At 75.2% G+C, this 56,722-nt stretch carries 52 protein-coding genes (2 of these 52 cut by a window edge); 28 read left to right on the top strand and 24 right to left on the bottom strand.

From position 1 onward, the window contains the following. The 5 genes in view from hutU to AFB00_RS27350 are tightly spaced (each overlapping or abutting the next) and all read left to right on the top strand, a layout consistent with a single transcriptional unit that may run on beyond the window. Positions 1 to 14, top strand: partial view of a urocanate hydratase gene (hutU, locus tag AFB00_RS27370; RefSeq protein WP_068799573.1) — the final stretch only. It extends 1,654 nt beyond the left edge of the window; only the last 14 of its 1,668 coding nucleotides appear in the window; the start codon falls outside the window, past its left edge; its stop codon occupies positions 12 to 14. Next, entirely contained in the window at positions 11 to 1,228 is a 1,218-nt protein-coding gene (locus AFB00_RS27365) for an allantoate amidohydrolase (protein WP_068799572.1), read from the top strand. The genes hutU and AFB00_RS27365 overlap by 4 nt, the downstream gene beginning before the upstream one ends. After that, positions 1,225 to 2,595: a formimidoylglutamate deiminase gene (locus AFB00_RS27360; RefSeq protein WP_068799571.1), complete on the top strand. Its 1,371-nt coding sequence runs from the start codon at positions 1,225 to 1,227 to the stop codon at positions 2,593 to 2,595. Before AFB00_RS27365 ends, AFB00_RS27360 begins: the two co-directional genes overlap by 4 nt. Then, entirely contained in the window at positions 2,592 to 3,809 is a 1,218-nt protein-coding gene (gene hutI / locus AFB00_RS27355) for an imidazolonepropionase (RefSeq protein WP_068799570.1), read from the top strand. The genes AFB00_RS27360 and hutI overlap by 4 nt, the downstream gene beginning before the upstream one ends. Beyond that, positions 3,806 to 5,263 (top strand): aromatic amino acid ammonia-lyase, encoded by a 1,458-nt coding sequence (locus AFB00_RS27350; protein WP_068799569.1) that lies wholly within the window; start codon positions 3,806 to 3,808, stop codon positions 5,261 to 5,263. Before hutI ends, AFB00_RS27350 begins: the two co-directional genes overlap by 4 nt. Positions 5,264 to 5,270: 7 nt before the next feature. Here the strand turns inward: AFB00_RS27350 and AFB00_RS27345 are convergent, their stop codons facing one another. Then, entirely contained in the window at positions 5,271 to 6,728 is a 1,458-nt protein-coding gene (locus AFB00_RS27345; protein WP_068799568.1) for an aldehyde dehydrogenase family protein, read from the bottom strand. Beyond that, positions 6,725 to 8,269 carry a GMC family oxidoreductase gene (locus tag AFB00_RS27340; RefSeq protein ID WP_197519677.1) on the bottom strand — a complete coding sequence of 515 codons (1,545 nt, stop codon included), beginning with the start codon at positions 8,267 to 8,269 and terminating at the stop codon, positions 6,725 to 6,727. The genes AFB00_RS27345 and AFB00_RS27340 overlap by 4 nt, the downstream gene beginning before the upstream one ends. A 350-nt stretch (positions 8,270 to 8,619) precedes the next feature. Between AFB00_RS27340 and AFB00_RS27335 the strand changes: the two genes are divergently transcribed. Continuing rightward, positions 8,620 to 10,128, top strand: a complete 1,509-nt coding sequence (locus AFB00_RS27335) for an argininosuccinate lyase (RefSeq protein ID WP_197519676.1) — start codon at positions 8,620 to 8,622, stop codon at positions 10,126 to 10,128. A gap of 129 nt (positions 10,129 to 10,257) precedes the next feature. Here AFB00_RS27335 and AFB00_RS27330 read toward each other — a convergent pair whose 3' ends face one another. The 9 genes from AFB00_RS27330 to AFB00_RS27295 all read right to left on the bottom strand — a co-directional run bounded on the left by AFB00_RS27330 (position 10,258) and on the right by AFB00_RS27295 (position 20,259). Continuing rightward, positions 10,258 to 10,977 carry a CPBP family intramembrane glutamic endopeptidase gene (locus AFB00_RS27330; protein ID WP_068799566.1) on the bottom strand — a complete coding sequence of 240 codons (720 nt, stop codon included), beginning with the start codon at positions 10,975 to 10,977 and terminating at the stop codon, positions 10,258 to 10,260. Between the two features lie 304 nt (positions 10,978 to 11,281). Next, a complete protein-coding gene (locus AFB00_RS27325; protein ID WP_068796054.1) occupies positions 11,282 to 12,112 on the bottom strand; it encodes an HARBI1 family protein in 831 nt (276 codons plus the stop codon). Positions 12,113 to 12,293: 181 nt separating this feature from the next. Further along, positions 12,294 to 13,283 carry a LacI family DNA-binding transcriptional regulator gene (locus AFB00_RS27320; RefSeq protein ID WP_068799565.1) on the bottom strand — a complete coding sequence of 330 codons (990 nt, stop codon included), beginning with the start codon at positions 13,281 to 13,283 and terminating at the stop codon, positions 12,294 to 12,296. Positions 13,284 to 13,322: 39 nt separating this feature from the next. Further along, complete coding sequence (locus tag AFB00_RS27315) at positions 13,323 to 14,459, bottom strand: MFS transporter (RefSeq protein ID WP_197519675.1); 1,137 nt, start codon at positions 14,457 to 14,459, stop codon at positions 13,323 to 13,325. After that, positions 14,399 to 16,423 (bottom strand): gamma-glutamyltransferase, encoded by a 2,025-nt coding sequence (locus AFB00_RS32435; RefSeq protein WP_197519674.1) that lies wholly within the window; start codon positions 16,421 to 16,423, stop codon positions 14,399 to 14,401. The genes AFB00_RS27315 and AFB00_RS32435 overlap by 61 nt, the downstream gene beginning before the upstream one ends. Positions 16,424 to 16,525: 102 nt before the next feature. Then, positions 16,526 to 17,629, bottom strand: a complete 1,104-nt coding sequence (locus AFB00_RS27310; RefSeq protein WP_068799564.1) for an LLM class flavin-dependent oxidoreductase — start codon at positions 17,627 to 17,629, stop codon at positions 16,526 to 16,528. After that, the gene (locus AFB00_RS27305; RefSeq protein ID WP_068799563.1) at positions 17,626 to 18,711 is read right to left on the bottom strand and encodes an ABC transporter substrate-binding protein; all 1,086 of its coding nucleotides are present in this window, start codon (positions 18,709 to 18,711) and stop codon (positions 17,626 to 17,628) included. The genes AFB00_RS27310 and AFB00_RS27305 overlap by 4 nt, the downstream gene beginning before the upstream one ends. Continuing rightward, on the bottom strand, positions 18,701 to 19,417 hold the full coding sequence (locus AFB00_RS27300) for an ABC transporter ATP-binding protein (protein WP_068800728.1): 717 nt from the start codon (positions 19,415 to 19,417) through the stop codon (positions 18,701 to 18,703). Before AFB00_RS27300 ends, AFB00_RS27305 begins: the two co-directional genes overlap by 11 nt. Continuing rightward, a complete protein-coding gene (locus tag AFB00_RS27295) occupies positions 19,414 to 20,259 on the bottom strand; it encodes an ABC transporter permease (RefSeq protein ID WP_068799562.1) in 846 nt (281 codons plus the stop codon). Before AFB00_RS27295 ends, AFB00_RS27300 begins: the two co-directional genes overlap by 4 nt. 639 nt (positions 20,260 to 20,898) lie before the next feature. Here AFB00_RS27295 and AFB00_RS27290 point away from each other — a divergent pair. From AFB00_RS27290 to AFB00_RS27210, 18 genes are all read left to right on the top strand, one after another. Continuing rightward, on the top strand, positions 20,899 to 21,693 hold the full coding sequence (locus AFB00_RS27290; protein ID WP_068799561.1) for an IclR family transcriptional regulator: 795 nt from the start codon (positions 20,899 to 20,901) through the stop codon (positions 21,691 to 21,693). 143 nt (positions 21,694 to 21,836) lie between these two features. After that, entirely contained in the window at positions 21,837 to 22,703 is an 867-nt protein-coding gene (locus tag AFB00_RS27285; RefSeq protein WP_068800727.1) for an ABC transporter substrate-binding protein, read from the top strand. A gap of 191 nt (positions 22,704 to 22,894) precedes the next feature. Further along, positions 22,895 to 23,914, top strand: coding sequence for an ABC transporter substrate-binding protein (locus tag AFB00_RS27280; RefSeq protein ID WP_068799560.1), 1,020 nt, complete (start codon positions 22,895 to 22,897; stop codon positions 23,912 to 23,914). Then, a complete protein-coding gene (locus tag AFB00_RS27275) occupies positions 23,911 to 24,777 on the top strand; it encodes an ABC transporter permease (RefSeq protein WP_197519673.1) in 867 nt (288 codons plus the stop codon). The genes AFB00_RS27280 and AFB00_RS27275 overlap by 4 nt, the downstream gene beginning before the upstream one ends. Continuing rightward, on the top strand, positions 24,774 to 25,532 hold the full coding sequence (locus AFB00_RS27270; protein WP_083275865.1) for an ABC transporter ATP-binding protein: 759 nt from the start codon (positions 24,774 to 24,776) through the stop codon (positions 25,530 to 25,532). Before AFB00_RS27275 ends, AFB00_RS27270 begins: the two co-directional genes overlap by 4 nt. Before the next feature lie 82 nt (positions 25,533 to 25,614). Beyond that, positions 25,615 to 26,517, top strand: a complete 903-nt coding sequence (locus AFB00_RS27265; RefSeq protein WP_068799558.1) for an ABC transporter substrate-binding protein — start codon at positions 25,615 to 25,617, stop codon at positions 26,515 to 26,517. Beyond that, the gene (locus AFB00_RS27260) at positions 26,510 to 27,721 is read left to right on the top strand and encodes an MFS transporter (RefSeq protein ID WP_231974102.1); all 1,212 of its coding nucleotides are present in this window, start codon (positions 26,510 to 26,512) and stop codon (positions 27,719 to 27,721) included. Before AFB00_RS27265 ends, AFB00_RS27260 begins: the two co-directional genes overlap by 8 nt. Before the next feature lie 40 nt (positions 27,722 to 27,761). Further along, complete coding sequence (locus AFB00_RS27255) at positions 27,762 to 28,478, top strand: SDR family oxidoreductase (RefSeq protein ID WP_068799557.1); 717 nt, start codon at positions 27,762 to 27,764, stop codon at positions 28,476 to 28,478. A 12-nt stretch (positions 28,479 to 28,490) separates the two neighbouring features. After that, entirely contained in the window at positions 28,491 to 29,003 is a 513-nt protein-coding gene (locus tag AFB00_RS27250; protein ID WP_068799556.1) for a hypothetical protein, read from the top strand. 65 nt (positions 29,004 to 29,068) lie between these two features. Continuing rightward, positions 29,069 to 29,890, top strand: a complete 822-nt coding sequence (locus tag AFB00_RS27245) for a helix-turn-helix transcriptional regulator (protein ID WP_231974101.1) — start codon at positions 29,069 to 29,071, stop codon at positions 29,888 to 29,890. A 322-nt stretch (positions 29,891 to 30,212) separates the two neighbouring features. Continuing rightward, a complete protein-coding gene (locus AFB00_RS35880) occupies positions 30,213 to 30,311 on the top strand; it encodes a putative leader peptide (RefSeq protein ID WP_335726545.1) in 99 nt (32 codons plus the stop codon). Between the two features lie 108 nt (positions 30,312 to 30,419). Further along, positions 30,420 to 31,673 (top strand): LLM class flavin-dependent oxidoreductase, encoded by a 1,254-nt coding sequence (locus AFB00_RS27240; RefSeq protein ID WP_068799554.1) that lies wholly within the window; start codon positions 30,420 to 30,422, stop codon positions 31,671 to 31,673. Then, positions 31,670 to 33,046 carry an NtaA/DmoA family FMN-dependent monooxygenase gene (locus tag AFB00_RS27235; RefSeq protein ID WP_068799553.1) on the top strand — a complete coding sequence of 459 codons (1,377 nt, stop codon included), beginning with the start codon at positions 31,670 to 31,672 and terminating at the stop codon, positions 33,044 to 33,046. Before AFB00_RS27240 ends, AFB00_RS27235 begins: the two co-directional genes overlap by 4 nt. Further along, positions 33,043 to 34,698, top strand: a complete 1,656-nt coding sequence (locus tag AFB00_RS27230) for an ABC transporter substrate-binding protein (protein WP_231974100.1) — start codon at positions 33,043 to 33,045, stop codon at positions 34,696 to 34,698. Before AFB00_RS27235 ends, AFB00_RS27230 begins: the two co-directional genes overlap by 4 nt. After that, on the top strand, positions 34,695 to 35,645 hold the full coding sequence (locus AFB00_RS27225; protein ID WP_068799551.1) for an ABC transporter permease: 951 nt from the start codon (positions 34,695 to 34,697) through the stop codon (positions 35,643 to 35,645). Before AFB00_RS27230 ends, AFB00_RS27225 begins: the two co-directional genes overlap by 4 nt. Beyond that, positions 35,642 to 36,553, top strand: a complete 912-nt coding sequence (locus AFB00_RS27220; protein WP_068799550.1) for an ABC transporter permease — start codon at positions 35,642 to 35,644, stop codon at positions 36,551 to 36,553. The genes AFB00_RS27225 and AFB00_RS27220 overlap by 4 nt, the downstream gene beginning before the upstream one ends. Positions 36,554 to 36,658: 105 nt before the next feature. After that, complete coding sequence (gene nikE, locus AFB00_RS27215; RefSeq protein ID WP_442965829.1) at positions 36,659 to 38,179, top strand: nickel ABC transporter ATP-binding protein NikE; 1,521 nt, start codon at positions 36,659 to 36,661, stop codon at positions 38,177 to 38,179. Positions 38,180 to 38,300: 121 nt separating this feature from the next. Then, the gene (locus AFB00_RS27210; RefSeq protein ID WP_068799549.1) at positions 38,301 to 38,597 is read left to right on the top strand and encodes a YciI family protein; all 297 of its coding nucleotides are present in this window, start codon (positions 38,301 to 38,303) and stop codon (positions 38,595 to 38,597) included. 4 nt (positions 38,598 to 38,601) lie between these two features. On the opposite strand, the gene AFB00_RS27205 is transcribed toward AFB00_RS27210, so the two are convergent. Genes AFB00_RS27205 through otnK form a run of 3 tightly spaced genes read right to left on the bottom strand, consistent with a single transcriptional unit; the run spans position 38,602 to position 41,302 of the window. Further along, the gene (locus tag AFB00_RS27205) at positions 38,602 to 39,393 is read right to left on the bottom strand and encodes a DeoR/GlpR family DNA-binding transcription regulator (RefSeq protein WP_068799548.1); all 792 of its coding nucleotides are present in this window, start codon (positions 39,391 to 39,393) and stop codon (positions 38,602 to 38,604) included. Between the two features lie 2 nt (positions 39,394 to 39,395). Continuing rightward, positions 39,396 to 40,070 (bottom strand): class II aldolase/adducin family protein, encoded by a 675-nt coding sequence (locus AFB00_RS27200; RefSeq protein ID WP_068799547.1) that lies wholly within the window; start codon positions 40,068 to 40,070, stop codon positions 39,396 to 39,398. Next, positions 40,067 to 41,302, bottom strand: a complete 1,236-nt coding sequence (gene otnK, locus AFB00_RS27195) for a 3-oxo-tetronate kinase (RefSeq protein WP_068799546.1) — start codon at positions 41,300 to 41,302, stop codon at positions 40,067 to 40,069. Before otnK ends, AFB00_RS27200 begins: the two co-directional genes overlap by 4 nt. 93 nt (positions 41,303 to 41,395) lie before the next feature. On the opposite strand from otnK, the gene AFB00_RS27190 reads away from it, so the two are divergent. Both AFB00_RS27190 and AFB00_RS27185 read left to right on the top strand, forming a co-directional pair. After that, a complete protein-coding gene (locus AFB00_RS27190; protein WP_068799545.1) occupies positions 41,396 to 42,718 on the top strand; it encodes a homoserine dehydrogenase in 1,323 nt (440 codons plus the stop codon). Then, entirely contained in the window at positions 42,715 to 44,037 is a 1,323-nt protein-coding gene (locus AFB00_RS27185; protein ID WP_068799544.1) for an SLC13 family permease, read from the top strand. The genes AFB00_RS27190 and AFB00_RS27185 overlap by 4 nt, the downstream gene beginning before the upstream one ends. 24 nt (positions 44,038 to 44,061) lie before the next feature. Here AFB00_RS27185 and AFB00_RS27180 read toward each other — a convergent pair whose 3' ends face one another. Genes AFB00_RS27180 through AFB00_RS27170 form a run of 3 tightly spaced genes read right to left on the bottom strand, consistent with a single transcriptional unit; the run spans position 44,062 to position 46,959 of the window. Then, complete coding sequence (locus AFB00_RS27180; RefSeq protein WP_068799543.1) at positions 44,062 to 44,925, bottom strand: LLM class flavin-dependent oxidoreductase; 864 nt, start codon at positions 44,923 to 44,925, stop codon at positions 44,062 to 44,064. 31 nt (positions 44,926 to 44,956) lie between these two features. Continuing rightward, positions 44,957 to 45,733 (bottom strand): glycosyltransferase, encoded by a 777-nt coding sequence (locus AFB00_RS27175; RefSeq protein ID WP_068799542.1) that lies wholly within the window; start codon positions 45,731 to 45,733, stop codon positions 44,957 to 44,959. Then, the gene (locus AFB00_RS27170) at positions 45,730 to 46,959 is read right to left on the bottom strand and encodes a bifunctional PIG-L family deacetylase/class I SAM-dependent methyltransferase (RefSeq protein WP_231974099.1); all 1,230 of its coding nucleotides are present in this window, start codon (positions 46,957 to 46,959) and stop codon (positions 45,730 to 45,732) included. Before AFB00_RS27170 ends, AFB00_RS27175 begins: the two co-directional genes overlap by 4 nt. Positions 46,960 to 47,051: 92 nt before the next feature. Between AFB00_RS27170 and AFB00_RS32430 the strand changes: the two genes are divergently transcribed. Continuing rightward, a protein-coding gene (locus tag AFB00_RS32430) for an IS5 family transposase (protein ID WP_442965881.1) occupies positions 47,052 to 47,931 on the top strand; the annotation gives its coding sequence in 2 pieces (ribosomal slippage) (positions 47,052 to 47,419 and positions 47,418 to 47,931; 882 coding nt in all). A gap of 25 nt (positions 47,932 to 47,956) precedes the next feature. Here AFB00_RS32430 and AFB00_RS27155 read toward each other — a convergent pair. Next, positions 47,957 to 49,006 carry an acyl-CoA dehydrogenase family protein gene (locus AFB00_RS27155; RefSeq protein ID WP_231974098.1) on the bottom strand — a complete coding sequence of 350 codons (1,050 nt, stop codon included), beginning with the start codon at positions 49,004 to 49,006 and terminating at the stop codon, positions 47,957 to 47,959. 62 nt (positions 49,007 to 49,068) lie between these two features. Here AFB00_RS27155 and AFB00_RS27150 point away from each other — a divergent pair, with 62 nt between their 5' ends. Beyond that, on the top strand, positions 49,069 to 49,836 hold the full coding sequence (locus AFB00_RS27150) for a YqjF family protein (protein ID WP_068799541.1): 768 nt from the start codon (positions 49,069 to 49,071) through the stop codon (positions 49,834 to 49,836). Positions 49,837 to 49,857: 21 nt separating this feature from the next. Here AFB00_RS27150 and AFB00_RS27145 read toward each other — a convergent pair whose 3' ends face one another. The 6 genes in view from AFB00_RS27145 to AFB00_RS27120 are tightly spaced (at most 37 nt apart) and all read right to left on the bottom strand, a layout consistent with a single transcriptional unit that may run on beyond the window. Continuing rightward, complete coding sequence (locus AFB00_RS27145) at positions 49,858 to 51,111, bottom strand: MFS transporter (protein WP_068799540.1); 1,254 nt, start codon at positions 51,109 to 51,111, stop codon at positions 49,858 to 49,860. Beyond that, entirely contained in the window at positions 51,060 to 52,814 is a 1,755-nt protein-coding gene (locus AFB00_RS27140; RefSeq protein ID WP_231974097.1) for an ABC transporter ATP-binding protein, read from the bottom strand. Before AFB00_RS27140 ends, AFB00_RS27145 begins: the two co-directional genes overlap by 52 nt. Positions 52,815 to 52,834: 20 nt before the next feature. Further along, positions 52,835 to 53,713 carry an ABC transporter permease gene (locus tag AFB00_RS27135; RefSeq protein WP_083275864.1) on the bottom strand — a complete coding sequence of 293 codons (879 nt, stop codon included), beginning with the start codon at positions 53,711 to 53,713 and terminating at the stop codon, positions 52,835 to 52,837. Beyond that, positions 53,710 to 54,663, bottom strand: coding sequence for an ABC transporter permease (locus tag AFB00_RS27130; RefSeq protein ID WP_068799539.1), 954 nt, complete (start codon positions 54,661 to 54,663; stop codon positions 53,710 to 53,712). Before AFB00_RS27130 ends, AFB00_RS27135 begins: the two co-directional genes overlap by 4 nt. Positions 54,664 to 54,700: 37 nt before the next feature. Beyond that, the gene (locus tag AFB00_RS27125) at positions 54,701 to 56,260 is read right to left on the bottom strand and encodes an ABC transporter substrate-binding protein (RefSeq protein WP_068799538.1); all 1,560 of its coding nucleotides are present in this window, start codon (positions 56,258 to 56,260) and stop codon (positions 54,701 to 54,703) included. A 24-nt stretch (positions 56,261 to 56,284) separates the two neighbouring features. Beyond that, positions 56,285 to 56,722: the final stretch of a hydantoinase B/oxoprolinase family protein gene (locus AFB00_RS27120; RefSeq protein WP_068799537.1), read on the bottom strand. It continues 1,311 nt past the right edge of the window; only the last 438 of its 1,749 coding nucleotides appear in the window; its start codon lies beyond the right edge, outside the window; its stop codon occupies positions 56,285 to 56,287.

The raw sequence follows: 56,722 nt of genomic DNA, 5'->3' as shown, positions 1-56,722 counted from the left end.
ACGGTGGCCGGTGAGCACGTTCGACGGGCTGTGGGCGGAGATCGCGGGCGTCGGCCGGGACCCGGGCAGCGGCGGCTACCGGCGTCCGGTCTGGGGCGCGGCCGAGCGGACGCTGCGCGAGTGGTTCCTGGGCTGCGCCGCCGGGCGCGGGATGGACACCGAGACCGACCGCAACGGCAACCTGTGGGCCTGGTGGCTGCCGCCCGGCCGGACCGGCGACCCGTCCGACGCGCTGGTCACCGGCTCGCACCTGGACTCGGTACCCGACGGCGGCGCGTTCGACGGCCCGCTCGGCGTCGTCTCCGCGTTCGCCGCGGTGGACGCGCTGCGCGCCGAGGGGCACGTCCCGCGGCGGCCGATCGGGATCGTCGCGTTCGCCGACGAGGAGGGCGCCCGGTTCGGGGTGGCCTGCGCCGGGTCGCAGCTGTCCACCGGGGCGCTCGCCCCGGAACGGGCGCTGGGCCTGCGCGACGCCGAGGGCCACAGCCTGGCCGAGGTGCTCACCGCGGCCGGGCGGGACCCGTCGGCGGTGGGCCGCGACCCCCGGCTCACCGAGCGGGTCGGCCTGTTCGTGGAGCTGCACGTCGAGCAGGGGCGCGCCCTGGACCGGCTCGGCGAGCCGGTCGCCGTCGCGTCCTCGATCTGGCCGCACGGCCGCTGGCGGCTCGACTTCACCGGGGAGGCCAACCACGCCGGCGCGACGCTGCTGGCCGACCGGCACGATCCGATGCTGCCCTACGCCGCCACGGTCGTCGCCGCCCGCGAACGCGCCGGGCAGCACGGCGGGGTCGCGACCTTCGGGAAGCTGGGCGTCACCCCGAACGGCGCGAACGCGATCGCCTCGGCGATCAGCGCGGTGCTCGACGCGCGGGCCCCGTCCACGGAGGTCCTCGAGGCGATGACCGCGGAGGTGTTCGCCGACGCCGCCCGGCACGCCGCGACCGAGGGGACGACGGTGGCCGTCCGCACCGAGTCGGTGTCCCCGGTCGTCACCTTCCCCGACGGGCCCCGGGACCGGATCCGCCGGGTGCTGGGCGCGGTCCCGGTGCTGCCCACCGCGGCCGGGCACGACGCCGGGGTGCTCTCGGCGGTGCTGCCCACCGCGATGCTGTTCGTGCGCAACCCGACCGGGGTCTCGCACTCGCCGGCGGAGTGGGCCGAGCACGACGACTGCCTCGCCGGGGTCGCCGCGCTCACCGCCGTCCTGCGGGACGGGACGTCGGCGTGACCGCGCGCTGGTGGTGCGAGCACGCCCGGCTGGCCGACGGGGTGCACCGCGACGTGCTGGTGACGGTCGTGGACGGCCGGTTCGCCGCGGTCGAGCCCGGCACGCCGCGCCCGGCCGGGGTGGCGGTGCTGCCCGGCCTGGTGCTGCCCGGACTGGCGAACGTCCACTCGCACGCCTTCCACCGGCTGCTGCGCGCCCGCACCCAGCGCGGCCGCGGGTCGTTCTGGACCTGGCGCGACCTCATGTACCGGGTGGCGGACCGGCTCGACCCGGACGGCTACCGGGAGGTCGCGACCGCCGTCTTCGCCGAGATGGCGCTGGCCGGGGTGACCGGCGTCGGCGAGTTCCACTACCTGCACCACGGGCCCGGTGGCAGCCGCTACGCCGACCCGAACGAGATGGGATCGGCACTGGTCGACGCGGCGCGGGCGGCGGGCGTCCGGCTGACCCTGCTCGACACCTGCTACCTCGCGGCCGATCTCGGCGGGCGGCCGCTCGCCGGGGCGCAGCTGCGGTTCGGCGACGGTTCCGGCGCGGCGTGGGCCGAGCGGGCGACGGAGCTGCACGCCCGGTGGGAGGGCGCCGGGGACGTCGTCGTCGGGGCGGCCGTGCACTCGGTGCGGGCGGTGCCGCCGGAGCACGTGCCGGAGATCGTCGGGTGGGCGGCCGCGCACCGGGCGCCGCTGCACGTGCACGTGGCCGAGCAGGTCGCGGAGGTGCAGCGCTGCCGGGAGGTGCACGGCCGCACCCCGGTCGGTCTGCTGCACCGGCTCGGGGCGCTCGGCCCCCGCACGACGGCCGTGCACGCCACCCACCTCACCGACCGCGACGTCGCGGACCTGCGCTCCACCGGGACCGGCGTCTGCTTCTGCCCGACCACCGAACGCGACCTCGGCGACGGCATCGGCCCGGCCCCCGCCCTGCTGGCCGCGCCGCGCGGGCCGTTCGGTCTCGGCTCGGACAGCCACGCCGTGATCGACCTGTTCGACGAGGCGCGGGCGGTGGAGCTGGACGAACGGCTCCGGAGCCGGGAGCGGGGCGTGCTCGACGCGGCGACCCTGCTCGACTGCGCCACCGTCGAGGGGCACCGGGCGCTCGGGCGCCCGGACGCGGGCACGATCGCGGTGGGTGCGCGGGCCGATCTCGTCGCGGTCGACCTGGGATCGGTCCGTACCGCGGGCTGCGGCGCGAGCGCGGAGACCGCCGTGTTCGCGGCGTCCGCGGCGGACGTCACCGACGTGGTCGTCGACGGCCGGGTGGTCGTGGCCGACCGGCGGCACCGGACGGTGCCCGACGCGGGGCGGCGGCTGGCCGCCGTCACCGCGACGGTGCTCGACCGGGCCACGACGAGGGGAGTGCCGGTATGAGCGTGCTGTACACCGGGATCGGCGAGCTGGTCACCAACGATCCCGGGACCGGTGACGGGTCGGTGCTGGGCGTCGTGGGCGACGCCGCGGTCGTCGTCGAGGGCGACCGCATCGCCTGGACCGGGCCGGCCGGGCGGGCCCCGGCGGCCGACGAACGCGTCGACTGCGACGGGGACGCGGTCCTGCCCGGCTTCGTCGACAGCCACGCGCACCTGGTGTTCGCCGGGGAGCGGGCCGGGGAGTTCGCGGCCAGGGCGAGCGGGCGGCCCTACACCGCGGGCGGGATCCGCACCACGGTCGGCGCGACCCGGGCCGCCACCGACGCCGGGCTCGACGCCGGGGTGGGCGCGCTGGCCGCGGAGATGCTGGCCGCGGGGATCACCACGTTCGAGACCAAGGGCGGCTACGGCCTGACCGTCGACGACGAGCGGCGCGCGCTGCGGATCGCCGCCCGGCACACCCCCGAGACGACGTTCCTCGGCGCGCACGTGGTGCCCGAGGAGTACCGGGACCGGCGCGACGACTACGTCGACCTGGTCCGCGGCCCGATGCTGGACGCCTGCGCCCCGCACGCCCGGTGGGTGGACGTGTTCTGCGAGCGCGGCGCGTTCGACCCCGACGAGTCCCGCGCCGTCCTGGAGGCCGGCCGGGCCCGCGGGCTCGGGATCCGTATGCACGCCGGGCAGCTCGGCCCCGGCGACGGCGTCCGCCTCGCCGTCGAGCTGGGGGCCGCGGCGGTCGACCACTGCACGTTCCTGTCCGACGCCGACGTCGACGCCCTCGCCGGCTCCGGCACGGTGGCGACCCTGCTGCCGGGCGTCGAGTTCAGCACCCGCACCCCCTGGGCGGACGGCCGGCGGCTGCTCGACGCCGGGGCCCGGATCGCGCTCGCCACCGACTGCAACCCGGGCAGCTCGTTCACCAGCAACCCCGGCTTCTGCGTCGCGCTCGCGGTGCGGCACATGGGATTGAGCCCGGCCGAGGCGGTGCACGCCGTCACCGCCGGAGGCGCCGCGGCGTTGCGCCGCGACGACGTCGGGGCACTCGTCCCGGGGCGGCGGGCCGACCTGGTCCGGCTGGCCGCGCCGACGCACGTGCACCTGGCCTACCGTCCGGGGGTCCCGCTGGTGCGGGAGGTCGTCGCGGCCGGGGTCCGGTACCGGGTCGGGCGGCACGCCGAGCGCCTGACGACGGGGGAGGGAGCACGGGCATGAGTGGGGTCGTCGTCGACGGGGAGTCGCTGAGCTGCCGCGACGTGGTCGAGGTCGCCCCGGGCGGGGTGCCGGTGACCCTGTCCGGGCCGGCCCTGGCGGCCGCGACCGAGGTGCACCGCACCGCCCTCGCGGCGAGTGCGGTCCGCCCGGTGTACGGCCGGACCACCGGCGTGGGTGCCAACCGCGACGCCGTCGTCGGGACGGGGGACGCCGAGACCCACGACCTGCGGCTGCTGCTCAGCCACGCCGCCGGGGTGGGCGATCCGCTGGACGCCACGGTCGCCCGCGCGTCGATGCTGGTCCGGCTGAACCAGCTCGCCGCCGCCGGCAGCGGCATCCACCCCCGGTTCCTGCGGGCCCTGGAGACGGCGCTGCGCAACGGCGCCGTCCCGCGGGTGCACGACGCCGGGTCCATCGGCACCGGCGACCTGTCGGTGCTGGCCGAGATCGGGCTGACGCTGACCGGGCACCTGCCGTGGGCCCGGGGGACGGCCGCCCCGATCCCGCTGGAACCGGGGGACGCGCTGGCGTTCATGTCGTCGAACGCGGTCACGCTGGCCCGCGCGGTGCTGGTCCACGACGAGCTGACCCGGCTGCTCGACGCCGCGCACGTGGTCGCGGCACTGTCCTACTGCGCGCTCGGCGGCGCGTCGGAGGCGTTCGCCGAGCAGGTGCACGCCCGCCGTCCGCACCCCGGCACCGTCGACTCGGCGGCCCGGATGCGGCGCCTGCTGTGGCACGAGGGCGATCTCAGCCCCGGCCGCCGGATCCAGGACCCGTTCGGCCTGCGCGCGTTCTGCCAGGTCCACGGCCCGGCCCTGGACGGGGCCGAGCACCTGCGTTCGGTGCTGGAGATCGAGATCAACGCGGCGGCGGAGAACCCGCTGATCGACGCCGGGTCCGGTGCGGTCTTCCACCACGGACAGTTCTCCACCGCCTACCCGGCGCTGGCGCTGGACAACCTGCGGGCGGCGGTGCACCACGTCGCCGAGCTGTCCGCGGCCCGGCTGGGCGACCTGGTCGAGCCGGAGTTCACCGGGCTGGCGGCGTTCCTGGCGAGCGGCCCGCCGGGCAGCTCCGGGGTGATGATCCTGGAGTACGTCGCGCACGACTCGCTCGGCAGGCTCCGGCACTCGGCCGGACCGGTGACCCTCGGGACGTCGGTCATCTCCCGCGGGGTCGAGGACCACGCCAGCTTCACCCCGCACGCCGCCCGCAGCGCCGTCGCCGCGGCGGCCGGCTACCGGACGGTGCTGGCCTGCGAGCTGGTCGCCGCGGTCCGGGCGCTGCGGCTCGACGACACCCGTCCGCGCGGGTACCGGCTGGGCCGGGTGTTCGACGAGCTCACCGCGGCGCTGCCGGACACCCGGACCGACCACCAGCTGGGCGCGGAGATCGCGGGCGCCGCGGAACTGCTCGACGGCCTGGGCCGCTGGGGCCGCGACGCCCGCTGACGCCGGTTCAGCCCACCGAGCGGTACCCGGTGAGGAACTCCGCGCCCTGCCCCGCCCCCATCCGGCCACTGCCGCTGACGCCCCACAGGCTCCCCACCCGGGTCACGTCGGCCGGACCGGCCAGCACCGAGTTGACCGTCACGGTCCCGGCGCGCAGCCGCCGCCCGATCACCCGGGCCGCGTCGCGGTCGGCGGAGAAGACATAGCCGGACAGCCCGTACGGGTGGTCGTTGGCCACGGCGACGGCCTCGTCGGTGTCGCGGTAGGTCCGCAGGAGCAGGACGGGGCCGAAGACCTCGTCGGTCAGGTCCGGCGCGGCGTCGGCCAGCACGACGGCGGGTGCGGCGAAGTGGCCGCCGGAGTCCGGGACCGTGCCGTGCCGGTGGACCTCGCACCCCCGCGCGGCGAACTCCGCCAGCTGCTCCTCGATCCGGCGGCGGTGCGGCTCGTGGGCGAGCGGCCCCAGGCCGGTCGCCGGGTCGGTGCTGGGCCCGATCGCGACGGCGTCGAGCGCCTCCGCGAGCGCGGTGCGGTAGTCCGCCGCGCGGTCCGCGGGGACGACCAGGCGCCGCGGACCGGCGCACCACTGCCCGTTGAGCATCAGCATGCCCGGCACCAGCTGCTCGACGACGGTGCGCGGGTCGGCGTCGGGCAGAGCGAGCACCGGGTTGTTGCCGGACAGCTCCAGGTCGGCCGGCTTGAGGTCGCGGGCGCACGCCTGCGCGACGGCCCGCCCGCCCTCGACGCCGCCGACGTAGACCACCGCGGCGACCCGCGGGTCCGCGACCAGCGCGGCGCCCACCTCCCGGTCGCCGTGCACGATCTGCACGACGCCGTCGGGCAGCGCCGCGGCGACCGCCTCGGCGAACGGGCCGGAGAAGTGCGGTGCCCACTCCGACGGCTTGATCAGCACCGGGGCTCCGGCGACCAGCGCCTCGGCGGTCTTCGTGATCGCGGTGACGGACGGTGCGTTCCACGGCAGGAACACCGCGGCCGGGCCCCACGGGAGCTGCCACTGGTCCACCGTGCCGACCGCGGACGCCTGCTCGACGTGCCCGAAGCCGTTCTCGATCCGGGCCGCGGCCCCCTCCATGCCCCCGGCGACGGCGGAGACGAGCAGCGTCGTCAGCCCCTGCGGCGCGCCGCTGTCGAGGCTGTCGGCGCGGCCGAGCGCGTCGGCCCGGGCGGTCAGCTCGGCGGCGAGCACGCGCACCGCGGCGGCCCGCTCCGCGGCGGGCAGCGCCGACCAGGTGCCGTCCTCGTGCACCGCCCGTGCGGTCGCGAGTGCCCGCTCGACGCTGTCCGGGGTGCTGGCCCGCTGCGGACCCAGCGCCGCCCCGGTGTCCGGGTCGGTGAGCACGGTCGCCAGCTCGCGGCCGGGTACCCCGGCGGTCCCGGCGACCAGCTCCCGGACGGTGCCGGTGTGGGCGGTGGGCTGGTCGGTGGTCTGCACGGTGCCGGTCACGAGGTGCTCCCGAGTCGGATGTCGCGGGCGATCTTCTCGCCGACGAGGATGGCGGTCAGGTTGGTGTTGGCCCGGGGCACCCAGGGCAGGACGGCGGCATCGGCCACCCGCAGCCCCTCGACGCCGAGCACCCGGCCCTGCGGGTCGACGACGACCTCCGGGTCGTCCGGGGAGCCCATCCGGCAGGAGCCGGACGCGTGCACGGTGTCGATGACGTTGGCCAGGGCGAAGCGGGCGAACTCGTCGTCGGTCATCGGGGTCTCGGGGGAGACCAGCTCGGTGCCGAGCGCGGTGAAGGCGGCGATCTCCTTCAGCTCCGGCTGCGCGGCGATCCGGCGCAGCTCGTCCACCACGGCCCGGAACCGCAGCATGTCCTCCGGTGCGGAGAGCATGTCGAAGTCGACCGCCGGGTCGAGTGCCGGATCGGTGCCGGCGATGCGGACCCGGCCGGTCGAGGTGACCCGGTTGACCCAGCCGATGACGCCGCCCGCCGGGACGCCGATGCCCAGCGCACCCGGGGTGGCCAGCATCCCGTCGTTGCGCTCGTCGCCGACGCCGGTGTCGAACCGGACGCAGAGCTGGCCGCGCTCGGGCCGACCGCGGTAGTCGGCCGGTTCGTTCAGGCCCAGCACCAGCGTGATGCCGGGATGGTCCTGCAGCCCGTGGCCGACCGGGAGGTCGGCGACCGGGTCGATGCCGAGGGCGCGCAGCTCGTCGGCCGGTCCGATCCCGGAGCGTTGCAGGATCGCGGGGGAGTGGATCGCCCCGCCGGAGAGCACGATCTCGGCGGCCCGGAACTCGACGGCCGTGCCGTCGACCAGTGCCCGCACGCCGACGGCCCGGCCACCGGAGAACAGGACGCGGTCGACGAGGACGCCGCCGCGCACCTCCAGGTTGGGGCGCTCGCGGGCGGGCTCGAGGTAGGCGTCGTTGGTGGAGACGCGTTCGGTGCCGAAGCTGTTGTAGGCGTACGGCGACACCCCGGTGGACCCCGGCGCGTTGTGGTCGGGCGCCCACGGGTGGCCCAGGCGCTCGGTGATCCGGTCGACCGCCGACTCGATCGTCGCGAAGTCCTCGCGGCGGGGCCGCACGATCGGGGTCGGCCCGCTCGCCCCGTGGTACGGCTCGCCGGGGAAGTCCTGGTCGTTCTCCAGCGCGTTGAGCAGCGGCGCGACGTCGTCGAGGCCCCAGCCGGTGGCGCCCTGCGCGGCCCAGCCGTCGAAGTCCTCCCGGGTGGCGCGGATGGCGAACAGTCCGTTGATCGCCGAGCTGCCGCCCGCCCCGCGGCCACGGACGTAGGGCAACGGCTGCTGCGCCGACGACCGCGTCGCCACCAGGTCCGGGAAGGTGTGCGTCGCGGCCAGCTCCAGGGCGAGCTTGATCTTGCCGGGCTCGACGCTGCGCAGGTCGGCGGTGGTGTCCGCGGAGCGGTAGTCCGGTCCGGCCTCCAGCAGCAGCACGCGCCGGTCGGCGTCCTCGCTGAGCCGGGCCGCGACGGCGGCCCCGGCCGACCCCGCACCGACGACGATCGTGTCGTACATGTTCTCTCCTTCACCCACCTGGCGCATCGGATCGGGCGTTCCCCGCGTTCCGGACCATTCGCCCGCCGCACCTCCAGCACACGGCATGCCCCCACGGCATGGTCAAACGATGCCGCGGTGACCGTGGTCACAGCCATCACCCGGTGGTGGCGCACCCCAAGTGCAGCCCAAGAATCCGGACGTCCGCTGGAACCGGTACCGGGCGGCCGGGAGTCTCGCACCAGCATCGCGACGCGAGGGGGCGAACCATGAGCGGTCCGACGACGACGTCCGGCCCACACACCGGATCCCGGGCCCGGCCCGGACGGCGACGGACGCGGGCTCTCGCCCTCCCCGTCACCCTGGCCCTGGTGCTGGTCTCGACCGGTACCGCCGCCACACCGGGCCCCGATTCCCGCGAGACCGTGCCCACCGGGGGTGCCGTCACCGCTCCGGGACCCGAACGTGACGAGTTCTTCTGGCTGTCGGAGATCAACAAGGCGACGACGGTCATCAACAGCCAGGAGGGACTGCTGGACCCGGCGAAGGCCCCGGGGATCGCCGCCGCGCTGCAGACGGTGATCGACGACGGCGCGGCGCCCGATGCCGAGCGGCCGTCGACCGTCGTCTCCTTCGAGCCCCTGCTCATCGAGGCCGGGGGACCGGACGTGACCCTGCTGCACGCGGGCCGCTCCAGCCAGGACATGCACGCGACCTACCGAGCGGCGATCCTGCGCGACGGGCTGCTGGAGCTCGCCGACCAGCTGAACACCACGTCCCGGACGATGGTGGACCTCGCGGCCGCGCACACGGGCACGATCGTGCCCAACTACACCAACGGCGTCGCCGCCCAGCCCAACAGCTACGCGCACTACCTGCTCGGGCACGCCGCCGGGTTCGAGCGCGACGCGCAGCGCATCCGTGAGGCCTACGCCAGGATCGACCGGTCCGCGATGGGGACGACGGTCCTCAACGGCACCGGCTGGCCGCTGAACCGGCAGCGGATGGCCGACTACCTCGGTTTCTCCGCCCTGGTCGACAACGCCTACGACGCCTCCCAGATCTCGTCGATGGACCAGCCCGTCGAGGTCGGGGCACTCGTCACGTCGATCGCCCTGCACAGCGGGAACCTCGTCGAGGACGTCATGACCCAGTACGCCCAGACCCGGCCGTGGATCCTGCTGGAGGAGGGGGAGGGCACCACGTTCGCCTCGTCGGCCATGCCGCAGAAGCGCAATCCGGGACTGCTCAACGACACCCGCAGCGCGGCGTCGCAGGCCGTGGCCCTGGCCCAGGGGCCGGTCCTGCAGACGCACAACGTCACCCCCGGCATGCCGGACGCCAAGGAGGTCGACAACAATGCCGAGGTCGTCGACGCGGGGGTCGCGACCCTGCGCGGACTCGACGACGTGCTGAAGGCACTCGTCGTCGACCCCGCGCGCGCCCTCGAGGAGATCAACAGCGACTGGACGACCTCCCAGGAGGTCGCCGACATCCTCATGCGGGACCACGGCCTCCCGTTCCGCGAGGGCCACCACGTCGCCTCGGAGATCGTCACCGTCGCGCGGGACCGGGGGATCGGTCCGCTGGAGTTCCCGTACGCCGAGGCCCAGCGCATCTACCGGGAGACCGTGGCCGGGTCGGAGTACCCGCCGGAGCTGCCGTTGACCGAGGAGCGGTTCCGCGCGGCACTCGACCCGGTCGCCATCGTCAACGGCCGGGCGACCCCCGGCGGGTCGCAGCCCGCCGAGCTGGAGCGCATGCTCGCCGAGGCGGGTACCCGGCTGACCGCGCAGGGCGAGTGGATCACGACGAGCCGGGACCGGATCGCCGCCGCCCTCGCGGGCCTGGACCAGGACTTCGCCGTCGTTCGCGGCTGAGCCCGCCGCCGGCCCGTCGGGCAGCACCCTTCCGGGCGGTCGCGACCGTACCGACGGCCACCGCCGCGAGCTCGCGCACCACCTGCCCCGAGCCGCCCCGGGCGGGTCCCGGGGCGCGGCGCTGCCGGATCAGATGACCCCGGCGAGCAGCAGTGCCGCGCCCTGGGCCAGCGCGTTGTTGACCACGTGGGTGAGGAAGCCCGGCCAGATCGAACCGCTGCGGCGGCGGAGCTCACCGGCGATCAGCCCGACGATCAGCGCGGTGAAGAAGACGATGTTGAACCCGTGCATCGCGGCGAAGACCACGGCACTGCCGACGACGCCGACCACGGCGCCGTAGCGCAGCAGCGCGCTCGTGACCACGCCGCGGAAGACCAGCTCCTCGCCGAGCGGGGTGAGGATCGCGAGGAACGCCAGGGACAGCGCCAGCGACCACGCCCCGCCGCTGCCGGCCTCGGTGTAGGTCTCCTGGATGTTCTCCGGCTGCAGCCCCAGCGCGAAGACGACGATCGACTGGATCCGGGTCAGGACGAAGGCGAGCAGGCCGCCGCCGATTCCGAGGAGCACCCACTTCAGCGTGGTCCCGCGGACGCCGAAAGCGGCCGGCATCCGTATCCGGAGTCCGAGTGCGGCCAGGAACCCCGCGATTCCGGCGATTCCGGACAGGGCGGCGAACGCCAGGCCATCGAGTACCGGGTCCAGCCCGAGCGGCCTCAGCAGCACCGGTCCGGTCCCGTAGGCGACGAGTGCGAGCACGGCCAGGCCGACCAGCAGCTCCGGCCACCCCGGTCGCAGGTCGTCGGTGATCGTGGCGGTGCTGCGGAGCCGGTCGTGGCGGGGGTGTGACATGGCGTCCTCGTGAGGTGCGGGGCCCGGTCGGTATCGGGCCCGGAGGGAGACCTGCAGATCCGGCGAGCTGATCGCCGTGCTGCCATCAGACACTGAGCCCTTTTCAACCTGCCGTTCCGGCAGCTCAGGGGCCTGGTTGTGTGGGTGCAGACGCCGAGCTGGCGAGCCGGTGACCTGTGCAGCTGTGGTCAGAGCAGTTGCGCTGCAACCTTCGCGATCTCCTGACGCAGAAGCTCGCTGGTCAGGTTGAAAAAGGCTCACTGTGCCGACGCGGCACAGTGAGGTGTTCTCAGTAGCGTGGTGATCATGTTGTGCGGTCGTATTCGGTGTGGAGTAACACGAGCGCGGCGGCGGTGATCGCGCCGGTGCGCCAGGGACAGAGGGTGACTCGCTGTAGCGTTGCGAAGGTGGTCTTGAGCAGGGCGTTTGCTCGTTCGGCGAGTGCTCGGGTGGCTGAGTGCAGGCTGTTGACGGTGCGCTGATCGACTGTTCGGCCGCCGGCGGGGATGGGTTTGATCGGCACGGTGAGTCGGTGGGCCTCACCTTCGTAGCCGAGATCGCCCAGCGCGGCGTGGTCATCATCGATCCAGTGATCGAGGTCTTCGAGCAGACCGGGGTGGGCTCGGGCACAGGTCACGTCGTGTTCGCGCCCGGGTCTTCCCGGGGATGTCCATAGCGGCCATCCATCCGGGGCGGACACGACCTGGACGTTCCCGCCGTGGCGGTGGTGTTTACCCGACCACCACAGGTCGACCCCCGCGGTGGGGCCGAGCGCGCGGCAGCGGTCGGTGGCGATCAGGGTGCCGTCCAGGTGAACGTGGGTGTGTCCGGCGAGGCGGGCGGCGAGCAGGGCACCGTGCAGCCCGGGTGCGGCGCTGGCGAGGACGTCGATGCCTTCGTGCAGGTAGCGATAGGTGGTCGCGGTACTGATCGCGTTGTCGCGGGCCAGGTGCCGGACCCGGGTGGCGTCGCAGAACCAGCGGATCACCAGCACTGCCTGGGCGAACGGGGTCAACGCCCGCCGCCGGGGGCGGGTACCGCGGCGACAGCGTTGAGCGGCCAGAAGCCGAGCCAGGTAGGCCACGGTGTGCTCCCCGATCGGGAGGACAGCGGTGTAGGTGACAGGATCGGACATGCGGGGCCTCGGAGAGTTCGTTGATCTTGGTCGACCAACTGCTCTACCGGGGCCCTGCCCCATGTCCTAGACATCTCCACTCCCTCGGCGTGTCGCAGCGGAACGACCACCACTACTGAGAACACCTCAGTCAATTCGGACAACCCATTCAGGTGTCGCCGGGAATCCGTTCCGGAATCGGTCACCGCCGACGCCGGGTGGACTCCCGCACGACGAGATCGAGCGGGAGCAGCGCCCGCTGCGGCGGGCCGCCGTCGCTGGACATCCGGGCCGAGAGCAGCTCGACGAGCCGGTTCGCCGCCGCGGTGATGTCGATCCGCAGGCCGGTCACCGGTGGCCGGGACCGCTCGGCGGGGGGCCCGTCGGTGGCGGTGGCGATCATCAGCCCACCGGGCACGTCGATCCCGAGCCGGTCCGCCGCGGCGACCGCCCCGGCGGCGAACACGCTGGAGGAGGTGACGATCGCGTCCGGGCGTTCCGGGCGGGCCAGCAACGCCTGTACCACCTCGACGGCCGACAGCTGGCCCTCGGCGTTGTCGGCGACCCGCAGCACCGGTGCCTGCCCACGGCGGGTCACCGCGGTCGAGTAGGTCCAGAGCAGCGCCCGCCGGTAGGCGTTGTCGGTCTGGCCGACCAGCACGGCGATCCGCTCGGCCCCGCCGTCGGCGAGGTGGTCGAGCAGCCCGGTGAGGGCGCCCCGGTAGTCGACGCCGGACCACCACCGGAACTCCTCGGCGCCGGGATCGGGGTCGAGCGAGACCGTGGGGACCCCGCGGCGGGTCAGCAGCTCCAGCGTCTCGTCCCGGACGCCGGGGTAGAGCACGACGCAGCCGTCGAGGCGGGGCACCTGCTCCAGCACCTCGGCCGCGGTCCGCGCGGTGAACACCGACCAGCCCCGGTCCAGGCACCCGATCGCGAGCGCACCGGCGAGGTTGGAGAACGTCGCGGTGCCGAACGCGAACCCGCTCACCGCCTCCGACGGCCGGATCACGATCCCGACGGCCGGTGCGCCGTGCCCGGGGCGGAACCCCAGCTCCGCCGCGGCCTGCAGGACGCGGCGCCGGGTCTGCTTCGCGACCGGCCGCCGTCCGGTGTAGACCTGCGACGCCGTCGACACCGACACCCCGGCCAGCCCGGCGACCTCGGACAGGGTGGGGCCGTCGGTGGCCATGTCCGTCTCCTCGTCGCCGGTGGGCGGTGCCCCTGGTCGTTATCCCTGGTCGATCCGCCGTGTGGAGCGGAACGCGGTCTCCTGCAGCCCGAGCGAACAGGCGACGAGGACGACCATCGCGAACGCACCGTAGACCGCCACCGCCGTCGGGTCGTGGTCGCCGAGGATGAGCAGCCCGGTGGCGACGAACGACGCCGTCCCGCCGCCCAGCGCCGCCCCGAACTGGTAGGACACCGACATCCCGCTGTAGCGCACCCGGGCCGGGAACTGCTCGCCGAGGAACGCCGGGATCGGCCCCTGGGTGATGCCGGTCAGCAGCCCGGTGACGGCGAACGCCAGCACGGCGAGGGTGACGTCGAGCGTCCCGACCATCGGGAAGTACACGAACAGGAACGCGATCGTGGCGAGGCCGCCGATCGTCATCGTCGGGCGGCGCCCGATCCGGTCCGACAGCAGCGCGAACGCCGGGGCCGAGCCGAACAGGACCGCGCTGTAGGCGAGCTGCCCGAGCAGCGACTCGGTCGCGCCGTAGCCGATCCCGGTGAGGTAGGACAGGAAGAACGTGAAGCCGATGTAGGCGATCGTGTTGTACCCGTAGCTGACGCCGAGCCCGAGCAGGACCGCCCGCGGCCGCCGGCGCACGGCCTCCACCAGCGGGACCTTCGGAGCGGTCGTCCCGTCGGCGGCGGCCGGGGCGGGCTCCTCCTCCGGCATGCTGAGCCGGGCCAGCAGGCCGATCACGACGAGCAGCCCGCCGAGCAGGAACGGGATCCGCCAGGCGAAGCCGCCCAGGTCGCCGTCGAACCCGATGCTGACCAGCGCGAAGACGCCGGTTCCCAGCAGCGTGCCGAGGCCGATCCCGGCGCTGGTGAAGCTGCCCCACAGGCCGCGCCGGTTCGCCGGGGCGTTCTCCATGCCGAACAGCGCCGCACCGCCCCACTCGCCGCCCGCTGCGAAGCCCTGGACCAGGCGCAGCAGCACCAGCAACGCCGGCGCGAGCAGGCCGATCTGGTCGTAGGTCGGGAGCAGGCCGACGCCGAGGGTCGCGACCCCCATCGTGATCAGGGTGAGGATCAGCATCTTCCGGCGGCCGATCCGGTCCCCGAAGTGCCCGATCACCACACCCCCGAGCGGGCGGGCGAAGAAGCCGGTGCCGAACGCCGCGAACGCGTACATGGTGCCGACGAGCGGATCCGAGGAGGGAAGAAGACCTCGTTGAACACGAGTCCGGCGGCGAGCCCGTAGATGAGGAAGTCGTAGTACTCGAGCGCGGTCCCCAGGCCCGAGACGAGGAACGCCTTGGTGCCCGAGACGCGTGCGACGGCCTGCTGCGGCCCGCCGGTGCTGGTGTGCATGGATCGTATCCGTCCGTCGTCAGTCGTTGTGGTGGAGGGTGGAGATCGCCGACACCGGCCGGCCGGACGCGTCGTGGCCCGCGACGTTCGGCCGTGCGAAATCCATCGCGAACGGCTCGTTCGAGGCCGCGACGAGGACCGGGTCGAACGCGGCGAGATCGGCCCCGAGCCGCCCGAGCGCCTCGTCGACCACGAGTTCCCGCCCGCTGCCCTCGATCCGCGGCGCGGCCAGCGCGTCCTCGACCGGCAGCCGCCCGTCGACGAGCCCGAGCACCAGCTGGGCCACCGCCGAGACGATCCGGCGCCACCCGACGCGCCGAGCGCGGCCGTAGCCCGGCCGTCGCGGCTGAGCAGGACCGGGCCCATGTTGGTCAGCGCCCGAGCGCCGGGGGCGATGCTGTTCGCCGCACCCGGCGCGGCGTTGAACCAGGCCATCGCCGAGTCGAACAGCAGCCCGGTGCGGGGGCAGAGGATGCCGCTGCCGAAGTGGTTCGCCGCGGTGTGGGTGACGGCGACGGAGTTGCCCGCGCCGTCCACGACCGAGACGTGTGTGGTCCCGCTGCCCGGCGTGCTCCCGCCCTCCGGCCGCCAGACCGGGGTGTCGCCCCGCCCGGGGTCGTGCGGCCACGGGTCGTGCGCGGCGCGGGCGGCGAACGTGACCCAGGGGAGACCGTCCCGCCAGCCGGGGACGTCGAGGTCGTCCCGGACGAGGCCGGCGATCCCCCGCGCGTGCGGTGCCGAGAGCAGCCCGTCGAGCGGGACGGGGACGACCTGCGGGTCGCCGTGCCAGTGGTAGCGGTCGGCGAAGGCGTGCCGCAGCACCAGCGCCAGCTCGCGCAGCCGTGCCGGGTCGCTCGTCGGCACCGTGCGGTCCGGGTGCAGCGCCTGCCAGGTCGCGAGGATCTGCAGCTCGGTCCAGCCGCCGCCCGGGGCGGCCGGGACCGCCACGTCGGTGTCGCGGTAGCGCAGGGTCAGCGCCGGCCGGACGGCCGGCCCGGCCGCCCGCAGGTCGGCGGGGGAGAGCAGCCCGCCGCGCTCACCGGCGGTCTCCAGCAGCCGGCGCGCGATCTCGCCGTCGGTCAGCGCGGACGGCCCCAGTGCGGCGGCCCGCTCCAGCGTGTCGCCGAGCGCCGGCTGGACGACCCGCGGCCGGGAGCCGAACGTCGCGCCGTACACACCGGCCGATCCGGCGCCGACCGGGGGCCCGGAGTCGTCGAGGAAGGTGCGCCGGGCCTGCTCGTCGGCCCGGAGCCGGCCGATGTCGGCCAGCGCGTTGGTGACGAACCAGGTGTCGGCGGGGAACCCGTCGTGGGCGGCGCGCACGGCCGGGGCACACACGGTCTCCCGGTCCAGGACGCCGAACCGCTCCTGGGCGGTGAGCAACCCGAGCAGCGTCCGGGGCACCCCGGAGGCCAGCGGGCCGTCGAGGTTGGCGTCGTCCACCACCGGGGCCAGCCCCAGGATCGGCGAGCTCGCCGCGCCGGCGTCGAGGTCGAACATCGTGCCGGTCGCGTGCAGCGGGGCGGTCGGCCCGAACTCCACCGACCACGTGTCCCCGGCCGCGGTGTGGTGCAGCAGGAACCCGGAACCGGCCAGCGTCGTCTCGGTCGGTTCGACGACCCCGGCGACGAGCGCGGCGGCGACGGCGGCGTCGACCGCGTTGCCGCCCCGTTCCAGCATGGCGGTCCCGGCGGCGCAGCTCGACTCGTGCGGCGCGACGACGGTGCCGTCCGGGTCCCCGCTGCGGACCGACACCGAGTGCCGGACGGGATGGTGCGAACGCATCGGCCGTGCTCCTTCCGTGCCGCCCCCGGTGCGGGGCGGACGGCGTGAAGCTAGGTACGCCGCCGGTGCGGCGGCCACGGTCTTTGCGGGTTTTGTGCGCGGCTACGGCGCCGGCGCGAGCAGGCCGCGGCGCCGCAGCTCCGGCAGCACCCCCTCGCCGAACCGGTACGTCTCCTCCAGGTGCGGGTAGCCGGACAGCACGAACTCGTCGATCCCGAGCTCGTGGTACTCGGCGATCCGGTCGGCGACCTCGGTGTGCGAGCCGACCAGCGCCGTGCCCGCGCCGCCCCGGACCAGCCCGATCCCGGCCCACAGGTTCGGTGCGATCGTGAGGTCGTCGGAGGAGCCGCCGTGCAGCGCGACCATCCGCTGCTGACCGACCGACTGGCTGGAGCGCAGGGTCGCCTGGGCCCTGGCGATCTCGTCCGGGTCGAGCGCGTCGAGCAGTCCCTGGGCCTGCGCCCAGGCCTCCTCGGCGGTGTCCCGGGTGATCACGTGCAGCCGGATCCCGAACCGGGGGCTGCGGCCGAGGTCGTCGGCGAGCTTGCGGACCCGGCCGATCTTCTCGGCGACGGCGGCGGGCGGCTCGCCCCAGGTCAGGTAGACGTCGCAGTGCCGGGCGGCGACCGGGAGCGCGGCGTCGGACGAGCCGCCGAAGTAGACCGGTGGCACCGGGTCCGGCGGGGCGAGGGTGCTGGCTCCGACGACGTCGTAGTGCCGGCCGGTGAAGTCGAACGGTTCGGCGCCCCACGCGCCGCGCAGCACCGAGAGGAACTCGTCGGTGCGGGCGTAGCGCTCGTCGTGGTCGGCGTGGTCGCCGAACCGCTGCTGCTCGACGGCGTCGCCACCGGTGACGATGTTCAGCATCAGCCGCCCGCCGGAGAGCCGCTGGAACGTCGACGCCTGCTGGGCGGCCAGGGTCGGGGACAGCACGCCCGGCCGGAACGCCACCAGGAAACGCAGCGTGCGGGTCTCGCGCAGCAGGGCCGCCGTCGTCAGCCAGGCGTCCTCGCAGAACGTCCCGGTGGGGGTGAGGACGCCGTGGAAACCCTGTGCCTCGGCGGCCCTGGCCACCAGGGCGAGATAGTCGATGTCCGCCTCGCGGGTCGCGGACCCGGCCTCGCCGCGGTCGGCGTGCCGGCGGGCGACGATGGTGCGCCCGTCGCCGGAGGTGGGCAGGAACCAGTGCGGGACGATGCCGGTCATCGGTGTTCTCCTCGGCTCTCGGTGGGGGTGCCGGGTATCCCGGCGCGGGCGGCCCGCAGCGTGGACTCCTCGAACCTGCGGTCCACGAACGCGCCGAAGTCGGCCCGGCCGGGGATGACCCCGGCGTCGGTGAACGCGTCGGCGAGCGCCTGCTGGGACGCGACGACGGTGTCGTCGAGCGGGACCGGCAGGTCCGGACCGCGGTCCACGGCCCGCCGGGTCACCGCCTGCGGCAACGACGTCTCCTCGCTCCACACCCTGGCCCGCTGCTCGCGGTGGGTGTCGGAGTAGGTCTGGGCCGCGGCGACCCGGGCCAGGTAGTCGGCGACGGCGGCGCTGCGGGCCGGGTCGGCGAGCGCGGCGTTCGAGGCGACCTGGAAGCCGTAGCCGTTCGCGGTGCCGGTGCCGTCGGCGAGGACGCGGGCGTCGTCGTCCAGCTCGGCCTGCGCGGTGTAGGGGTCCCAGACCGCCCAGGCGTCGACGTCGCCCTGGCGGAACGCGCCGTAGGCGTCGGCGGGGGCGAGGAAGGTGAGGTCGAGGTCGTCGAGGGTCAGTCCGGCGGCGCCCAGCGTGGCGAGCAGCTGGCCGTGCGCCGAGGTCCCCTTGCCGACGGCGACCCGGGCGCCGCGCAGGTCCCCGACCGAACGCAGCGGTGAGTCACCGCGCACCAGGATGGCGTCGCTGGTGACGTTGCCGCGGTTCGCCGAGACGATCTGCACCCGGGCCCGGGCGGCGGTGGCGAAGACGGCCGGGGTGTTGCCGGTGCCGCCGACGTCGATCGCACCCGCGCTGGCCGCCTCGATCAGCGGCGGCCCGGCGGTGAAGGTGCGGAACTCGATCCGGTAGGGCAGGTCCTCCAGCAGCCCCGCGGCACGCAGCAGCGACTGCGAGCCGCCCTTCTGGTCGCCGACCACGAGCGTCACCCCGGCGAGCGCGCCGCCGTCGACCGGCGGTTGCACCGGCGGCCGGGACACCGGGACGCCCGAGCACCCGGCGAGTACGAGCACGCCCGCCAGCGCGGCGACGGTGGTCCGCAGCCGCGCGCCGGCCGTGGCGGCCGCGGACCTCGGGTCACGCCGCATCGTCGACCGCCACCCCGAGCTCGTCGAGCACCGTGCGGCGCAGCGCCGAGAGCCGGTCCGGGTCACGGGGCCGGTCGCCGGGCCGGTGCTCGGTGCCGATCCGGCCGCCGGACAGCACGAGGACCCGGTCGGCGAGGAGCAGGGCCTCGTCGACGTCGTGGGTCACCAGGAGCACGCCGGGCCGGTGCCGGCGCCACAGGTCCAGCACCAGCCGGTGCATGGTGATCCGGGTCAGCGCGTCGAGGGCGCCGAACGGCTCGTCGAGCAGCAGCAGGTCCGGCTCGCGGACCAGCGCCCTGGCCAGCGAGGCGCGCTGGGCCTCACCACCGGACAGGGTCAGCGGCCAGGCCCCGGCCCGGTCGGTCAGGCCGACCTCGGCGAGCGCACGGTCGGCGACCGCATCGGTGCTCTCGCCGCCCAGGTCGCGGTGCAGGCCGATGGCGACGTTCGCGCGCACCGAGCGCCACGGCAGCAACCGCGGCTCCTGGAACGCCACCGCCACCGAGCCGGGGACCTCCACCGTGCCGGCCACACCCTCGTCCCGGGGGTCGTCGAGCCCGGCGAGCAGTCGCAGCAGGGTGGACTTGCCGGAGCCGGACCGGCCGAGCAGGGCGACGAACTCGCCGTCGCCGATGGTGAGGTCGAGCCGGTCGAGGACCCGCCGGTCGGCGAACTCGCGGACCAGGCCGCGGACCCGGGCGCTCATCGGTCGGCCCCCGCGGGCCCGGCCGGGCGCCACGCCAGCACGGTCCGTTCCAGGCGGCGGACCAGCGCGTCGGTCCCGAGCCCGAGCAGGGCGTAGACCGCGAGCCCCACGACGATGACGTCGGTCCGCAGGAACTCCCGGGCGTTCATGATCATGTAACCGAGCCCGGCGTCGGCGGCCGTGGTCTCGGCGACGATGATCGACAGCCAGGCGATGCCGAGCGCGAGCCGCAGTCCGGTCAGGGTGGACGGCGTCGCCGCCGGGAGCACCACGTGCCGGAGCCGCTCCGCGCGGGTGAACCCCGACACCGAGGCGGCCTCCAGGAGCTTCGGGTCCACACCGCGGACCCCGGCGTGCACGTTGAGGTACATCGGGAACAGCACCCCCAGCGTCACGAGCAGGACCTTCGGCAGCTCGCCGACGCCGAACCAGAGGATGAACAGCGGCACCAGGCCCAGGTGCGGCAGCGTGCGCAGCATCTGCACCGGCGGGTCCACCAGGTATCCGCCCCAGCGGGACAGCCCGGACAGCAGGCCGAGCCCGACACCGGAGGCGACGCCGAGCACCAGCCCGACCGCGACCCGGCCGAGCGAGACGAGCAGTCCCTCGGGCAGCTCCCCGCTCACCGTGACGTCGACGGCGGCGGTCACCACCCGCACCGGCGAGGCCAGCTCGTCCTCCGCGAGCAGACCGGTGGACGAGGCGAGCTGCCACAGCAGGACGATCGCGACGGGTGAGAGGGCCCGTCGCAGGTCGGGCCGCCGTCGGGGGCGGCGGGCCGGGGCCGGGACCGCGGTGCGGCCGCGGTCCCCGGCGGTGGGGGCGAGGGTGGTCGATGACACGGGTGTCTCCCTGGACGGGGGGCGAGAGGGTTTCGCGCGCGTGCTGCCGGGCCCGGCTGCACGCGGCGCGGGTCACCGGTGGGGCGGGCGTGCGCCGTGACCCGGACCGGCGGAGTCGCGCACGGTGACCGGGCCGACCGGCGGAGCGAACGGCGCGGTGTGCGTGCGACGTCGACGGGGCCCTGGCCGGGCACGTGCGGAACCCGGGGCGGGCGCGGTGCCCACGGTCCCCGGGCCGGGCGTCGTACCGGAGTCGCTCCGGACGGACGCGGTGCCGACGGTGTGGCGGGTCAGTGACAGGTGCAGCCGTCGAGCCGGCACAGGTCGACGTGCCTGCGCCGGGTGAGCAGCTGGCCAGGTCCGGTCTCCGGCCCGGGCGACGTCTCGCGCTCGGTCACTCCTGCAGGTGACCACGGCCGTCCCCGGCGGGACAACCGGGCGTCCGCACCACGGGATCCCCGGGCCGGATGTCCGTACAGACCGGCCCCGCGCACGCCCGGCACCCACCCCCCGGTCGTACTCATGGAGCTTCGGCCTCGTGTCGCCGGGCCGAAGCTCCATGAGTGCAACCGGCGGGGGAGCGGGGCGCCCGCCGGACTACGGTGACCCGGTGGCGAGAACCCTGTCCCGGGCCCTGCGATGACGGGGCGCGCACGCGACGGTGCCGCCGCCCCGCGCGGTACGGAGATCCAGTCGGTCGCCCGCGCGGCGACGGTGCTCGGCCTCGTCGTGGACAGCGGCGGCGGCCTCACCACCACGGAGATCGCCAAGATCACCGGGATGACGGTGTCGACCGTGCACCGGCTCGCACACACCCTGGTGTCCGGCAACCTGCTGTGCCGCGACGCCACCTCCGACCGGTTCCTGCCCGGCCCGCTGCTGCTGCGCCTGGCCCGCAGGTCGCTCGGTGCCTCCGGCGTGCCGGAGGCCGCCGACGTGCTCAAGGACCTGGCCGACCGCACCGGTGAGACGGCGAGCATCGGGCTGCGCCGCGGAGACGACGTGCTGGTCGTGCTGTCGGTGCCCTCGACCCGTCCGCTGCGCTACACCGGCCGGCCGGGGGAGCGGACGCCGCTGCTGGCGACCGCGATCGGCATGGCGATCGTCGCGTTCGGACCGGACCCGCTCGACGAGGCCGCCGCGGTGCTCACCCGGTCCGGCCGCGGCGGCCCCGACGCCTGGCCGGCCGAGAGCGACCTGCTCACCACCCAGTTCCGCGGCTACGCCGTGCTCGACGACCCGCACGACGAGGCGCTGCGCGCGGTGGCCGCTCCGGTCGTCGCGACGGGTGACGTCGTCCGGATGGCGGTGGAGATCCAGGGGCCGGTGAGCAGGCTGCCCGAGGACGCCCTCGACGAGGTCGGTGCGCTGGTGCGGTCCGCGGCCGACGCGCTGGAGGGGCTGCCGGTGTCGATGGCCTTCGGGGAGTTCTGACCAGCCCGGACAACTCGGCCGGTCTGGACACGTGTCCGTACATTGCACAGTGTGGAAATGTGTCCCGCATCCCGCAAAGCCGCTGTTGACGGGCCTGTCGGCTGCTCCTTACGGTGACGTCACCGATCCGGGAGGAGGCGGACATGACAGCGGAGCGTGACGAGATCGTGGTGGCGCCCAACCACGTCGTCTTCGACCTGCCCGAGCTGGTCGCGGTGTCCGAGGGGCTGTTCGCCGAGGCCGGTCTGTCGGTCCGTTTCGAGGACCCGGGCGACCGGTCCGCCGACACCCGGCGCAACCCCGCGGTGCGGCACAAGGAGTCGCAGTTCACCGCCTCCCGCGCCGACGTCTACAACGTGTGCGAGTGGGGCGGCATCGACCGGCTGGAGCGTGACGCGCGCGGCGGCCGGATCGGGCACCTGCGGGCTGCCGTCGTCGCCCAGGCGCTGGTCAGCCTGGATCCCGGGCTCAACGAGCCGCACGACGTCGCCGGGGTCCCGGTCTCGATCAACGAGTACACCGGCTCGCACTACACCGCACTGCACCTGCTGGAGGGGACGGTGCCCCGGCAGCGGATCGACCTGGTGCACGGCGGCCGGCCGGTCGACCGGCTCGACGCGCTGCTCGACGGCACCTCCCGGGCGACCATGCTGATGGAGCCCTTCCTCAGCGCGGCGCTGGCCCGCGGCGCCCACGTGCTGGGCAGCTACGCCTACCGCGGCTCGCAGGTCGTCGCGCCGCACCTGACCGCGGAGCAGCAGGCGGCCTACCGCGCAGCGGTGAACCGGGCCGTGGACCTGATCAACGCCGACCGCGACCGCTGGGCGCCGCTGATCGCCGCCGAGGCCGGTGACCGGCTGGACCCGGCCGACCTGCGCCGTGACCACCACCGCTACACCCACATCGTCCCGTTCACCGAACGGCGTTTCGCCGAGACCTACGCCTGGATGCGGTCCTGGCGGCTCACCGACGGCCGGTCCGGCTACGAGATGTTGCAGGCCCTGCGGTGACCGGCGCGCGAGCGCGGCTGCTCACCAGCCGTCGGCACATCGACCTGTGCCGGATCAACGGCGGCACCTGTCCGGGGCCGTCGGCCCACTGATCCCGGGCCACCGCGCCCCTCCCCGCCCGGCCGCGCAGCACGCGCCGCCGGTCCTCGCCGCGCGTCCGCGTGGACCCATCCCTCCCACGGAGCCCCCGCATGCCCGCACGCCCCCTGACCACCGACCGGCGCACCGTCCTGCGCGCCGCCCTGTTCGGAGCCGGCGGCCTGGCCGCCGGCCCGCTGCTCGCCGCCTGCGGTGGCGGCGGGGCCACCGGGCGGGTGAGCGCCCGGGTCGAGGACTCCGGCGGCGGCACCGCCAGCTCGGTGATCCGCCCGATCGCCGAGCAGAACGGCTTCCTCGCCGACCTCGACTTCTCCTACGTCGCGGGGACCGGCCCCGGCGACGTGCAGAACAAGCTGCTCTCCGGTGCGCTCGACGCCGCCAGCTTCGGCCCGCTCGGCGCGGTGGTCGCCGCCGGGGCCGGCTCCGACGTCGTGCTGTTCTCGCCGAACCTCAACAACCACGTCCGCTGGCTGGTGCCGGAGAACAGCCCCTACCGCACCCCGGCGGACCTGCGGGGCAAGCGGATCGCGATCCCGCCGAACAACAGCGACGCGTTCCGGTCCACCCAGCTGGCCGCGGCCGTGAACGGCACCGACCTGGACGCCGAGTACGAGCTGTTCCCGGGTGCGGTGCTGGCCGGTCTGGCCCTGTTCGACCGCGGCGACGTCGACGCCATCGTCACCATCGAGCCCAACGCGACCCGGCTGGTCGGCCGCGGTGCCCGGCAGATCGCCACCGTCGGCGAGCTGTGGGCGCAGGGGACCGGCGAGGACCCGGACTCGCTGATCCTCAACGGACAGGGGACCCTGCGGTCCTTCCTGGACGGCGACCCGGCTGCCGCCCGCGCGATCGCCGACGTGCGGCTCCGCGTGCACGAGGTGATCCGGGAGCGTCCGGCGGTGCTCGCCGAGCTGCACGAGTCCTACGGGATCCCGGCCGAGGAGCGCGCGGCGATCGCGTTGCTGCCCGAGCGGCTGCGCGAGGTCTACCCGCTCGAGTGGGGGGCGCCGGCGTTCGCGAACCTGCAGCGCCAGCTCGAGGTCGCCCGGCAGGTGGGCATCGTGCAGAACGTGCCCGTGCCGGGCCCGTGGACCGAGCTGGGGGCGGCATGAGCACCGGCACCGAGTCCCGCACGGACGCCGGCGGCGACACCGGAACGGCACCCGGCCCCGTCGCCGGCGCCGCGAGCGACCCGGCCGCGCCGGTGCGACGACGACGGGTGCTGCGGGCCGTGGGCCCGGCCGCGCTGTTCGTCGTCCTCGCGGCGGCGGGCTGGCAGCTCATGGCCGTCGTCGTCGAGTCGGTCCTGGTCCCGGGGGTCGGTGACATCGCCGGCGAGCTCGCCGGGATCGTCGTCGGCGGCTCGTTCGCCCAGGAGCTGGGCATCACCGTGCTGCGGGTCGCGCTCGGCTTCGCGCTGGCCTTCGTCGTCGCCGTCGCGACCGGGATCGCCATGGGGCGCAACGCGTTCGTCCAGCGGTTCGGGGAGCCCGCCGTGCTGCTGGGGCTGACCATCCCCGGCCTGGTGTGGGCATTGCTGTGCGTCATCTGGTTCGGCGTCGGACTGGCGAACCCGGTGATCGCGGTCGCGCTGTCCTCGGCGCCCGCGCTGGCGCTGACGATCTACCAGGGCGTGCGCTCGGTCGACCCGGACCTGCTGGAGATGGCGCACGTCTACCGGTACTCCCGCACCACGCGGCTGCGCAGGCTCTGGCTGCCCGCGCTGGCGCCGTCGCTGTTCGCCGGGGCCCGCCTCGGCCTGTCCCTGGGCTGGAAGGTGATCGTGCTCGTGGAGGTCTTCGGCATGTCGTCGGGGGTGGGTTACCAGCTCAACAACGCCTTCGCCGAGCAGAACGTCGCCGCCGTCCTCGCCTGGACGCTGCTGTTCGCCGTCGTCATGGCGGTGCTGGAGTACGGCGTCCTGCAGGGGCTCGAACGCCGTGCCGGCCGCTGGCGGAAGGCGGTGACGGTGTGAGCGAGCTCGCGAGCCGACCATCGGTGCGGAGTACCCCCGCCACCACCGCGATCCGGCTCGACGGGATCGGCAAGACCTTCGTCGACGCCCGCACCGGTGCCCCGCAGACCGTCCTCGACGACTTCTCCCTCACCGTGTCGCAGGGTGAGCTGGTCGCGCTGGTCGGCGCCTCCGGGACCGGCAAGACGACCCTGCTGCACGTCGTCGCCGGGCTGACCACACCCGACCGCGGCACCGTCGAGGTCGGACACCCCCGGCTCGGTGTCGTGTTCCAGCAGCCCCGGCTGCTGGACTGGCTGCCGGTCCGGCAGAACGTCGTCCTGGCGCTGGAGGCGGCCGGGCTGGACCCGGACGCCGCCGACGCCGTGCTCGAGGCCGTCGGGCTGACCGCGTACGCCGGGTCGTACCCGAGCGTGCTGTCCGGCGGGCAGCGCCAGCGGGTCGCGGTGGCCAGGGCGTTCGCCGTCGAACCCGATCTCGTGCTGCTCGACGAGCCGTTCAGCGCCCTCGACGAGCTCACCGCCCGCAAGCTGCGGCTGCTGCTGCAGGAGCTGTGGATGAGCCGTCCGCGCACCGGGCTGCTCGTCACCCACAACCCCCTCGAGGCGGCGCTGCTCGCCGACCGCGTGATCGTCCTGGCCGGACGCCCGGCCGGGATCGCGGCGGAGCACCGGATCGAGCGGGACCGGCCGCGTTCGGCCGAGGACCCGTACCTGTTCGACCTGCACACCCGCATCGTCGCCGCGCTCGCGTGAGCGCGCATCGGCACCGCGCTCGCGTGAGCGCGCATCGGCACCGCGCTCGCGTGAGCTGCGGCCCCACCGGAAGGAACGTGACATGACCGAGCGTCCGAAGGTCACCATGGAGCTGCTCTCCCTGGTCTTCTCGCTGCCCCAGCTCGTCGCCCGGGACGAGGGCTACTTCGACGACGAGGGCGTCGACGTCGAGTTCGTGACCAAGGCCTATGCGAACGCCGGGGTCGCGCCGCTGGAGGACCACCAGCTGCTGAGCGCGTTCGGGCAGACGAAGTCGCACTTCGAGAGCGGTGAGGCGTCGCTGTACCGGGCGTGCGAGTGGGGGCAGGTCCGCCGGGCCCACGACACCACCGTCGGCGGCCGGGTGGTCTCCAAGCGGGCCGCGGTGAACGGCCAGGCGATCATGGTCCGCGGCGACCACCCGGCGACCCACCCGCAGGACCTCGCCGGGGTCACCGTGGCGGTGAACTTCCACCACGGCTCGCACTACGTCGCCCTGCAGACCCTGGAGGGCTTCCTGCCCCGCGAGGAGATCTCGGTCGCGCACTACGGCGGCCCGCAGGTCCGGTTCGAGGCACTGCGTGACGGCACCGTCGAGGCCGCCGCCCTGATGGAGCCGTGGATCACCCTCGCCGAGAAGCAGGGCTACAAGGTCCTCGCCGAGGCGTTCTACGTCGGCGCCGAGATCGCGAGCCCGCAGGTCGACTCGGACACCTACGCCCGGATCAACCGCGCGGTCGTCTGGGCCGTCGCGAAGCTCGACGAGGACCCGCGGCCCTACCTGCACCACCTCACCGCGGAGATCCCGGCGGAGCTCGGCTCCGTCGAGCCGCACGAGATCCCGCTGGGCCGGCTGCGCTACGTCGACCCGGCGCCGTACCCGGAGGCGCAGTTCCAGCGCACCTACGACTGGATGGTGTCCTGGGGGCTGATCTCCGACGACCGGAACTTCGACGCGCTCGTGCAGAACCTGGTGGATGTCTGACCGGGCGTCCGACGTGCGGCGGCCACGCCCGGGAGTCCGGGCGTGGCCGCTCTACGTCGGCGGCTTCCTCGGCCCGTACGCCAGCACCATGGTCACGCCGATGGTGCACGAGGTGGCGGTGGGGCTGCGCACGACACCGGAGGTGGCGGCCGCGGCCGTGACCACCTACATGTTCCCGTTCGCGGCGGTGATGCTGGTGTCCGGCACGCTCGCCGAGCGCTGGGGCCGCGCCCGCACCATGCAGGTGTCGCTGCTGGCGTTCGTCGTCGCCTGCGGGTGCTGCGTGCTGGCGCCGACGATCGAGTGGTTCCTCGCCGCGCGGGCGCTGCAGGGTGTCACGAATGCGTTCACCACCCCGCTGCTCGTCGCCGCCATCACCGACCTGGTGCCCCGGGCCGGGCTGGGGCGGGCGCTCGGGTTCTTCGCCGGGATGCAGGCCGCCGGGCAGGCGGCCAGCCCCCTGGTGTCCGGGCCGTCGGCGGTGCTGGACTGGCGGCTGGCGTTCGCCTTCCCCGCGCTGGTGGCGGTGGTGCTGGCACTGCTGCCCCCGACGATGACGGCCGGTCCGCGCCGCACCGGTCCGCCGCCGGTACGGGCCCTGCTGAACCGGAACCTGGCGCTGGCCTGCGGCCTGTCCTTCCTCTGCTACCTGGCCGCGGTCGGGCTCACCGTGCTGGCGATCCTGCGTGCCGAGTCCGACTTCGGGCTCGGGCCGTGGCAGCGGGGGCTGCTCGCGGCGGCCTTCGGCGTCGCCGGGCTGGCGACCGCGCCGCTGCTCGGCAGGCGGCTGGACGCGCTGGGCCCGCTGCGCACCGGCGTCCTGATGAACGTGCTGCTCGCGATCGGGCTGCTGGTCGCGGCGCTGGGACCGTCGGTGCTGCTGCTGGGGACCGGGATCGCCGTGGTCGGGATCGCCGTGACCGGGCTGCGGACCACCGTCAACGCGATCGCGGCGACCAGCACCGAGGGGAACCGGGCCGGTGCGGCGTCGCTCGCGCTGTCGTTCCAGTTCTTCGGGGGTGCCCTGGCGCCGCTGGTGTGGGTGCCGCTGCACGCGGGCGCCGGTCCCGTGGGTTTCGCGGCGACCGCCCTGGCGCCGGTCGCCGCGCTCGTGCTGCTGGCCGGGTACCGCGGTGGCCCGCGTGGGTGGGTGCGGCGCACCCACGAGGAGCTCGACCTCCCTGCGGGGACGCGGCGTACCTAGAAAGGACCCGGTACGGACCCCGTCAGCCGGAGGAAGTGTCATGAACAGCCGCCCCATCGCCCTCGTGACCGGAGCCAGCAGCGGGATCGGTCGCGCCGTCGCGGCCCGTCTCGCCCGCGACGGTCACCACGTGATCGCCGCCGCCCGCCGGACCGACCGGCTGGAGGCACTCGCCGCCGAGGTCGAGCACGTCGAGCCGCGGGCCCTGGACGTCGTCGACCGGGACGCGGTCCGCGCGCTGGTCGAGGACGTCGTGGCCGTGCACGGGCGGCTCGACGTCGTCGTCGCCAACGCCGGTGTCATGCCGCTGTCCCGGCTCGACGCCGGCCTCGTCGAGGAGTGGGACCGGACGATCGACGTCAACGTCCGCGGCCTGCTGCACTGCATCGCCGCGGCCCAGCCGGTGTTCGCCCGACAGGGCCGGGGGCACTTCGTGACCACCGCGTCGACCGGTGCGCACGAGGTCGTCCCGGCCGCCGCCGTCTACTGCGGCACCAAGTACGCCGCCCGGGCCATCACCGAGGGACTGCGTCTGGAGTCGCCGCCGGAGGTGCGCGTCACCACCATCTGCCCCGGTGTGGTGGAGAGCGAGCTCGCGAGCACCATTACCGACCCGGACGCCCGCGCGGGGATGGTGGAGTACCGCAGGCACGCGATCCCGCCGGAGGCGATCGGCGACGCCGTCGCCTACGCCGTGGGCGCCGATCCCGCCGTCGACGTCAACGAGATCGTCGTCCGCCCCGTCCACCAGCGCTGAACGGGCGGTTCCATGACGTTCACGGACGGGACCGGTGTGGCCGACGACGGTGGGGACGCGATGGCGACCGTCGCGCGCCTGCACCGCGAGTGGATCTTCCGGTGGGACCGCGAGGAGGGCGACCCCGTGTTCGACTTCGACGCCGTGTTCTCCGACCTGTACGACACCGACGGTGACGACGTCATCCTGTTCGACGACGCCGACCCCCAGCGGCGGGTCCTGCGTAGCGCCCACGAGTTCGGCCGGGTCTTCGGCCCGGTGTTCACGGCGCTGCGCCGCGCGGAGCACGCCGTCGAGGAGGCGCCGTCGGTGCTGGTCTCCGGGTCGCTGGCGGCGAGCCGTCTCGTCTTCATCGCGAGACTGACCCACGCCGACGGGAGCCGCACCGGGATGCGCGCGTTCAGCAGCCAGGTCTGGCGGGCGGGTGCCGACGGCCGGTGGCGGATCGTGCGCGACCAGACCGCCGTCGGGCACCTCGACCTCGGCGAGACCGCGGCCCTGCTCGCCGCGCTGCCGCGCCGGTGACGGCTCCGCCCGCCGGCGGCGCGAGGACGGCTGCCGGCGGGGCCCCGAGCCGTACGATGCAGCACGTGGCGACCAGCGAGTTCGGTGAGTACCTGCGGGTCCGGCGGTCCCAGGTCGGCCCGGCGGACGTCGGGCTGCCGGACACCGGCCGGCGACGGGTGGCCGGCCTGCGGCGCGAGGAGGTGGCCATGCTCGCCGGGGTGAGCGCCGACTACTACGTCCGCCTGGAGCAGGGGCGCGAGCGCAGCCCGTCGGCGCCGGTGGTCGACGCGCTGGCCGGTGTGCTGCAGCTCGGCGACGACGCACGGCTGCACCTGTCCCGCCTGGCCGGCCTGCTCCCGCGCGACGCCGCTCCGGCGACGCCGGAGCACGTCGACGGGGAGCTCCTGGCGATGATGGAGGCCTGGGACGCCTCGCCGGCCCTCGTCCTCGGGCGTGCCTACGACGTGCTCGCGGCCAACCACCTGGGCCGTGCCGTGTTCGGCGACACCAGGAACCTGATGGAGAAGGTGTTCCTGGACCCCGACGCGCGGGTCTTCTACCGCGACTGGCCGCACGTGGCGCGGTCCTCGGTCGCCGGGTTCCGGCTGCTGCACGGCGAACGACCGGGCTGTCCCCGGACCCGCGCCGTCCTCGACCGGCTCCTGGAGCGCAGCGGCGAGTTCGCCGAGCTGTGGAGCCGGCACGACGTCGAGGGCAAGCTCGCCGAGCGCAAGCTCGTCCTGCATCCGGACGTCGGGGAGCTCGACCTGCAGATGCAGGCGTTCGACGTGCGGTCGGCCCCCGGGCAGCAGCTGATGGTCTACCACGCCGAACCCGGCTCGCCGACCGCCGAGAACCTCCGCCTGCTCGGCAGCCTGACGGTGAGCACCCCACGCGCGGTGTGACGCGCCTGCCCCCTCCTCCGCTTCCCACTCATGGAGCTTCGGCCTCGTGTCACCGGGCCGGAGCTCCATGAGTGGCGAGGTACGGGAGGGGAGGGTGTCCGGACACCGCGGCCCGCCGTGCCGGGGTGTTTCCGCAGTTCGGGACAGGTACAGCGGTGCCGGTCACTCCCGGTCCGTGCGGGTTGACACGACCCGGTCCCGGCTCCCTACAGTCGGGGAGCACACCATCTCCGAGCGGCCAAGAGACCCGGCTCCACGACGCCGCAGCAACCCCCCGCCACCGCGGGTGCGGGTGCTCCCGCCGGGATGCGATGGAGGGATCATGCGGGCCACGGCGGAGCGGGCGGGCGCGGCGCACCACCCGCGCTACCGGCGGCACGTGGACCTGCTGCGCGTCGCCAGCGCCGCCTGTCCGGGCTGACGCCCCCTTCCCGCGGCCCGTCCCGGCCGCGTCCCCGCGCGACCGGCGTCCGGCGGCGCGCGTCCCTCCGCCACGTCACGCGACCCGCGTGAAGGAAGCGACGGCTACATGTCCACATCGGACGATCTCGCGCGCCCGCTGCACCTCGCGGTGGCGCTGGACGGTGCCGGCTGGCACCCCGCGGCCTGGCGCGAGCCGGGTGCCCGGCCCGCCGAGCTGTTCACCGCCCGCTACTGGGCGGACCTGGCCCGCACCGCGGAGCGCGGCCTGCTCGACCTGCTCACGATCGAGGACGGGTTCGGCCTGCAGTCCGGCGACCACCTCGCCGGGCCCGAGCGCCGCACCGACCGGGTCCAGGGCAGGCTGGACGCCTCGCTGGTCGCGGCGTTCCTGGCCCCGCTGACGTCGGCCGTCGGTCTCGTGCCGACGGTCACGACCACGCACACCGAGCCGTTCCACGTCGCGTCTGCGCTGTCCACGCTGGACCACGAGTCGCACGGCCGCGCCGGGTGGCGGGTGCAGACCTCGGTGCGTGCCGACGAGGCCGCGCACGTCGGCCGCCGGGTGATCGACGGGGTGTCGCGGGCGGAACTGGACACCCCGGCCGGGCGGGCGCTGGTCGCCGAGCTGTCCGACGAGGCCGCCGACGCGGTCGAGGTCGTCCGCAGGCTGTGGGACTCCTGGGAGGACGACGCCGAGATCCGCGACGCGCGCACCGGCCGGTTCGTCGACCGGGCGAAGCTGCACCGGATCGACTTCGCCGGTGCCCACTTCCGGGTCGCCGGACCGTCGATCGTCCCGCGCCCGCCGCAGGGGCAGCCGCTTGTCGCCTCGCTCGCCCACGGCTACGGCCCGGCGCTGCTCGCGGCGCGGGCCGCCGACGTCGTGTTCACCACCCCGCACGACCCCGACGACGCGGCGCGTGTGGTCGCCCAGGTCCGCACCGCGGAGCGCGCCGCCGGGCGCACGGCACCGCCGCTGCGCGTCCTCGGCGACGTCGTCGTCGTGCTCGCCGACACCGGGGCCGGCGCCCGGGACCGGCTGGCCCGGCTCGACGCCCGCGACCCGCTGTCCAGCGACGCCGCCGTCCTGGCGACCACCCCGGCCGGGCTCGCCGACGTCCTGCTCGACTGGCGGGCGGCCGGGCTCGACGGCTTCCGCCTGCGGCCCGCCGTGCTGCCCACCGACCTCGACGCCGTCGTCGACGGGCTGGTGCCCGAGCTGCAGCGCCGCGGTGCCTTCCGCACCGCCTACGCCGAGCGGACCCTGCGCGCCCGGTTCGGTCTGCCCCGCCCGGCGAGCCGCTACGCGGCCGGCGCCGACCCCACCACCGTCCCGACCCCCGCCGGAGCGAGCGCATGAGCACCGACCGCAAGCAGATCGTCCTGGGTGCCTACTTCCCGGGCGTCAACCACGACACCGTGTGGAGCGACCCGGCCTCGGGCAGCCACATCGCCCGGGAGTCCTTCGAGCACTGGGCCCGCACGGCCGAGCGCGGCAAGCTCGACCTGCTGTTCCTCGCCGAGGGGCTGCGCCTGCGCACCCGCGGCGGCGAGATCTTCGACCAGGACGTCGTCGGCCGCCCGGACACCTTCACGGTGCTGGCGGCGCTCGCCGCGGTCACCGGGCACATCGGGCTGGCCGGGACGATCAACTCCACCTTCAACGAGCCCTACGAGCTGGCCCGCAGGTTCGCGACGCTCGACCTGCTCTCCGGTGGCCGGGCCGCCTGGAACGTCGTCACCAGCTCCGACGCCCCGACCGGGGAGAACTTCCGGCGCGGGGCGTTCCTCGGCCACCACCAGCGCTACGAACGGGCGGGCGAGACCCTGGCCGCGGTCCGGGCGCTGTGGGACTCCTGGGGCTCCGGCGCCGTCGTGGCCGATCCGGGGACCGGGACGTTCCTGCGGGACGGGCACGTCGGCGACTTCGCCGTGCGCGGGAACCAGTTCGACATCGCCGGGCGGTTCACCACCCCGCGCAGCCCGCAGGGGCACCCGGTCGTCCTGCAGGCGGGGGAGTCTCCGGCCGGGCGCGACTTCGCCGCCGCGAGCGCGGACGCGATCTTCTCCCGCTACCAGCGCTTCGACGAGGCCCGCGCGTTCTACGACGACGTCAAGGCCCGGGTGCGCCGGGCCGGGCGGAACCCCGACGAGGTCCGGATCCTGCCCAGCGCGGGCGTCGTGCTCGGCGACACCGACGCCGAGGCCCGCGAACGCCACGCGCACGTCCACGACCAGCAGGTCGACCCGTGGACGTCGATCGTGCTCGCCGAGATGGTGTGGAACCGCGACCTGTCGGCGTACGACCCCGACGGGCCGCTGCCCGACGTCGATCCCACGCCGGAGGCGCCGCGCTGGATCGAGGGCCGGGCACCGCTGACCCAGGACGCGCACGCCACCGCCGCCGCGTGGCGCGAACTCTCCCGGGAACGGGGCCTGTCGCTGCGGGAGACGGTCAAGCACGTCTTCGACCGGGCGGTGTTCGTCGGGACGCCGGAGCACGTGGCCGACGAGATCGACCGCTACGTGCAGAACGACGCCAGCGACGGCTTCATCCTCGGCTCGCACGTCAGCCCGTCCGGCCTGGACGAGGTCGAGGACCGGGTCGTGCCGATCCTGCAGGAGCGGGGCGTGTTCCGCCGCGAGTACGGCGGCGGCACGCTGCGCGAGAACCTCGGGCTCGCGCCGCCGTCCCGGTTCGGGGAGCGCGGCCCCGCGGCGGTGGCGTCGTGAGCCCCGCCGGCGGGGTGACCGGGAGGGACGGGTGGCGACGCCGCAGGCGGGCAGCCGCGTTGCGCGGCACCGTGCAGCTCACGGCGGCCGCCCTGGTCGTCGCCGCCTGCAGCACCGGCGGTGGCGGCGCTGCCGCCGACGCCGGACCACCGCGACCCGGCGGGACCCTGGTGTTCGCCGTGTCCTCGGACCAGGGCTGCGCCGACCCGCAGCAGGTGCAGAGCAACGACTCCGTCTACTCGTTGCGCCAGATCGTCGACTCGCTCACCGACCGGGACCCGGTCACCGGCGACATCGTCCCGTGGCTGGCGACCCGGTGGTCGTCGAACGCCGACGGCACCGCCTGGACGTTCACCCTGCGGGAGGGGGCGACGTTCTCCGACGGCAGCCCGGTCGACGCGGCCGCGGTGAAGGCGAACTTCGACCGGGTGCCCCGTCTCGGTGCCCGCAGCTCGCTGCCGAAGGGCTACCTCGCCGGGTACGCGGGAACCGACGTCGCCGGCCCCACCGAGTTCACGGTGCGGTTCGACCGGCCGAACGTCCAGTTCCTGCAGGGCACCTCGACCCACAGCCTGGGCCTGCTGTCACCGGCCAGCGCGGCGAGGCCGGACGACGAGCGGTGCGCCGGCGTCATCGGCTCCGGCCCGTTCACCCTGGAGCGCTACACGACCGACGACGTGACCGTGCTCGCGAAGCGGCCCGGCTACGACTGGGGCTCGGCGGCGTTCACCCGGCCCGGTGAGGCGTTGCTCGACCGTGCCGAGTTCCGGGTGGTCCCGGAGTCCGGTGTGCGCTCGGGCAGCCTGCAGTCCGGTGAGGTCGACGCGATCGCCAGCGTCGGTCAGCAGGACGAGGCGCCGCTCGCCGCGGCCGGCGTTGAGCTGCCGGCCCGGCCGAACCCGGGGCTCCCGTTCGGCATCACGTTCAACCAGGACACTCCGCTCGGCGGGGACGCCGCGGTCCGCCGGGCGGTGTCGCTCGGCATCGACCGGGACGAGGTGGTGGCCGCGGTCTACCCGTCCCAGACCCGCAGGGCCACCGGTCCGCTGTCGTCGACCACGCCGTCCTACGCCGACCAGTCCGCGCTCACCGGCTACGACCCGGCGGCCGCGACCGCCGCGCTGGACGCCGCGGGCTGGGTCCCCGGCCCGGACGGTGTCCGGGCCCGGGGCGGGCAGCCGCTGACCGTGCCGCTGACCTTCGCCCAGAACATCGCCACCACCAGGCCCGCGCTGGAGCTGATCCAGCAGCAGCTGCGCCGCATCGGCATCGACCTGCAGCTGCGCGAGGTCCAGATCTCGGAGACGCCGCTGGTCCAGCAGAGCGGGGACTTCGTCGCGGTGTGGGGCAACCTCACCCGCGCGGACCCGGACATCCTGCGCTCGCAGTTCTCCCTCGAGGGCAACAACTTCTACCGGCTGCGGCCCGGCCCGGTGCAGCAGGTGCTGGCCGCGCAGGCGGCCGCCACCGACCCGGCGGAACGCTCCCGGCTCGCCGCGCAGGCGCAGCGGCTGCTCGCCGAGCAGTACGTCTCCGCCCCGGTCGTCGAGCTGACCACCGTGCTCGGTGTCGGCCCGGACGCGCACGACGTGGCGTTCGACGCGTCGTCCCGGATCCAGCTGCACGACACCTGGAAGTCCGACGCGCGATGACGCTCTCCTACCTGCTGCGCCGGCTCGGACTCGCCGTCGTCGTCCTGTGGGCGGCCTGGTCGGTGTCGTTCGTGGTGCTCTACCTGCTGCCCGGCGACCCGGTCGCCACCATGGCGGCCGGATCGTCCGACGGCGAGCCGCCGACCGCGGTGGAGCTGGACGCGTTGCGCGCCCGCTACGGCCTGGACCAGCCGCTGCCGGTCCAGTACGTGACCAGGCTGTGGGCGGCGCTGCAGGGGGACCTGGGCACGTCGTTCGCGACCGGGCAGGACGTCCGGTCCGCGGTGGGGGCGGCGTTGCCGCCGACCCTGCAGATCGCCGGGGCCGGGCTGCTCGTCGCGGTGCTGGGCGGCACCGTCGTCGCGGTCGCCGCGACCTGGACCCGGTCCGCGCGGCTCGCGCAGCTGCTGTGGTCGCTGCCGTCACTGGCGGTGTCGCTGCCGGTGTTCTGGGTCGGCCTGATGCTGGTGCAGCTGTTCTCGTTCCGGCTCGGCTGGCTGCCGTCGGTCGGGGACCGCGGCCCGGCGGCGCTGGTGCTGCCGGCGGTCGCACTCGGCCTCCCGACCGGGGCGCTGATCGCGCAGGTGCTGGCGAAGAGCCTGGAGCAGGCGCTGACCGCACCGTTCGTGACGACCGCACGGGCGAAGGGGGTCGGCGAGGCCGCGGTGCACCTGCGGCACGCGCTGGGCAACGCCCTGCCGCCCGCGCTGACGGTGCTCGGCTACGTCGTCGGGAACCTGCTGGCCGGGTCGGTGGTCGTCGAGACCGTGTTCACCCGCCCCGGCCTCGGGCGGCTGACCGTCGCCTCGGTCGGGGCCCAGGACATCCCGGTCGTGCAGGGCGTCGTGCTGTGCGCGGCGCTGGCCTTCGTCCTGGTCAATCTCGTCGTCGACATCGTCCACCCGCTGCTCGATCCGCGGATCACCGTCACCGGAGGAACCCGATGACCCTGCTGGACCGGGCCGTGCCCGAACCTGCGACCGGTGCCGGCTCCACCGGTCGTACGGGACGAGCCGGGCGGCGCGCCGGCCCGGCCCGGCTCGGCCGGTTCCTCCGGGTCCGGCCCGGCCTGGTCACCGCCGTTGCCGTGCTGTTCCTGGTGCTCGTCGCCGCGGTCGCGCCGTCGGTACTCGCCCCGGGGGACCCGGCGGTCGGTGACACCGCGGTGCGGATGGCGCCGCCCGGGCCCGGCCACTGGTTCGGCACCGACCACCTGGGCCGCGACATCTGGACCAGGGTGGTGCACGGGACCGCGCTGTCGGTGCAGGCCACGGTGATCGCGGTCGCCGTCGCGCTCGTCGTCGGGGGTGCGATCGGGCTGCTCGCCGGGTTCGCCGGCGGCTGGGTCGACGAGGTCCTCATGCGCGGTGTCGACGTGCTGCTCGCGATCCCGGCGATCCTGCTGTCGCTGGCCCTGATCACCGCGCTCGGGTTCGGCACGGTGAAGGTGGCGATCGCGGTCGGGGTGGCCGGCGTGGCGAGCTTCGCCCGGGTGATGCGGGCGGAGACGTTGCGGGTGCGGCGCTCGGTCTACGTCGAGGCGGCCCGGGCGGTCGGGACCCGCTGGTACACCTCGCTGCTGCGGCACGTGCTGCCGAACGCGATCGGGCCGGTCGCGGTGCTCGCCGTGCTCGAGTTCGGACTCGCGATCCTCGCCGTCTCGGCCCTGTCGTTCCTCGGGTACGGGGCCCCGCCACCGGCGCCGGAGTGGGGGTCGCTGGTCGCCGACGGCCGCAACTACCTGGCCGTCGCCTGGTGGATCTGCGCGATGCCCGGGCTGGTCATCGCAGCCACCGTGCTGTCGGTGAACCGTGTCTCCCGGGCCCTGGACGGCGAGTGGGGGCGGTCGGTGTGAGTGCGCTGCTGCGGGTCCGCGGGCTGGAGGTGACCTACCGGGGCGGCGCCGGACCGGTGCACGCGGTGCGCGGGATCGACCTGGACGTCGGCCCGGGGGGAGGTCGTGGCCGTCGTCGGCGAGTCCGGTTCGGGCAAGTCGACGCTCGCCCATGCGGTGCTGGGGCTGCTCCCGGGCACCGGGACCGTCACGGCCGGCACGGTCGCGCTGGGCGATCGGGAGCTGACCGGGCTGCCGGAGGCGGCGTACCGCACCGTCCGGGGCTCGCGGATCGGGCTCGTCCCGCAGGATCCGGGTGTCGCGCTGAACCCGGTGCAGCGGATCGGGGCGCAGGTCGCCGAGGTCCTGCGGACGCACGGGCTCGCCGATCGCCGCTCGGCGCCGGACCGCGCGGTCGCGCTGCTCGGCCGCGCCGGCCTGCCGGATCCGGCCGTCCGGGCCGGGCAGTTCCCGCACGAGCTGTCCGGCGGGATGCGGCAGCGGGTGCTCATCGCGATCGCGATCGCCGCCGATCCGGCGCTGATCGTCGCGGACGAGCCGACGAGCGCGCTCGACGCCACCGTGGCCCGGCGGATCCTCGACCATCTCGACACGCTGCGCCGCGACCTCGGCACCGCCGTCCTGCTCGTCACCCACGACCTGGCCGTGGCCACCGACCGGGCGGACCGGATCGTCGTCGTGCGGGACGGGCGGGTCGTCGAGCAGGGCACCCCGGCGGAGCTGCTGGCCGGAGCGGGCGAGGAGTACACCCGCGAGCTGCTCACCGCCGCGCCGGGACTCGCCGCCGTCGCACCCGTTCCGCCGCCGTCGGCCCTTCCGGCCGCGACCCCGGTCGCCGAGGTGCGCGACCTGGTCAAGGAGTTCCCGTTGCCCCGGCGCCGGGGTGAGTGGCGGCGCCGGACGCGTCGCGCCGTGGACGGCGTCTCGTTCACCGTCGCCCCCGGCGAGACGCTCGCCCTGGTCGGAGAGTCCGGATCCGGCAAGTCCACCACCGCCCGGCTGCTGCTGCGGCTGGAGGACCCGACCTCGGGCCGGGTCCTGCTCGACGGAGCGGACGTGACGGCGGTGCGCGGCGAGGCGTGGCGGGCGCTGCGGCGCCGCGCGCAGCTGATCTACCAGAACCCGTACGCCTCGCTGGACCCGCGGTTCGCGGTGCGCGACATCGTGACCGAGCCGCTGCGCGCGTTCGGCGCCGGTACGGCGGCGGAGCAGACGGCCCGGGCCGCCGAGCTGGTCGACCGGGTCGCGCTGCCGGCCGGGGTGCTCGACCGGCGGCCGGCGGAGCTGTCCGGCGGGCAACGGCAGCGGGTCGCGATCGCCCGCGCGCTGGCGCTGTCCCCGGCACTGGTCGTGTGTGACGAACCGGTGTCGGCGCTCGACGTGTCCGTGCAGGCCAGGGTGTTGGAGCTGCTGGCCGAGCTGCAGCGCCGCGACGGTCTGTCCTACCTGTTCATCTCGCACGACCTCGCCGTCGTCCGGCAGGTCGCGCACCGGACCGGTGTGCTGCACGACGGCCGGTTGCGGGAGCTGCGGCCCACCGCGGAGCTGTTCGCCGACCCGCACGACGACCACACCCGCGAGCTGCTCGCCGCGATCGCCGGCCGCCGGGCCCGATCCGGCACCTGACCCGCCCGCCCCGGACCCACTCATGGAGCTTCGGCCCGGTGTGACGAGGCCGAAGCTCCATGAGTGGAGAAGGGGGACGGGGTGGAGGAAGGGGGAGTGGGGTGTGGGGCACGATGGGGGTGTGCCGACCTTTGCCGTGATCTACACCTACACCTCCGACCACGAGCGGCGGTTCGCCGCGCGGGACGAGCACCGCAGCTATCTCGCCGGGCGCCCGGAGCTGCTCGTCGCCGGGGCCTGGGCGCCGGACGAGCCGGCGGGCGGGCTGCTGGTGTTCCGCGCCGCCGACCGTGCCGCCGTGCAGGCCGTGCTGGACGACGACCCCTACGCCGCCGCCGGGGTGATCGCCGACGTGCAGATCCGGGAGTGGGCCCCGCCGCTCGGCCCGGTCGCCGGGGCCCTCACCGGGGACTCCTGACCGGTCACCCGCCGTGCGGCCGGACCCGGACGAGTCCGGCCCCGCCGGCCTCGATCCCGGCGGCGGCCTCGTCGTCGAGACCGTCGTCGGTGATCACGGTGTCGATCTCGTCCAGCCGCAGCACCCGGTAGCGGGCGAACCGCCCGTACTTGCTGCTCCCCGCGACCAGCACGGACGAGCCCGCCGCGGCGAGCGCGGCGCGCTTGACGTCCACCTTGGCCTCGACCGGCGTGGTGACCCCGTGCCCGAGGTCCCACGAGCTGGACGACAGGAACGCCAGGTCGAGCGACAGCTCGCGCAGCGCGAGGGTCGCGAGCCGACCCGCGGTGGACCGGTTCTCCCGCTCGACCCGCCCGCCCAGGCAGATCAGGTCGACGCCGGGGAGGTCGAGGAAGTCGGTCACGGTCGCCAGGTCGTTGCTGACCACCGTCAGGTCGTGCAGGTGCCCGAGGTGCGGGCGCATGGCCTGGACGGTGGTGCCCGCGTCGAGGTAGACGGTCATGCCGTCGGTGACCATGGCGGCCGCGGCGACGGCCATCGCCTCCTTCTCCGGGCGCTCGGCCACCGCCTTCTCGGCGCGGTCCGGCTCGCGCAGCAGCCGGCTCGCCAGCCGCGCCCCGCCGGGCGTCGACTCGACGGCACCCTGCTTGGTCAGCGCCTCGACGTCGCGCCGCACGGTCATGTGACTGACCCCGAGCTGCTCGGTCAGCTGGTTGTAGCTCAGGACCTGTGACCGGCGGAGCAACCGCAGGATCTCCTGCCTGCGCTGCTCGGGGATCAGGGGCGGGCTCGCCATCGTCACCTCTCCGACGGTCCGGCTGAGGACCCGACTCTAGTGCGCCCGCCCCACGGGCTGGACCAGCGTGCGGCGAGGTGGCGGGTGGCCTCCGGGGTGAGCTCACGGCGCGGCAGCCCGGTGGTGAGCAGGGTGATCCGGCAGGCCTCCTCCAGCTCCACCGCCCGCTCGCAGGCCTCCGCGGCGTCCCGGCCGGCCAGCACGGAACCGTGGTTGGCGAGCAGTGCTGCGCGCAGCTCCCACGGGCAGGCGGCGAGGTCGTCGCCGAGAGCCGGGTCGCCGGGCGGCCGGTAGGGCAGCAACGGCGCCTGCCCGACCCGCATCACGTAGTACGGCGTCAGCGGCGGCACCGCACTCGCCTCCGACCACGGTTCCAGGCAGGACGCGGCCACGGCGTAGGGGGAGTGGACGTGCACGACGGCCCGGTGCGCGGCGTCGCGGGCGTAGAACGCCAGGTGCAGCGGCCACTCCTTGGACGGCCGGGCCCCGCCGAGGTGGTGCCCGTCGAGGTCCAGCACGGCGACGTCGCCGGGGCCGAGCCCGCCCAGCGAGGTGCCGGATCCGCTGACCAGGACGCGGTCGCCGTCGCGGACGCTGATGTTCCCGCTGGTACCGGGGCTGAGGCCGTCGGCGACCACCCGGGCCCCGGCGGCCAGCAGCTCGTCGACCGGGCTCACGCGAGCACCTCCCAGGCCGAGGTGAACAGGTCGTCCGGGCCGAAGTTCCCGCTCTTGAGGGCGAGGGTGACCGCCCGGCCGCCGGCGGTCTCCGCCGCCGTCCAGCAGATCCCCGGGGCGATCTCCGGCCCGATCCGCAGCAGGCCGACGCCGAGCGCCCGGACCACGGCACCGCTGGTCTCCCCGCCCGCGACGAGCAGCCGCGAGACCGTGCCGTCGGCGACCAGCTCCCGCCCGGTGCCCGCGAGCACCGTCTCCACGGCGGGCGCGACCGGCGCCCCGTCGACCTCGCTGACGAGATCGTCCGGCCCGGCCGTCGCGTACACGACCGGTGCGGAACCGGCGGGCTGCTCCCGCACCCAGCCGATCAGGCGCGCGATCTCGGCGCCGGGGTCCCGCACCGCGGCGGCCGGGTCGACCCGCAGCGTCGGTGCGGTGCGTGCGGCGTCGGCCACCTGGCGGCGGGTGGCGGCCGATGCGCTGCCGCACAGCGTCAGCCGGAGCGTGCCGGGAGCGGCGGGGCGCCAGTCGTCGGCCGGGGTCCCGGGATCCGGCAGCCCCAGCGCGAGCCCGGACCCCCCGCTGACGACCGGGGCGTCGGCGACGGCGGCGCCGAGTGTCCGCAGGTCGTCGTCGTCCACCGTGTCGACGACGACGTAGCGCCCCGCGGAGTCCGCCAGCGCGGTGCGCACCGCGTCCGGTCCGCGGCGCACGGTGGCGAGCCCGATCTCCTCGACGGCGTGCGGGGTCTGCGGGGCCAGCAGCTCGGCGACCCGGGACCGGGTCATCGGGGTCAGCGGATGGTGGCGCATGGGGGAGTTCTCGAGCAGCTCCGCCCCGACGAACAGGTGCCCCTGGTAGACGGTCCGGCCGTTCGCGGGCAGTGCCGGGGCGACGACCACCGTCGTGGCCCCGGCCCGGTCGGCGACGGCGTCGAGCACCGGGCCGATGTTGCCGCGGTCGGTGGAGTCGAAGGTCGAGCAGTACTTGACGTAGAGCCGGTCGGCGCCCCAGTCCCGCAGCCGGTCCACCGCCCGCTCCGACGCGGCGACGGCCTCGGCGACCGGCGCGGTCCGGGACTTCAACGCCACCACGACGGCGTCGAGCCCCGCGCGCACGGCCGGCCCGGGATCGTGCTCCTCGATCACGACGGCCACCCGGTGACCGTTGCGGCGCAGCATGATCGCCAGATCCGTGGCACCGGTGAAGTCGTCGGCGACGGCTCCGAGCATCGGGTGATCCTCCTTGTGAAAATCTGGTGCATGTTTGTAGAAATCTAGATCCTGTGTCAGAGTCACGCCACCCCCCGTCCGATTGGAGCAACGGTGATCCATCCCCATCCCGCCCGGGCCCACGTGCCCGTCCGGATCGCGCTGACCGGGGCGAACGGCGGCTACGGCCGCACGTTGCTCGCCCAGCTGCGCCGGACCCCGGAGCTGGTGCCGGCCGTGCTCGTCGACCCGGACGCCGCCGGGCTGGACCGCACGCTCGCCGAGCTGGGGCTCGACCGGGACCGGCTCACCGTGCTCCCCGACGCCGCCGGCGTGGCCTGGGCCGACGTCGACGTGCTCGTCGAGGCGACCGGCCGGATCGACGTCGGCACCGCGTGCGCCGCTGCCGCGCTCGACCACGGCGTGCACGTGGTCATGGTCTCCAAGGAGGTCGACACGGTCGCCGGGATCGCGCTCGCCGAGCGGGCCCGGGCGGCCGGACGCGCCTACCTGCCGGCCGACGGCGACCAGCCGGCCAACCTGATCCGGCTCGTCGACTGGGTGTCGGCGACCGGCCTGGAGATCGTCGCGATCGGCAAGGCTGGGGAGTACGACCTGGTGCTCGACCCGGTCGCGGGCACCGTCGAGCAGAACGGCTCGGTCTTCCCGGCGCCCGCGCTGGCCGGCCTGCTGGACCTCGGCCCCGACGTCCGCGCCACGCTGGCGGCCCGCGCCGACGCCGTCGCCGCCCTGAAGCGCTCGGCCGCGGCCGACCTGTGCGAGATGACGGTCGTCGCCACCCGCACCGGGGCCGTGCCGGACCGTGAGGACCTGCACTACCCGGTCGCCCGGATCGCGGAGCTGGCCGACGTCTACGCCGCGCGCGAGCACGGCGGCGTCCGGTCCCGCGACGGCGTGGTCGACGTCTTCTCGGCGCTGCGGCTGCCGGGCGAGGCGAGCGTCGCGGGCGGGGTGTTCGCCGTCGTCCGCACCGACGACCCGGTGACCTGGGAGATGTTGCGCGGCAAGGGGCACGTCGTGAGCCGCGACGGCCGCTACGCCTGCCTGTACTGGCCCTACCACGCGATGGGCGCGGAGACGCCGCTGACGATCCACGCCGCCGTCGACGGGGCGGGCCCCGCGCCGCAGCCCCGTCCGACGACGGTGCTGGCCGCCCGCACCGCCGGTGACCTGGATCCGGGGACGGAGTTCACCGTCGCCGGGCACCACCACGAGATCGCCGGGGTCGCCCCGGTGATGGTCGCCGCGGAGCCCGGCGTCGCGCCGTACTACCTGCTGGCCGGCGCCCGGCTGAACCGGGCCGTCGGAGCCGGTGAGCTGGTGCGCGTCGGCGATCTCGACGGTGCCGACCCCGGTGCGCTCGCGGCGCACCGCGTCGCCGAGGCCGCCATGACCGGGGCGGGGGTGCCGGCATGAGCCCCGAGGTCATCGCGCTGATCGTGTTCGCGCTGGTCTTCGCCATCTCGGCGATCCGCAACGTGCACATGGGGGCGCTCGCGCTGGTGGCGGCGTTCGTCGTCGGCATCGGGGTGGTCGGGGAGAGCCTGGACGACATCCTGGGCGACTTCCCGGTCGACGCACTGCTGATCCTGCTGGGCATCACCTACCTGTTCGGGATGGCCCGGGAGACCGGGACGATCGACTGGCTGGTCGACCGCTCGGTGCGGCTGGTCGGCGACCGGGTCGCGCTGCTGCCCTGGGCGATGTGGCTGATCGGCACCGCCGTGGCCTGCCTGGGCACCTCGCACGCCGCGTTCGCGGTCGTGCCGATCACGATGTCGCTGGCCACCACGCACCGGATCAGCCCCACGCTGATGGGCATCGCGATGAGCTCCGCGATCGTCGGTGGCGCGCTGGCGCCGACCAGCATCAACGGCATCACCGTCGGCACGGTCGCCCGCACCGCCGGGATCCCCTACGACGCCGGGCTGATGTTCTTCCTCTCGGTCGGAGTGAACGCCCTGGTCGTGCTCGTCGCCTTCCTCATGTTCGGCGGGCCGGAGCTGGTGCGCCGCTCGCGCCGCGGCGCCGCGACCGACCCGTCCGACGGCCCGGTCCCGGGTGGCGGCGGTGTCGCGACGGCCGAGCGGACCCACACCGAGCCGGCGCCGGCGCTGACCGGCCTGCAGATCGGTGTGCTCGCCACGCTCGTCCTGCTCGTCGTCGGGTTCTTCACGCTCACCGTGCTCGAGGTCGACGTGAACCTCGGCGTCGTCGCGCTGACCCTCGCGGTCGGGCTGTCGCTGTGGAACCCGGAGGTCGGCCGCCGCGCGGTGGCCAAGGTCGACTGGGGCACGATCCTGCTGCTGGGCGGCATCCTCACCTACGTCGGCGTGCTCACCCGGCTCGGTGCGATCGACCAGCTCGGCGAGCTGGCCCGGTCGGTGAACGTCCCGCTGGTCGCCGCGATCGTGCTCTGCGTGATCGCCGGGCTGGTGTCGGCGTTCGCCTCGACGATCGGCATCCTCGGGGCCCTCATCCCGCTCGCGGTGCCGCTGCTGGTCGTCGGCGGCGGGCTGGAGACGACGGGCTTCATCTACGCGCTCGCGATCTCGGCCTCCCTGGTGGACTGCGCGCCGTTCTCCACCACCGGCGCGACGATCGTCGCCTCGGCGGCGGAGCCGGAACGGCCGCGGCTGTCGAACCGGTTGACGGTGTGGGGGTTCTCGATGGTCCTCATCGGTCCGGCCTTCACCATCCTCACGATGGTGGTGCCGTTCCTGCTGCTGGGCTGAGCGCCGGCGGCGGGCCGGGGCCGCTCACGGCGCGAGCCGGGGCGGCCCCTGCTCGACGCGGCGCAGCAGCGGCCCCAGCTCGCCGACCCGGTCGTCGAACGGGCGCCGCTCGTCCCACCAGGTCGCACCGGCCCCGGCGAGTTCCGCGACGCGGTCGGCCTGCTCCGGGGCCGTGGTCCCACCGATCACGACGTCGAACGGGCGATCCAGGGCACCGGTCTCGGCACGTTGCCCGCCGACGACCTCCACCACCCGTGCCACGTCGCCGGCGGACGGCAGCTCCCCGGTCTCGGTGCCGGGGAGGATCGGGATCACGCCGTCCCAGCGGGCGGCCCGGCGCAGCGGTCGCCGGTTCGGCCAGTTGCCGGCGACCCAGACCGGGATCCGCGGTCGCTGCACCGGCACCGGCAGGCACAGCACGTCGTCGAGCACGACGTGCCGCCCCTGGTAGTGGGCGGGCTCCCCGGACCAGAGCATCGCCAGCGCGTCGAGCCCCTCGTCGAGCCTCTCCGCGAGCACCCTGGGATCGGTCGGTTCCCCGAAACGACCGAACTCGTCCCCGATCGGGGCGCCGAGGCCCACACCGCAGACCATCCGGCCGCCGCTGAGCCGGTCCAGTGTGGTGAGCGTCTTCGCCAGGGTGATCGGGCGGCGCCGCGCCACCGGGGTGACCATCGCGCCGAGCCGGATCCGGTCGGTGGCGAGCGCGGCGGCGGTCAGCAGCACCCACGGGTCGGCGAGCGCACGCTCCTCGGCCCGCACGTGCAGCACGTGGTCCCACACCCACAGGCCGTCCCAGCCGGCCTGCTCCGCGGTCCGGGCGAGATCGGCGACCACCCGCGGGTCCTGGAAGTCGCCGAAGTTGGGCACGTTCACCGAGTAGCGCATCCGCCGTCCCTCGTGTCGCGGTCGACCGTCGTCATGGGTCGGCCACGAGCCTCGCACGAGGCACCGACATGTTCGGGCGGTCACCGTGATCGCCCGCACCGTCGCGGCCGAGCAGGTCCGCCAGCCCGCCGCGGGCCCGGCCGCTGGTGCGGGCGCTCGTGCGGACCGTCCCCGCGGCGCCGACGACGACCCGGAACCCACCGGCGTGCAGCCGTCGCACGATGCCGTGGTCCTCCCCGCAGCCGCGGGCCGGGAAACCGCCCACGGCGTCGAACGCGTCGGCCCGGACGCCGAGGTTGGCCGCGTAGACGGGGTAGCCCGGCCACGGCGGCTCGCCGGGCGGGCGCGGGGAGCCGGGCAGGTCGAGCACGACGCCGCCGACGACGGCGTCCGCCCCGGCGTCGGCGAGCGCGAGGTGCGCGCGCACCCAGTTCGCGCCGACGGTGCCGTCGGCGTCCGTGCTGAGCAGCCAGGTCGCCGCGGCCGGGCCCGGCAGGCCCCGCCGGACGGTGCCCACGGCGCGGCTGCGTAGCCGTCCGACCGCGGGTTCCCGGCCGGACCCGGCACCGCCGGTCTCGGTGACGACGACCCGGACCCGCCCGGCGGCCGGGTGCGCAGCCGCCACCGCCCGCGCCCGCTCCGCGGTGCCGTCGGAGCACCGGTCGGCCAGCACGCACAGCGCCCGTGCCCGGAGCCCGGGCGCGGCGTCGAGCGCGGTGAGCACGGACGCGACGCAGGCACCGATGGTCCCGATCTCGTCGTGCGCCGGGACGACGACACCGACCGCGGTGACCGGTCCCCGGGTCACCGCCGCCGCACCACGTGCAGCAGGAAGTGCTCGTCGACGTGGGACACCAGGGTGTCGAACCGGTCGTCGTCGTGGACCCGGCGGTGCACCTCGGCCGGGTCGGCCGGTGCCTCCGGCGGCCAGTGCCGCCAGTGCACCACCGCGAGGTCCCCGCCCGGCGCCAGCGCGGCGGCCACCCGGTCCAGGACGGCGCGCAACCTCTCCTCCGGCAGGTAGTACAGCACCTCGGAGAGCACCACGAGATCGACGCCGTCCGGGACGGCACGCTCGTCGTCGAGGTCGGAGCGCAGGACCTGCACGCCGTCTCCCGCGGCGACCTCGGCCGTCGCCGCGACGGCCTCGGCGACGACGTCGCTGGCGACCAGCCGGTCGCAGCAGCGGGCCAGCTCCCGGGTCAGCTCGCCCACACCGCAGCCGGGCTCGGCGGCGAACGCGTACCGGCGGCGGGGGAGCGAGGCGAGCACGACCTCGCGCTTGCGGCGCTCGTAGGCCGAGGTGCGGACCTGCCACGGGTCCGGGTCGGCGCGGTAGCGGTCGGCGAACAGCTCCGGTGGCGCCCCGCCCGGCGGAGGCTCCCGGAAGTACACCTCCCGGTGCCCGTCGAAGTGCGCGAGCGTGGCCGCGGAGAGCACCGGGCGGTCCCCGCCGTCCGGGACGGTGGTCTGCGAGGCGTAGGCCGCGAGGGCGCGCCGGCGTGCTGCCCGGTCCGGCTCGGACAGGTCGAGCCGGTGCGCCCGGTCCCAGGGGATCCCGGGCGCGTCCGGGTCGCTGCGGGTCCGGGCCCAGACCGGGAAGCCGAAACCGTGCGCGGTCACCGGTGCCGCGACCGTGCACGCCCGGCCGACGGCGGCGTGGTCGGGATGCGGGTCCTCGCGCCAGGGGCTCACCCAGGCGTCGGCGGCGGCGAGGAACGGGACGAGCGCCGGGACCAGCTCCTCGGTCCGCAGGCCCGAGTCGGGCATCCCGAGCCGGTGCACGGTCGCGGGCACGCCCAGCTCGGCCAGCGCCGCGTCCAGCTCGGCCAGCCGGGTACCGGCGAGCGCGACCCGGTCCAGGCCGGTGACCTCGGGCAACGCCATCTCGCCGTCGCTGGCCAGCACGATCTCGACGGTGCCGCCGGCCGCGGTCACCGCCCGCAGCAGCCCGGCGGCGCCGAGTGTCTCGTCGTCGGGGTGGGCACACACGACGACCAGCCGGCGGAACGCCGCGGCGTCGAGGACCCGCACGGCCCGCGTGTCGACGACGTCGGCCTAGGGCGTGTCTCCCAGATAGGCGGAGCGGGGTGCGCGATGCTTGATCGGTGCCGCGTACCGCTGTCCTGACTGATGCCCAGTGGGCCCGTCTGGCGCCGCTGTTGCCCTCCTCCGAGGGTCGTCGCGGGCGCCCGTTCCGCGATGACCGCCGGGTGCTCGAGGGGATCATCTACCGGTATCGGTGCGGGCTTCCCTGGCGCGACGTCCCAGCCGAGTTCGGGCCGTGGCAGACGTTGTGGAAGCGGCACCGCCGCTACAGCGGCGACGGCACCTGGGACCACATCCTGGCTGCTCTTCTGATCGAGGCCGACGCCGCCGAGGTGCTCGGGTGGGCGGTCAGCGTGGACTCCACGATCATCCGTGCCCACCAGCACGCCGCGACCCTCAAGCGCGACACAGGGGGCCGGATCGAACTACACGAATCTGCTCGCCGAACCAGCAGATCACGCGCTGGGACGGTCCCGCGGAGGGCTGTCGACGAAGATCCACCAGCTCGTTGACGGGCACGGCCGCCCGCTGGTGGTCCTCCTCGGCCCCGGCCAGGGCGGCGACTCGCCAATGTTTCCGCACCTGATGGCGCGCCTGAGCATCGCCCGACCGGGCCCGGGACGACCCCGGACCCGGCCCGAACGCGTGCGCGCGGACAAGGCCTACTCCTCACGCGCGATCCGCCGGCACCTGCGCGAGCGCCGGATCATCGCTGTCATTCCGGAGCCCTCTGACCAGCAGGGACACCGCAAACGACGCGGCTCACGCGGCGGCCGACCGCCCGCATTCGATCCGGTCGACTACCGAAACCGCAACGTCGTCGAGCGCGGGTTCTGCCACGTCAAGCAGTGGCGCGGGCTGGCCACCCGTTACGACAAGCTCGCCCTGACCTTCCGCGGCGGCGCCGTCCTGAAGGCGATCGTCACCTGGCTCCGCGCATTGGGAGACACACCCTAGGTCCCGGCCGGATGACGCGGCTCCATCAGGCCTCCCCGGCGAGCAGGGCCCGGCCGAGGTCGGCGAGATCGCGGGCGCCGTGGTGCTGGCGCAGGTAGACCTGCAGGTCGGCGAAGCGGGCGGCGAGCCGCTCGGACCCGGCGAGCGCGGTGACCCCGGCCGTCTCCGGCCCGAGGTCCAGCACCGTGCGGCAGGCCCGCTCGACCGCGGCCCGAGCGGTGAGCACCGCCGACCGGTGCGGCTCGGCCGGGTCGGCGTCGAGGAGGGCGGCCGTGCGGTCGAGCAGCGCCCCGGCCGTGGTGACGGCGACGTGCAGCCCGCCGAGCCCGGCCGCGCGGTGCGGGTCGTCGCCGCCGCGCAGGGCGGCGGCGATCTCGTCGACGATCCCGGCCGCCCCACCGAGCCACACGGCGGCCACCCCGGCGCCGCCGTGCCAGAACCCGGGACGGCCGGTGTAGCGGTCCGGCCCGCCCAGCACCCGCTCGGGCGCGACGGCGACGTCGTGCAGCACGACGTCGTCGGTGTCGCTGGCGGCCATCCCGGCGGCCCGCCAGGTGCCGCGCAGCCGCTGCACCCCGGCGTCGCGCAGGTCGAGATCGACGATCCGGGTGCCGTCGTCGCTCCCGGCGACGACGAGCGCGCGGTCCAGGACGTGCGCCCCGGAACAGAACCGGACCGTCCCGGTCAGGCGCAGCCCGTGCGGCCCGCCGTGCAGGGCGGCGCCGCCGCCCGCCCGCGACGCCCACACCCCGTAGGTCACCGACGGGTCGGCCGGTCGTCCCTCACCGGCGAGGACGGCGACGGCGTCGGTGTGGCCCTCGGCCAGCCGGGCGGTCGGCAGGTCCCGCCGGACGATCCGGGCCAGCCCGGCCCAGCGCGCCGCCGTGGCGCCGGAACCGGGCAGCGGGAGGTCCAGCTCACCGGCCGCGGCGGCGGCGGTGAACGCCGACGCCGCCGTCCCGGGCGTCGCGACGGGCGCGCCGCGGGGGTCGGGGACCGGGTCGAGGACGGCGGGCCCGCGGACGGCCGTCCCGGTCGTGGTCCGCGTGCCGGTGCCGTCGGCTTCGGGAGTCATGTCCCCCCGGATCACCGGTCCGGGGGAGATCAAACCGCGGGGGGCCTGCCACCATCTGCGGCATGGACGACGGCCCGGCCCCGACCGCCCTGCAACCGATCTCCGACACCGCACCGGAGCTGCCGGGACCGCCGCTGCTCGGCCAGCAGTGGCGCGACGTCAGCTTCCTGCACTGGGCCGTCGACCCGGCGGTCGTCGCGGCGCACCTGCCGGCGGGGGTCCGGCCGGACCTGTTCGAGGGCCGGGCCTACGTCGGTCTCGTGCCGTTCCGGATGGTCGGGACCCATCTCGGGCGGGGACCGGGGCTGCCGTGGCTCGGCACGTTCGCCGAGACCAACGTGCGGCTCTACACCGTCGACGACGCCGGGCACCGCGCCGTGGTGTTCCGCAGCCTCGACGCGGCCCGGGCGCTGCCGGTGCTCGCCGGCCGGATCGGTTTCGGCCTGCCCTACGTGTGGACCCGGATGCGGCACCGGGTGCGGCCGCACGGCGCGGGGACCGAGCACGTCTACACCGCGCGCCGCCGGTGGGCGAGCCACCCGGTGACCAGCACGGTACGGGTCCGGGTGGGGGACGAGCCCGCCACCGGCGGGCTGGAGTCGTTCCTCACCGCGCGCTGGGGCCTGCACGTCGCACACCTGGGCCGGACCTGGTTCCTGCCCAACCACCACGAGCCGTGGCCGCTGCGCCGGGCCGAGGCCGTCGAGGTGGCCGACGGGGTGCTGCCGGCCGCCGGGTTCGGCGAGGTCACCGGCCGGGCCCCGGACCACGTGATGCACGCCGCGGTGGTGCACACCCGGTTCGGCAGACCGCAGGCCCTGCCGGGATGACGCCGTGACCGCCCGCCGCCGTCACGCGGGTGCCCCGCCCGCCTCGTCCCGGTGCCGGCGCACCGCGACCGGCAGCGTGACCGCCGCGCCGAGCGCGAGCCCCGCGCCGACGGTGAGCGCCCGGGTGTAGCCGCCGCCCGCGGCCGCCAGCGCCCCCATGACGAACGGGCCCAGCGCCCGCGCCGTCATCACGAAGACCGACAGCACCCCGTTGACCCGCGGGTAGTCCTCCCGGCCGTAGAGCGTGACCACCAGCGTCCCGCGCAGCAGCTCACCCTGCCCGGCGCCGAGCCCGAACGCGGCGATCGACGCGACGACGACGAGGTCGCGGGCGGTCCCCGAGCCGGGCGCGGCGGCCAGCCCCAGCAGCGCGACCCCCTGCAGCGCGAACAGCCCGGCGCTGAGCGTGGTCCCGGAGACCCACCGCGCCGTGACCGCGGTCGCGAACCGGCCGACGACCTGCAGCAGGCCGATCCCGCCGGCCAGCGCGGCCGCCGTGTCCAGCGGGTACCCGCGCGCGACGAGGTAGGCGACGAGGATGACGACCACCCCGTACTTCACCGCGGTGGACAGGCCCAGCGCGAGCGCCAGCCAGCGGAACGACGCCGTCCGCACCGGTGCCGGAGCCCGGTCCGGGGTGCGGGCGAGGATCCGGGGGCGCGGCTGCGCACGTGCCGGGTGCCGCCCGGCGCGCAGCAGGACGAGCTGCAGCGGCACCGCGGTCAGCGCGACGACCGCGGCCAGCGCCAGCAGCGCGGTACGCCAGCCGAGGTGGGTGGCCAGCACGCCGGCCAGCGGGACGAAGACCGTCGCGGCCAGCCCGCCGAACAGGGTGACGACGGCGACCGCGCGGGCCCGGGCGGGCTCCTCGAACCACGCCGCGGTGAGTGCGAACGCGGGCTCGTAGAGGGTCGCCGACATGGCGACCCCGGCCGCGGCGAAGACGACGAGGAACCAGCCGACCCCGTCGACCAGTGACCAGCCGACCAGCACCGCGCAGGCCAGCAGGGTGCCCGCGAGCATGACCCCGTGCGGGCTGTGCCGCTGCATCCACCGGCCCACCACGACGCCCGATGCACCGGACACCAGGGTGCCCACGGTGTAGACCATGCTGAACACCGCGGGCGACCAGCCGAGGTCGGCCCCCATCGGGACGGCGAGCGCGGAGAAGGCGTAGACGAGGACGCCCCAGGTCACCAGCTCGGACGCGCCCAGGGCGACCGTCAGCGGGCCACGCCGGCGCGGCCCTGTGGTGGCGGAGCCGGTCGTGGGCACCGCTGCATCGTGCCCGGCCCGTCGTGCGCCCGGCGGCCCCGGGGCTCAGCCGGCCGGGACCGCCCCGGCCCGCCGGTCCTCCGCGCGCCGCCGCTGTGCCCGCGGGTCCGGCACCGGGGCCGCCGCGACGAGCCGGCGTGTGTACTCCTGCGCCGGGCACCGAGGACGTCCGCGGTGCGGCCCTGTTCGACGACCCGCCCGTCGCGCAGCACGACCACCCGGTGCGCGAGCAGCTCGATCACCGACAGGTCGTGGCTGATGAACAGGCAGGCGAACCCCCGCTGCTCCTGCAGCTCCCGGAGCAGGTCGAGGACCCGGGTCTGGACCGAGACGTCCAGCGCGGAGGTCGGCTCGTCGGCGACGACCAGCCGGGGGGACAGGGCCAGCGCGCGGGCGATGCCCACCCGCTGGCGCTGCCCGCCGGACAGCTCGTGTGGGTGCCGGTCGGCCCAGTCCCCGCGGATCCCGACCTGGTCGAGCAGCTCCCGGGCACGGGCGTCCAGACCGCCGCGGGGCACGGCCCGGTGGATGGCGAGCGGCCCGGTGATGCTCTCCCCGATGGTGCGCCGCGGGTCCAGGCTCGACGCCGGGTCCTGGAACACCATCGCCACCTCGCGGCGGGCGGCGCGCAGCCCGGCGCCCCGGGCCCCGGCCATGTCGGTGTCGCCGAGCCGGACCCGCCCGGCGGTGACCGGGGCGAGCCCGACGACCGCGCGCCCGATCGTGCTCTTGCCCGATCCGGACTCCCCGACCAGGCCCACGACCTCGCCGGCGGACACGGCGAGGTCGACGTCGGCCACCGCCCGGAACGACGCGCGCCGCCCGCGGCCCGGGTACTCGACCGTCATCCCGTCGATCCGCAGGACCTCGCCGTCCTGCGGGCCGGCCGGGCCGGTGCGGATCCGGCCGCGGCCCAGGTGCGGCACCGCGGCCAGCAGGTCCGCGGTGTAGGCGTGCACGGGCGCGTCGAACAGCTCGGTGCAAGGAGCCTGCTCGACCACCGCGCCGTCGCGCATGACGACCACCCGGTCGGCGACCTCGGCCACCACACCCATGTCGTGGGTGATGACCAGCAACGCCATCGACAGCCGGTCGCGCAGCTCGGCCAGCAGGTCGAGGATCTCGGCCTGCACGGTGACGTCGAGCGCGGTGGTCGGCTCGTCGGCGATCAGCACCTCCGGGTCGCAGGAGATCGCCATCGCGATCATCGCCCGCTGCCGCTGCCCGCCGGAGAGCTGGTGCGGGTAGGAGTCGATCCGGCGCCCCGGGTCCGGCATGTGCACCCGGCACAGCAGCTCCAGCACCCGCTCGCGCACCTGGGCCCGGGACAGTGTCCGGTCGTGGGTGCGCACCGCCCGGCCGATCTGGTTGCCGATCGTCCAGACCGGGTTGAGCGCGGTCATCGGCTCCTGGAACACCATCGCGATCCGGCGGCCCCGGATCCGGCGCAGGGTCGCGTCCGTGGCCGCGACCAGGTCGGTGCCGTCGAACAGGGCCGAGCCGCGGCGCCGGGCGGTGGCCGGGAGCAGCCCGAGCACCGCCATCGCGGTCACGCTCTTGCCGGAGCCGGACTCGCCGACGAGTGCGACGGTCTCCCCGGCGTGCAGGGTGAGATCGACGCCGTGCGTGGTCTCCTCCCAGCCGCCGCCGGTGCCGCGGAAGTCGACGCGCAGCCCGCGCAGCTCGAGTACGGGATCGGGCATGGGGTCTCCGTTCGGGCCGGTCACCGGCGCGGGTCCAGCCAGTCGCGCAGGACGTCGCCGAGCGCGCCGAAGGCGAGGATGGTCAGGACGACCGCGGTGGCGGGGACGAGCAGCTGGCCCGGTTCGCTGGACAGGTAGCGCTGGCCGTCGGCGATCATCAGGCCCAGCGACGGGGCGGGGGGCAGCACGCCGAGCCCGAGGAAGCTGAGCCCGGACTCCAGCAGCACGGCCGCGGCGACGGTCAGCGACAGCTGGACCAGGATCGGGGCCAGCACGTTGGGCAGCACGGTCCGGCGCAGCAGCCGCGGCGTCGGCGAGCCGAACGCGATCTCGGCCTCGACGTACTCGGCCCGGCGCACCGACAGCACCTGCCCGTAGGCCAGGCGGGCGTAGGTCGGGGCGAAGAGCACGGCGAGCACGAGGATCAGCGTCACGGTGCCCGCGCCGAACACCGCGACGGCGAGCAGCGCGAACACGATCGTCGGGAAGGCGAGCACCACGTCGGTGACCCGCATCGTGACGAGCTCGACCCACCGGCCGAAGTAGCCGCCGAGCACGCCGAGCACGGTGCCGGCGGCCGCGGCCAGCACGGTCGCCGACAGCGCGATCACCAGCTCGGTCCGCAGACCGTGCACCAGGCGGGTGGCGACGTCGCGGCCGAACGCGTCGGTGCCGAGCAGGTGACCGGCCGTCCCGGGCGGGGCGAAGCGGGCCCCGGTGCCGGTGTCCAGCGGGTCGAACGGGACCAGCAGCGGGCCGAGCACCGCGGCCACGGTGACCAGCGCCGCGATCACCAGGGCGATCACCCGCCACGGGGTGAGCGAGCGCCGGAACCGGGCGGCGGAGCGGGAGCGGGTCCGGGCCGGGGCACCGTCCCCGACGTCGGCAGGAGTGTTCACCGGTGCACCACCCGTGGGTCCAGGACCCCGTAGACGAGGTCGACGACGATGTTCAGCGCGATGAAGGTGACCGCGACCGCGAGGACGACGCCCTGCACCACTGGGTAGTCGCGCTCGGCGACGGCGTCGACCAGCAGCGATCCGGTACCGGGCCAGTTGAAGATCCGTTCGACGAGGACAGTGGACCCCAGCAGGGTGCCGATCTCCAGGCCGCTCACCGTGACCACCGGCGCGAGGGCGTTGCGCAGCACGTGCACCCGGAACACCCCGGCCGGGCTCATCCCGGTCGCGCGCCCGGTGCGCACCCAGTCCTGACGGGCCGTCTCGACCACCGCCGAGCGCGTCATCCGGGCGACCACGCAGGTGAACGCGACGGCCACGGCGAGCGAGGGCAGCAGCAGCCGCTCGAAGTGCCCGCCCGGGTCGTCGGCCAGCACCCGGTAGCCGCCCGAGGGCAGCATCCGCAGGGTCAGGGCGAACACCAGCACCAGCAGGCTGCCCAGCACGTACACCGGCACCGATACGCCGAGCCCGGTGCCGATGCCGACGAGTGCGTCGGCGACCCGCCCGCCCCGCCCGGCCCAGGACCCCAGCAGGATCCCGGCCGCGATCCCGAGCACCGCGGCGACCAGCACCAGCTCGGCCGTCGCCGGCAGCCGGGCGGCGAGCAGGTCGACGACCGGCTCCCGCTCGCTGAACGAGGTGCCCAGGTCCCCGGTCACGATCCCGCCGAGGTACTGCAGGTACTGCACGGGCAGCGGCCGGTCCAGACCGAGCTGCGCACGGACCTCGGCCACCGCCTCGGGGGTGACCGATCCGGCGCCCTCACCGGTGAGCAGCACCTCGGCCGGGTCGCCCGGCACGGCGTGCAGGGACAGGAAGATCAGCGTCGCCACGACCCAGACCAGGCCGATGCCGACCGCGCAGCGGCGCAGTGCGTATCTCAACACCTCGGGGGTCCTCCGGTGGGTCTCGGGTGGGTCTCGGTCAGTCCTGGACGGTCGTGGTGGTCGCGGTGTAGCCGGAGTCGAAGGTCAGGAAGCCCGGCAGGTTGCGGAAGCCCTGCACACGACCGGAGCGGGCGAACGCCTGCGCGCGGTCGCTGATCATCGCGAACGGGGTGGTGTCGGCGATGCGTTGCTGGAGCCGCCGGTACACCGCCGCCCGGGCCGCGGGCTCCGTGGTGCGCAGGCCCTGGGCGAGCAGCTCCTCGGTCACCGGGTCGGTGAAGCCGAACGAGCGCTTGTAGTTCGCCGGGCCGACGAGGAAGTCCGACAGGAACGCCGGGTCGTTGACGATGCCGCCGTTGCCGTTGACCGCCAGCTGGTAGTCACCGGCGTTGCCCTGCTGGATGCGGGTGGCGTAGTCGGGGTTGTCCAGGGTGACGGCGATGCCCACCGCGGCCAGGTCGGCCTGCACCGACACCGCGGTGTCCTGGTGGAACGCGTACTGCGAGGTGGTGAGCAGGGTCGCGGTGAACCCGCCCGGGTACCCCGCCTCGGCGAGCAGGGCGCGGGCCCGGTCCGGGTCGTGGGCCCAGGCGTCGGCGAGGCCCGGGTCGTGGAACGGGCTCTCCACCGGCACCGGCGGCCCGGCGACCGGGCGCGCGTGCCCGGAGAACACCGAGCGCACGACGTTGTCCCGGTTGATCGCGTGCGCCACCGCGCGGCGCACCCTGGCGTCGGCGAAGGGGCCCTCGGTGACGTTGAACGCCAGGTACATGACCAGGCCGCTCTGCGCGTCGAGGGTGAGGTCCGGGTCGGAGTCGATCTGGTCGAAGCTCTCCCACGGCACGTAGTCGATGAGATCGACCTCGCGGGAGAGCAACGCGTTGGTCCGGGCGTTGCCGTCGGTGTAGTAGCTGATCTCGACGCCGCCGAGCCGGACCGATCCGGCGTCGTGGTAGCCGTCGAAGCGCTCCAGGGTCATGGCGAAGCCCGAGCTCTCCCGGACCAGCCGGAACGGCCCGGCCCCCACGGTGTTCTCCGCGTCCGGGCCGAACGCCGACGGCGGCAGCACCCCGGCCGAGGGGTCGGCGAGGTAGGCGAGGAACGCGGCGTTCGGCTCGGAGTGGCGGACGACGACCGTCGTCGCGTCCGGGGTCCGCGCCTCGGCCACCGACCCCATGGCCGAGGCGATCCGGGCCGAGTTCGCCGGGTCGGCGAGGAACTCCAGCGTCCGGGCCACGTCGGCCGAGGTCAGCGCCGTGCCGTCGTGGAAGGTGAGCCCGGGGCGCAGGGTGAAGGTGTGCGTGGTGTCGCCGGTCGTCTCCCAGGACGACGCCAGCGCGGGCACGACCGCTCCGTCGGCGTCGTAGGCGACGAGGCCGCGGTGCAGCAGCGACACCACGAACAGCGACGCCGCGCCCTGGTCGGCGCCCGGCCGCAGCGTCGCCGGCTCGCCGGAGAGGCCGAAGTTCAGGATCGGCCGGCCCTCGTCGTCGACCGGGGAACCCGATCCGCAGGCGGAGAGGGTGACGGCTCCGGCGAGCACACCGGCGAGCTGCAGCAGCGACCGGCGGGACACACCGGCGGGTGGGACGGGCATCGGGTCACCTCGGGGGGACGATGGTCAGGATCGGGCGGCGGCGGTGGCCGCGTCGTCGACGCGGAGGCCGTCGGGGGAGTCGACGAGACGGACCCGGTAGCGGTCGCGGGCCGCCTCCGGGGACACCCGGCCGTCGAGGACGTCGCGCAGGACCAGCGCGGGGTCGCGCTCGCGGGGGTCGCCGTAGCCACCGGCCCCCGGGCTCTCCACCCGCATCACGTCCCCCTCGCGCAGCCGGACGCCGGAGACCCGGCCGCCGGGCAGCCGTTCCTCGCTGCCGTCGGTGCGCACCACGGTGAACCGGCCCGGGGTGCCGTCCGCGCCGCCGTGCACGCCGTGTGGCCCGATCGACTGCCGGTCGGCGTGCGCGGAGAACTCCGCGGACTCGGAGAGGATCCGGATGTCCCGGCGGACGGCGAGCCCGCCCCGGCGCCGTCCGGCGCCCCCGGAGTCGGGAACCAG

Source organism: Pseudonocardia sp. HH130630-07 (assembly GCF_001698125.1).
GTDB lineage: Bacteria > Actinomycetota > Actinomycetes > Mycobacteriales > Pseudonocardiaceae > Pseudonocardia.
The sequence above is the reverse complement of the archived record's forward strand: the minus strand, read 5'-3'. Positions and strand labels throughout refer to the sequence as shown.

Coding starts and splice junctions, on each gene's coding strand:
- AFB00_RS27350 (WP_068799569.1), top strand. CDS start 3,806: ATGAGTGGGGTCGTCGTCGACGGGGAGTCGCTGAGCTGCCGCGACGTG.
- AFB00_RS35880 (WP_335726545.1), top strand. CDS start 30,213: ATGCGGGCCACGGCGGAGCGGGCGGGCGCGGCGCACCACCCGCGCTAC.
- AFB00_RS27285 (WP_068800727.1), top strand. CDS start 21,837: ATGACAGCGGAGCGTGACGAGATCGTGGTGGCGCCCAACCACGTCGTC.
- AFB00_RS27180 (WP_068799543.1), bottom strand. CDS start 44,925: ATGCGCTACTCGGTGAACGTGCCCAACTTCGGCGACTTCCAGGACCCG.
- AFB00_RS27205 (WP_068799548.1), bottom strand. CDS start 39,393: ATGGCGAGCCCGCCCCTGATCCCCGAGCAGCGCAGGCAGGAGATCCTG.
- AFB00_RS27325 (WP_068796054.1), bottom strand. CDS start 12,112: ATGTCCGATCCTGTCACCTACACCGCTGTCCTCCCGATCGGGGAGCAC.
- AFB00_RS27155 (WP_231974098.1), bottom strand. CDS start 49,006: ATGACTCCCGAAGCCGACGGCACCGGCACGCGGACCACGACCGGGACG.
- AFB00_RS27225 (WP_068799551.1), top strand. CDS start 34,695: ATGACGCTCTCCTACCTGCTGCGCCGGCTCGGACTCGCCGTCGTCGTC.
- AFB00_RS27280 (WP_068799560.1), top strand. CDS start 22,895: ATGCCCGCACGCCCCCTGACCACCGACCGGCGCACCGTCCTGCGCGCC.
- AFB00_RS27220 (WP_068799550.1), top strand. CDS start 35,642: ATGACCCTGCTGGACCGGGCCGTGCCCGAACCTGCGACCGGTGCCGGC.
- AFB00_RS27310 (WP_068799564.1), bottom strand. CDS start 17,629: ATGACCGGCATCGTCCCGCACTGGTTCCTGCCCACCTCCGGCGACGGG.
- AFB00_RS27290 (WP_068799561.1), top strand. CDS start 20,899: ATGACGGGGCGCGCACGCGACGGTGCCGCCGCCCCGCGCGGTACGGAG.
- AFB00_RS27305 (WP_068799563.1), bottom strand. CDS start 18,711: ATGCGGCGTGACCCGAGGTCCGCGGCCGCCACGGCCGGCGCGCGGCTG.
- AFB00_RS27250 (WP_068799556.1), top strand. CDS start 28,491: ATGACGTTCACGGACGGGACCGGTGTGGCCGACGACGGTGGGGACGCG.
- AFB00_RS27125 (WP_068799538.1), bottom strand. CDS start 56,260: ATGCCCGTCCCACCCGCCGGTGTGTCCCGCCGGTCGCTGCTGCAGCTC.
- AFB00_RS27240 (WP_068799554.1), top strand. CDS start 30,420: ATGTCCACATCGGACGATCTCGCGCGCCCGCTGCACCTCGCGGTGGCG.
- AFB00_RS27260 (WP_231974102.1), top strand. CDS start 26,510: ATGTCTGACCGGGCGTCCGACGTGCGGCGGCCACGCCCGGGAGTCCGG.
- AFB00_RS27255 (WP_068799557.1), top strand. CDS start 27,762: ATGAACAGCCGCCCCATCGCCCTCGTGACCGGAGCCAGCAGCGGGATC.
- AFB00_RS27235 (WP_068799553.1), top strand. CDS start 31,670: ATGAGCACCGACCGCAAGCAGATCGTCCTGGGTGCCTACTTCCCGGGC.
- AFB00_RS27265 (WP_068799558.1), top strand. CDS start 25,615: ATGACCGAGCGTCCGAAGGTCACCATGGAGCTGCTCTCCCTGGTCTTC.
- AFB00_RS27320 (WP_068799565.1), bottom strand. CDS start 13,283: ATGGCCACCGACGGCCCCACCCTGTCCGAGGTCGCCGGGCTGGCCGGG.
- AFB00_RS27315 (WP_197519675.1), bottom strand. CDS start 14,459: ATGTACGCGTTCGCGGCGTTCGGCACCGGCTTCTTCGCCCGCCCGCTC.
- AFB00_RS27150 (WP_068799541.1), top strand. CDS start 49,069: ATGGACGACGGCCCGGCCCCGACCGCCCTGCAACCGATCTCCGACACC.
- AFB00_RS27300 (WP_068800728.1), bottom strand. CDS start 19,417: ATGAGCGCCCGGGTCCGCGGCCTGGTCCGCGAGTTCGCCGACCGGCGG.
- otnK (WP_068799546.1), bottom strand. CDS start 41,302: ATGCTCGGAGCCGTCGCCGACGACTTCACCGGTGCCACGGATCTGGCG.
- AFB00_RS32435 (WP_197519674.1), bottom strand. CDS start 16,423: ATGCGTTCGCACCATCCCGTCCGGCACTCGGTGTCGGTCCGCAGCGGG.
- AFB00_RS27340 (WP_197519677.1), bottom strand. CDS start 8,269: ATGTACGACACGATCGTCGTCGGTGCGGGGTCGGCCGGGGCCGCCGTC.
- AFB00_RS27185 (WP_068799544.1), top strand. CDS start 42,715: ATGAGCCCCGAGGTCATCGCGCTGATCGTGTTCGCGCTGGTCTTCGCC.
- AFB00_RS27330 (WP_068799566.1), bottom strand. CDS start 10,977: ATGTCACACCCCCGCCACGACCGGCTCCGCAGCACCGCCACGATCACC.
- AFB00_RS27140 (WP_231974097.1), bottom strand. CDS start 52,814: ATGCCCGATCCCGTACTCGAGCTGCGCGGGCTGCGCGTCGACTTCCGC.
- hutI (WP_068799570.1), top strand. CDS start 2,592: ATGAGCGTGCTGTACACCGGGATCGGCGAGCTGGTCACCAACGATCCC.
- AFB00_RS27275 (WP_197519673.1), top strand. CDS start 23,911: ATGAGCACCGGCACCGAGTCCCGCACGGACGCCGGCGGCGACACCGGA.